This window comes from Chromobacterium violaceum ATCC 12472 (assembly GCF_000007705.1).
Classification (GTDB): domain Bacteria; phylum Pseudomonadota; class Gammaproteobacteria; order Burkholderiales; family Chromobacteriaceae; genus Chromobacterium; species Chromobacterium violaceum.
The window spans coordinates 673,702-728,623 of the sequence record NC_005085.1 but is presented as its reverse complement, the minus strand read 5'-3'; the positions used below and the strand labels follow the sequence as shown (position 1 = coordinate 728,623).

General features: G+C 63.3%; 58 protein-coding genes and 1 tRNA gene (2 of these 59 running past the window's edge). 27 read left to right on the top strand and 32 right to left on the bottom strand.

What is annotated here, in order from left to right; all coding sequences use genetic code 11:
• The 3 genes from CV_RS03405 to CV_RS03395 form a co-directional block, all read right to left on the bottom strand.
• Positions 1-48, bottom strand: the start of a protein-coding gene (locus tag CV_RS03405; protein WP_043595398.1) for an AraC family transcriptional regulator. Its footprint begins 789 nt before the window's first position; 48 of the gene's 837 nt are visible here — the first part of the coding sequence; it begins with the start codon at positions 46-48; its stop codon lies off the left edge, out of view.
• A gap of 101 nt (positions 49-149) precedes the next feature.
• Positions 150-956, bottom strand: coding sequence for a 2,5-didehydrogluconate reductase DkgB (dkgB, locus tag CV_RS03400; protein ID WP_043595397.1), 807 nt, complete (start codon positions 954-956; stop codon positions 150-152).
• Positions 957-1,005: 49 nt separating this feature from the next.
• On the bottom strand, positions 1,006-2,199 hold the full coding sequence (locus CV_RS03395; RefSeq protein ID WP_011134255.1) for an MFS transporter: 1,194 nt from the start codon (positions 2,197-2,199) through the stop codon (positions 1,006-1,008).
• A gap of 98 nt (positions 2,200-2,297) precedes the next feature.
• On the opposite strand from CV_RS03395, the gene CV_RS03390 reads away from it, so the two are divergent.
• Together CV_RS03390 and CV_RS03385 are read left to right on the top strand one after the other, a co-directional pair.
• Positions 2,298-3,173, top strand: a complete 876-nt coding sequence (locus tag CV_RS03390; RefSeq protein WP_011134254.1) for a LysR family transcriptional regulator — start codon at positions 2,298-2,300, stop codon at positions 3,171-3,173.
• Between the two features lie 72 nt (positions 3,174-3,245).
• The gene (locus CV_RS03385) at positions 3,246-4,016 is read left to right on the top strand and encodes a substrate-binding periplasmic protein (RefSeq protein ID WP_011134253.1); all 771 of its coding nucleotides are present in this window, start codon (positions 3,246-3,248) and stop codon (positions 4,014-4,016) included.
• Positions 4,017-4,109: 93 nt separating this feature from the next.
• Here the strand turns inward: CV_RS03385 and CV_RS03380 are convergent, their stop codons facing one another.
• The gene (locus CV_RS03380) at positions 4,110-5,408 is read right to left on the bottom strand and encodes an adenylosuccinate synthase (protein ID WP_011134252.1); all 1,299 of its coding nucleotides are present in this window, start codon (positions 5,406-5,408) and stop codon (positions 4,110-4,112) included.
• 111 nt (positions 5,409-5,519) lie between these two features.
• On the opposite strand from CV_RS03380, the gene gcvA reads away from it, so the two are divergent.
• The 3 genes from gcvA to CV_RS03365 all read left to right on the top strand — a co-directional run bounded on the left by gcvA (position 5,520) and on the right by CV_RS03365 (position 8,597).
• Positions 5,520-6,398 carry a transcriptional regulator GcvA gene (gene gcvA, locus CV_RS03375; protein WP_011134251.1) on the top strand — a complete coding sequence of 293 codons (879 nt, stop codon included), beginning with the start codon at positions 5,520-5,522 and terminating at the stop codon, positions 6,396-6,398.
• A gap of 207 nt (positions 6,399-6,605) precedes the next feature.
• Positions 6,606-7,388, top strand: coding sequence for a 3-hydroxybutyrate dehydrogenase (locus tag CV_RS03370; protein WP_011134250.1), 783 nt, complete (start codon positions 6,606-6,608; stop codon positions 7,386-7,388).
• Positions 7,389-7,397: 9 nt separating this feature from the next.
• A complete protein-coding gene (locus CV_RS03365) occupies positions 7,398-8,597 on the top strand; it encodes a patatin-like phospholipase family protein (protein WP_011134249.1) in 1,200 nt (399 codons plus the stop codon).
• Between the two features lie 42 nt (positions 8,598-8,639).
• Here CV_RS03365 and CV_RS03360 read toward each other — a convergent pair whose 3' ends face one another.
• Positions 8,640-9,587: a LysR family transcriptional regulator gene (locus tag CV_RS03360; RefSeq protein WP_011134248.1), complete on the bottom strand. Its 948-nt coding sequence runs from the start codon at positions 9,585-9,587 to the stop codon at positions 8,640-8,642.
• 186 nt (positions 9,588-9,773) lie between these two features.
• On the opposite strand from CV_RS03360, the gene CV_RS03355 reads away from it, so the two are divergent.
• Positions 9,774-11,168, top strand: coding sequence for an MFS transporter (locus tag CV_RS03355; RefSeq protein ID WP_011134247.1), 1,395 nt, complete (start codon positions 9,774-9,776; stop codon positions 11,166-11,168).
• Positions 11,169-11,425: 257 nt separating this feature from the next.
• Here CV_RS03355 and CV_RS03350 read toward each other — a convergent pair whose 3' ends face one another.
• Entirely contained in the window at positions 11,426-11,785 is a 360-nt protein-coding gene (locus CV_RS03350; RefSeq protein WP_043597261.1) for a MerR family transcriptional regulator, read from the bottom strand.
• Between the two features lie 126 nt (positions 11,786-11,911).
• Here CV_RS03350 and CV_RS03345 point away from each other — a divergent pair, with 126 nt between their 5' ends.
• From CV_RS03345 to CV_RS03335, 3 genes are all read left to right on the top strand, one after another.
• Positions 11,912-12,994: an SDR family oxidoreductase gene (locus CV_RS03345; RefSeq protein WP_011134245.1), complete on the top strand. Its 1,083-nt coding sequence runs from the start codon at positions 11,912-11,914 to the stop codon at positions 12,992-12,994.
• A 570-nt stretch (positions 12,995-13,564) separates the two neighbouring features.
• Positions 13,565-14,848, top strand: a complete 1,284-nt coding sequence (locus tag CV_RS03340) for a transporter (protein ID WP_011134244.1) — start codon at positions 13,565-13,567, stop codon at positions 14,846-14,848.
• 11 nt (positions 14,849-14,859) lie between these two features.
• Positions 14,860-16,194, top strand: coding sequence for a sigma-54 dependent transcriptional regulator (locus CV_RS03335; RefSeq protein WP_011134243.1), 1,335 nt, complete (start codon positions 14,860-14,862; stop codon positions 16,192-16,194).
• Positions 16,195-16,264: 70 nt separating this feature from the next.
• Here the strand turns inward: CV_RS03335 and CV_RS03330 are convergent, their stop codons facing one another.
• From CV_RS03330 to CV_RS03310, 5 genes are all read right to left on the bottom strand, one after another.
• Complete coding sequence (locus CV_RS03330) at positions 16,265-16,936, bottom strand: hypothetical protein (protein ID WP_011134242.1); 672 nt, start codon at positions 16,934-16,936, stop codon at positions 16,265-16,267.
• Positions 16,937-16,988: 52 nt separating this feature from the next.
• Positions 16,989-17,693, bottom strand: a complete 705-nt coding sequence (locus tag CV_RS03325) for a C39 family peptidase (protein ID WP_011134241.1) — start codon at positions 17,691-17,693, stop codon at positions 16,989-16,991.
• Positions 17,694-17,745: 52 nt separating this feature from the next.
• Positions 17,746-18,564, bottom strand: coding sequence for a hypothetical protein (locus tag CV_RS03320; RefSeq protein WP_011134240.1), 819 nt, complete (start codon positions 18,562-18,564; stop codon positions 17,746-17,748).
• Between the two features lie 64 nt (positions 18,565-18,628).
• Positions 18,629-19,213: a hypothetical protein gene (locus CV_RS03315; RefSeq protein ID WP_011134239.1), complete on the bottom strand. Its 585-nt coding sequence runs from the start codon at positions 19,211-19,213 to the stop codon at positions 18,629-18,631.
• A gap of 10 nt (positions 19,214-19,223) precedes the next feature.
• Entirely contained in the window at positions 19,224-19,661 is a 438-nt protein-coding gene (locus CV_RS03310; protein WP_043595394.1) for a hypothetical protein, read from the bottom strand.
• 1,165 nt (positions 19,662-20,826) lie between these two features.
• On the opposite strand from CV_RS03310, the gene CV_RS03305 reads away from it, so the two are divergent.
• A complete protein-coding gene (locus tag CV_RS03305) occupies positions 20,827-21,114 on the top strand; it encodes a putative quinol monooxygenase (RefSeq protein WP_043595391.1) in 288 nt (95 codons plus the stop codon).
• Positions 21,115-21,332: 218 nt separating this feature from the next.
• Entirely contained in the window at positions 21,333-22,220 is an 888-nt protein-coding gene (locus tag CV_RS03300; RefSeq protein ID WP_011134234.1) for a helix-turn-helix transcriptional regulator, read from the top strand.
• A gap of 520 nt (positions 22,221-22,740) precedes the next feature.
• Here the strand turns inward: CV_RS03300 and glmS are convergent.
• Both glmS and CV_RS03290 read right to left on the bottom strand, forming a co-directional pair.
• Positions 22,741-24,570, bottom strand: a complete 1,830-nt coding sequence (gene glmS, locus CV_RS03295) for a glutamine--fructose-6-phosphate transaminase (isomerizing) (protein ID WP_011134232.1) — start codon at positions 24,568-24,570, stop codon at positions 22,741-22,743.
• On the bottom strand, positions 24,570-25,364 hold the full coding sequence (locus tag CV_RS03290) for a DeoR/GlpR family DNA-binding transcription regulator (protein WP_043595389.1): 795 nt from the start codon (positions 25,362-25,364) through the stop codon (positions 24,570-24,572). The genes glmS and CV_RS03290 overlap by 1 nt, the downstream gene beginning before the upstream one ends.
• Before the next feature lie 130 nt (positions 25,365-25,494).
• Between CV_RS03290 and CV_RS03285 the strand changes: the two genes are divergently transcribed.
• Entirely contained in the window at positions 25,495-25,881 is a 387-nt protein-coding gene (locus CV_RS03285; protein WP_011134230.1) for a DUF4440 domain-containing protein, read from the top strand.
• 115 nt (positions 25,882-25,996) lie between these two features.
• Here CV_RS03285 and glmU read toward each other — a convergent pair whose 3' ends face one another.
• From glmU to mnmG, 14 genes are all read right to left on the bottom strand, one after another.
• On the bottom strand, positions 25,997-27,364 hold the full coding sequence (glmU, locus tag CV_RS03280; RefSeq protein ID WP_011134229.1) for a bifunctional UDP-N-acetylglucosamine diphosphorylase/glucosamine-1-phosphate N-acetyltransferase GlmU: 1,368 nt from the start codon (positions 27,362-27,364) through the stop codon (positions 25,997-25,999).
• An 81-nt stretch (positions 27,365-27,445) separates the two neighbouring features.
• Positions 27,446-27,868, bottom strand: a complete 423-nt coding sequence (locus tag CV_RS03275; protein WP_011134228.1) for a F0F1 ATP synthase subunit epsilon — start codon at positions 27,866-27,868, stop codon at positions 27,446-27,448.
• An 11-nt stretch (positions 27,869-27,879) separates the two neighbouring features.
• Entirely contained in the window at positions 27,880-29,277 is a 1,398-nt protein-coding gene (atpD, locus tag CV_RS03270) for a F0F1 ATP synthase subunit beta (RefSeq protein WP_011134227.1), read from the bottom strand.
• A gap of 41 nt (positions 29,278-29,318) precedes the next feature.
• On the bottom strand, positions 29,319-30,185 hold the full coding sequence (atpG, locus tag CV_RS03265) for a F0F1 ATP synthase subunit gamma (protein ID WP_011134226.1): 867 nt from the start codon (positions 30,183-30,185) through the stop codon (positions 29,319-29,321).
• A 40-nt stretch (positions 30,186-30,225) separates the two neighbouring features.
• Positions 30,226-31,770, bottom strand: a complete 1,545-nt coding sequence (gene atpA / locus CV_RS03260; RefSeq protein ID WP_011134225.1) for a F0F1 ATP synthase subunit alpha — start codon at positions 31,768-31,770, stop codon at positions 30,226-30,228.
• An 8-nt stretch (positions 31,771-31,778) separates the two neighbouring features.
• Positions 31,779-32,315, bottom strand: coding sequence for a F0F1 ATP synthase subunit delta (locus CV_RS03255; RefSeq protein WP_011134224.1), 537 nt, complete (start codon positions 32,313-32,315; stop codon positions 31,779-31,781).
• Positions 32,316-32,322: 7 nt separating this feature from the next.
• On the bottom strand, positions 32,323-32,793 hold the full coding sequence (locus CV_RS03250; protein WP_043595386.1) for a F0F1 ATP synthase subunit B: 471 nt from the start codon (positions 32,791-32,793) through the stop codon (positions 32,323-32,325).
• Positions 32,794-32,851: 58 nt separating this feature from the next.
• Positions 32,852-33,139: a F0F1 ATP synthase subunit C gene (gene atpE / locus CV_RS03245; protein ID WP_011134222.1), complete on the bottom strand. Its 288-nt coding sequence runs from the start codon at positions 33,137-33,139 to the stop codon at positions 32,852-32,854.
• A 64-nt stretch (positions 33,140-33,203) separates the two neighbouring features.
• Positions 33,204-34,016, bottom strand: coding sequence for a F0F1 ATP synthase subunit A (atpB, locus tag CV_RS03240; RefSeq protein ID WP_011134221.1), 813 nt, complete (start codon positions 34,014-34,016; stop codon positions 33,204-33,206).
• Positions 34,017-34,026: 10 nt separating this feature from the next.
• The gene (locus tag CV_RS03235; RefSeq protein WP_011134220.1) at positions 34,027-34,389 is read right to left on the bottom strand and encodes an ATP synthase subunit I; all 363 of its coding nucleotides are present in this window, start codon (positions 34,387-34,389) and stop codon (positions 34,027-34,029) included.
• 91 nt (positions 34,390-34,480) lie between these two features.
• The gene (locus tag CV_RS03230; protein ID WP_043595384.1) at positions 34,481-35,338 is read right to left on the bottom strand and encodes a ParB/RepB/Spo0J family partition protein; all 858 of its coding nucleotides are present in this window, start codon (positions 35,336-35,338) and stop codon (positions 34,481-34,483) included.
• Between the two features lie 4 nt (positions 35,339-35,342).
• Complete coding sequence (locus CV_RS03225) at positions 35,343-36,134, bottom strand: ParA family protein (protein ID WP_011134218.1); 792 nt, start codon at positions 36,132-36,134, stop codon at positions 35,343-35,345.
• Positions 36,131-36,760, bottom strand: a complete 630-nt coding sequence (gene rsmG / locus CV_RS03220) for a 16S rRNA (guanine(527)-N(7))-methyltransferase RsmG (protein WP_011134217.1) — start codon at positions 36,758-36,760, stop codon at positions 36,131-36,133. Before rsmG ends, CV_RS03225 begins: the two co-directional genes overlap by 4 nt.
• On the bottom strand, positions 36,757-38,655 hold the full coding sequence (gene mnmG / locus CV_RS03215) for a tRNA uridine-5-carboxymethylaminomethyl(34) synthesis enzyme MnmG (protein ID WP_011134216.1): 1,899 nt from the start codon (positions 38,653-38,655) through the stop codon (positions 36,757-36,759). The genes rsmG and mnmG overlap by 4 nt, the downstream gene beginning before the upstream one ends.
• Positions 38,656-38,848: 193 nt before the next feature.
• Here mnmG and CV_RS03210 point away from each other — a divergent pair, with 193 nt between their 5' ends.
• The 4 genes from CV_RS03210 (at position 38,849) to CV_RS03195 (ending at position 42,785) form a co-directional block, all read left to right on the top strand.
• Complete coding sequence (locus tag CV_RS03210; RefSeq protein ID WP_011134215.1) at positions 38,849-39,598, top strand: GNAT family N-acetyltransferase; 750 nt, start codon at positions 38,849-38,851, stop codon at positions 39,596-39,598.
• Between the two features lie 44 nt (positions 39,599-39,642).
• Positions 39,643-40,341 (top strand): tRNA (N6-threonylcarbamoyladenosine(37)-N6)-methyltransferase TrmO, encoded by a 699-nt coding sequence (gene tsaA, locus CV_RS03205; RefSeq protein ID WP_011134214.1) that lies wholly within the window; start codon positions 39,643-39,645, stop codon positions 40,339-40,341.
• A gap of 54 nt (positions 40,342-40,395) precedes the next feature.
• On the top strand, positions 40,396-41,412 hold the full coding sequence (locus CV_RS03200; RefSeq protein WP_011134213.1) for a Tim44 domain-containing protein: 1,017 nt from the start codon (positions 40,396-40,398) through the stop codon (positions 41,410-41,412).
• A 170-nt stretch (positions 41,413-41,582) separates the two neighbouring features.
• Positions 41,583-42,785 carry a sensor domain-containing phosphodiesterase gene (locus CV_RS03195; protein WP_011134212.1) on the top strand — a complete coding sequence of 401 codons (1,203 nt, stop codon included), beginning with the start codon at positions 41,583-41,585 and terminating at the stop codon, positions 42,783-42,785.
• 68 nt (positions 42,786-42,853) lie between these two features.
• Here CV_RS03195 and CV_RS03190 read toward each other — a convergent pair whose 3' ends face one another.
• Genes CV_RS03190 through CV_RS24030 form a run of 4 tightly spaced genes read right to left on the bottom strand, consistent with a single transcriptional unit; the run spans position 42,854 to position 45,556 of the window.
• On the bottom strand, positions 42,854-43,441 hold the full coding sequence (locus CV_RS03190) for a BON domain-containing protein (protein WP_011134211.1): 588 nt from the start codon (positions 43,439-43,441) through the stop codon (positions 42,854-42,856).
• A gap of 1 nt (position 43,442) precedes the next feature.
• Positions 43,443-44,033, bottom strand: a complete 591-nt coding sequence (locus CV_RS03185; RefSeq protein ID WP_011134210.1) for a phosphoheptose isomerase — start codon at positions 44,031-44,033, stop codon at positions 43,443-43,445.
• Positions 44,034-44,057: 24 nt separating this feature from the next.
• Positions 44,058-44,396, bottom strand: a complete 339-nt coding sequence (locus CV_RS03180; protein WP_011134209.1) for a YraN family protein — start codon at positions 44,394-44,396, stop codon at positions 44,058-44,060.
• Positions 44,393-45,556, bottom strand: coding sequence for a penicillin-binding protein activator (locus CV_RS24030; protein WP_011134208.1), 1,164 nt, complete (start codon positions 45,554-45,556; stop codon positions 44,393-44,395). The genes CV_RS03180 and CV_RS24030 overlap by 4 nt, the downstream gene beginning before the upstream one ends.
• A 60-nt stretch (positions 45,557-45,616) precedes the next feature.
• Between CV_RS24030 and rsmI the strand changes: the two genes are divergently transcribed.
• The 8 genes from rsmI to CV_RS03140 all read left to right on the top strand — a co-directional run bounded on the left by rsmI (position 45,617) and on the right by CV_RS03140 (position 52,357).
• The gene (gene rsmI, locus CV_RS24025) at positions 45,617-46,447 is read left to right on the top strand and encodes a 16S rRNA (cytidine(1402)-2'-O)-methyltransferase (protein ID WP_043595381.1); all 831 of its coding nucleotides are present in this window, start codon (positions 45,617-45,619) and stop codon (positions 46,445-46,447) included.
• Positions 46,448-46,505: 58 nt separating this feature from the next.
• Positions 46,506-46,590, top strand: a tRNA-Leu gene (locus CV_RS03165).
• Positions 46,591-46,767: 177 nt separating this feature from the next.
• A complete protein-coding gene (locus tag CV_RS03160; RefSeq protein WP_011134206.1) occupies positions 46,768-47,961 on the top strand; it encodes a tyrosine-type recombinase/integrase in 1,194 nt (397 codons plus the stop codon).
• A gap of 226 nt (positions 47,962-48,187) precedes the next feature.
• Entirely contained in the window at positions 48,188-49,459 is a 1,272-nt protein-coding gene (locus tag CV_RS22675) for an HNH endonuclease (RefSeq protein WP_011134205.1), read from the top strand.
• A gap of 634 nt (positions 49,460-50,093) precedes the next feature.
• Positions 50,094-50,312, top strand: a complete 219-nt coding sequence (locus CV_RS03155; RefSeq protein WP_011134203.1) for a helix-turn-helix transcriptional regulator — start codon at positions 50,094-50,096, stop codon at positions 50,310-50,312.
• Positions 50,313-50,342: 30 nt separating this feature from the next.
• Positions 50,343-51,068, top strand: a complete 726-nt coding sequence (locus CV_RS03150; RefSeq protein ID WP_011134202.1) for a hypothetical protein — start codon at positions 50,343-50,345, stop codon at positions 51,066-51,068.
• A gap of 14 nt (positions 51,069-51,082) precedes the next feature.
• Positions 51,083-52,063 carry a P2 family phage major capsid protein gene (locus CV_RS03145; RefSeq protein ID WP_011134201.1) on the top strand — a complete coding sequence of 327 codons (981 nt, stop codon included), beginning with the start codon at positions 51,083-51,085 and terminating at the stop codon, positions 52,061-52,063.
• A gap of 12 nt (positions 52,064-52,075) precedes the next feature.
• On the top strand, positions 52,076-52,357 hold the full coding sequence (locus CV_RS03140) for an ogr/Delta-like zinc finger family protein (RefSeq protein WP_011134200.1): 282 nt from the start codon (positions 52,076-52,078) through the stop codon (positions 52,355-52,357).
• Positions 52,358-52,402: 45 nt separating this feature from the next.
• Here the strand turns inward: CV_RS03140 and CV_RS23315 are convergent, their stop codons facing one another.
• Positions 52,403-52,798 (bottom strand): hypothetical protein, encoded by a 396-nt coding sequence (locus CV_RS23315; protein ID WP_011134199.1) that lies wholly within the window; start codon positions 52,796-52,798, stop codon positions 52,403-52,405.
• Between the two features lie 397 nt (positions 52,799-53,195).
• On the opposite strand from CV_RS23315, the gene CV_RS23910 reads away from it, so the two are divergent.
• The 3 genes in view from CV_RS23910 to CV_RS03130 are tightly spaced (at most 9 nt apart) and all read left to right on the top strand, a layout consistent with a single transcriptional unit that may run on beyond the window.
• Positions 53,196-53,372 (top strand): hypothetical protein, encoded by a 177-nt coding sequence (locus CV_RS23910; protein ID WP_011134198.1) that lies wholly within the window; start codon positions 53,196-53,198, stop codon positions 53,370-53,372.
• Complete coding sequence (locus CV_RS03135) at positions 53,369-53,695, top strand: DUF1484 family protein (protein ID WP_011134197.1); 327 nt, start codon at positions 53,369-53,371, stop codon at positions 53,693-53,695. The genes CV_RS23910 and CV_RS03135 overlap by 4 nt, the downstream gene beginning before the upstream one ends.
• 9 nt (positions 53,696-53,704) lie before the next feature.
• Positions 53,705-54,922: the 5' portion of a toprim domain-containing protein gene (locus CV_RS03130; protein ID WP_011134196.1), read on the top strand. Its footprint extends 1,584 nt past the window's final position; only the first 1,218 of its 2,802 coding nucleotides appear in the window; the start codon lies at positions 53,705-53,707; its stop codon lies beyond the right edge, outside the window.

Sequence of the window (54,922 nt, the reverse complement as noted above, 5' to 3'; positions counted from 1 at the left end):
CGCTTCCAGGTGATAGAAGCTGGCCTGCTCGCTCGTCTGTTCCTTCATGCCCCGCCGTTCCCGCGCGTCTTGTACGAAATTGCCGCGCGGGAACCCTCCAGCGCGCCGCGCGCGTCTTCAGTGTAGCGCGGCGGCGCGCCGGTCGGCCATCAGGCGTCCCAGGCCGGCGCGAAGTCCGGATCGGCGATGCGGCCGCCGTCTTCCAGCGCGGCGATGCGCGCCATGTCGTCCGCGTCCAGCCGCAGCTTCAGCGCGTCCAGGTTGGCCGCCAGATTGGCGCGCTTGGTCGAGGACGGAATCACCGCGATGTCCTGCTGCAGCTGCCAGGCCAAGGCCACCTGCGCCGCCGTGGCGCCGTGTTTCTGGCCGATGGCCTGCAGCGTCGGATCGCCCACCGCCCGGCCATAGGCCAGCGGCATGTAGCCGGTCAGGGCGATGCCGTGCTCGCGGCAGAAGGCGCGGACCTTGAGGTTCTGCAGATAGGGATGCACTTCCAACTGATGGGTGCCGATCGCGTCGGCGCCGACGACGTCCATCGCCTGCCTCAGGTGGGCGATGGTGAAGTTGGACACGCCGATCTCGCGGGTCAGGCCCAGATGCTTGGCTTCGGCCAGCTGGTTCATGTACACCGCTACCGGCACTTCGTCATTGGGCGACGGCCAGTGGATCAGCGTCATGTCCACGCTGTCCAAGCCCAGCTTGTCCAGGCTTTCGCGCAGGCTGGGGATCAGCTTGCCCTGGGCGAACTGGTCGATCCAGATCTTGGTGGTCACGTACAGCTCGTCGCGCGGCACGCCGCTCTTGGCGATGGCGCGGCCGACATCGGCCTCGTTGCGGTAGATCTGCGCGGTGTCGATGTGGCGGTAGCCCAGCTCCAGGCCCATAGACACCGATTCCTCGGCTTGTTGATCCTTCAGGCGGAAGGTGCCCACGCCCAGTTTCGGCATTTTCATCATGTGTTTCCTTATCGAGTTGAGGCCGGACGGCGCGCGCCCGGCGAGAGAATCAGATGCGGTCGGCGGAGACCGTCATGCCCGAGGCATGGGCGGCATCCAGCCTACCCGACCAGGCCGTCAACAGCCAGGCCCCGAGCACGATGGCTGCGCCCACCCACGGCGTGGCCATCAAGCCCAGGCTGGCCACCACGTGGCCGCCCAGCCAGGCGCCGCCGGCGATGCCGACGTTGAAGGCGGCGATGTTGAGTCCGGAGGCCACGTCCACCGCCTGCGGCACCCGCGCCCTGGCCAGCTGCACCACGTAGAGCTGCAGGCCGGCCACGTTGCCGAAGGCCACCGCGCCCCAGGCCAGCACCGTCAGCGCCACCAGCCATTTGGATACGGCGGTGAAGCTCAAGGCCAGCAATACCAGCGACAGGCCCGCGAAGATGATCTTCAGCGCGGCCACCGGCCCCCTGCGGTCGGCCAGCCGGCCGCCCCAGATATTGCCGACGGCGACCGACGCGCCGTACAGCAGCATGATCAGCGCCACCGCGCCCGGCGCGAAGCCCGTCACGTTCTCCAGCATCGGCGCGAGGAAGGTGAAGGCGGTGAAGGAGCCGCCGTAGCCCAGCGCCGTCATCGCGTACACCAGCAGCAGCCGCGGCTGGGCCAGCACCGCCAGCTGGCTGGACAGCGAGGCCGGCGCCGGCTTGGGCAGCTTGGACGGCACCAGGATCAGGCTGCCGACAAAGGCCAGCGCGCCCAGCGCCGCGACGGCGAGAAAGGTGGCCTGCCAGCCGAAATGCTGGCCAATGAAAGTGCCGAGCGGCACGCCGGTCACCAGCGCCACCGTCAGGCCGGAGAACATCAGCGCGATCGCACTGGCGCCTTTCTCCTTCGGCACCAGGCCGGCGGCCAGCGTGGAACCGATCGAGAAGAACACGCCGTGCGCCAGGCCGGTCAGCACGCGGGCGGCGATCAGCGCCTGGTAGCCGGGCGCCTGCCAGGCCACCAGGTTGCCGGCGGTGAACAGCGCCATCAGGCCGAGCAGCAGCAGCTTGCGCGGCAGGCGGCCGGTCAGCGCGGTCAGCAGCGGCGCGCCGACAGCGACGCCCAGCGCGTACAGGCTGACCAGGAGGCCCGCCGACGGCAGCGGCACCGCGAGGCTGGCGGAGAGGGAGGGGATCAGGCCGACGATGACGAATTCCGTGGTGCCGATGGCGAAGGCGCTGAGCGTCAGCGCCCATAGTGCGAGGGGCATGATTGCCTCCATTGAGAAATCAGGACGCCGATTGTCCGCGCTTGCCGCGCCCGGAAAAATGGGCTGTACTGACAAGGTCTTTTGCGAAAAAATTGATAATGCTAAGCACGGAAAGCCTGATTGCCTTCACCACGATCATGGATTGCGGCTCCTTCACCGCCGCCGCCGACAAGCTGGGCGTCACCGCCTCCAATGTCAGCCGCAGCCTGGCGCAGCTGGAAAAACAGCTGGGCGTGCGGCTGCTGACCCGCACCACGCGGCGGCTGGACCTGACCGCGGAAGGCGCGTGGCTGCTGGAGCGCGCCCGCGTGATTCTGGAAAACCTGAACGATGCCGAGCAGCAGCTGCAGGCCGCCGCCGCGCGGCCGTCCGGCCTGGTGCGCGTCAACGCCGCCATCCCGGTGCTGGACCACCTGCTGGCGCCGCATCTGGCCGGCTTCCAGGCCCGCTACCCGGACATCCGGCTGGAGCTGGCCGGGGCAGAGGCGGTGGTGGACCTGATCGAGGAACGCGCGGACCTGGCGATACGCGTCGGACCGCTGGCCGACTCCACGCTGAACGCGCGGCTGCTGTGCGAAAGCCCGCTGCGCATCGTCGCCGCGCCGGATTATCTGCGCCGGCACGGCCGGCCCCGGACGGCGGCGGACCTGCAGGCGCACAGGCAGCTCGGCTTCACCAGCCCGGCCTCGCTGAATCTGTGGCCGCTGGGCGCCAACGGTTTGAAAGTGAACCCGTCGCCGGCCGCCTCCAGCGGCGCCACGCTGCGCGCGCTGGCGCTGCACGGCTGCGGCATCGCCTGCCTGGCTGACTTTCTGGTGGGGCCGGACATCGCGGCCGGGAGGCTGGAGGCAGTGCGCCTGCCGGAACAACGGGACTGGAAACAGCCGATCTGGGCTGTATTCTACAAACAGGGCCGACCGCTGCCGCGCATCGCCTGCCTGGTGGACTACCTGGCGGACGCGCTGGCTGAATGAGCTAAAACTGACTATCCGAAGCAGTCCCAAAACATTACATTGGCGGTAATGTCCCAGGAGTACGCTGCCGGCATGAAACCGTTGATCCTGTTGTTCGCCTGCGGCCTCAGCGCCGCCGCAGCCGCGGAAACGCTGACCGTGGGCATAGGCGACCAGGCCTTCCCCCCCTACAAGGTCGGCAACGACACGCTGGACCCGCGCCGGCCCGGCCTGTCGGTGGAGCTGGTGCTGGCCGCCGCGCGCAGCTGCCGGCTGAAAGCCGACATCCGCCTGCTGCCCGGCGCCCGCCTGCTGAAGGCGCTGGAAAACAACGCGGTGGACACTGCGATGATGCTTTCCTACACAGCGGACCGCGCCGCCTACGCCGTCTTCCCGCTACGGAACGGCAAGCCGGACGAGGCGCGCCGGCTGGCCACGCTCAGCTACTCGCTCTATGTGCGCCGCGACAGCGACGTGCGCTGGGACGGCAAGAAACTGTCCAATCTGCAGCGCAGCGTCGGCACCAATGCCGGCTGGTCGATCAACAAGGATCTGCAAAAGCTGGGCATCCCCGCCGAAACCGCCAACAGCGTCGAGCAGAATTTCGACAAGCTGGCCAACAAGCGCATCGACGCCTACGCGGTGCACGAGACGCTGGGGGACGCCTATCTGGCAAGCAATCCCGCGCTGCCGGTGCGCAAGCTGGCGCTGCCCATAAGCACCAAGCCCTACTTCCTGCCGGTTTCGCGCCGCTACGCCGCCAGCCATCCCCGGCAGGTGGACTGCCTGTGGAGCGCCATCGCCGCCCAGCGCGACGATCTGACGCGCCGGCGCATCCGCTTCTACCTGGACGCGGGCGGTTGAGCGGCCAGGCTTAGACCCGCCAGTCCCCGCCTATCCTGCGCTGCGCCGACGTGTCGTACGGCTGGCGCTACCGCGCGGCTTTGTCAGCGGCGCTCAGCCGCCGGACGCCGGCATCCACGGGTCGGCCAGGCGGATCACGTCGTCGCGCTCGGCGCCGGTGGAGATCAGCGACACCGGCGCGCCGGCCAGCTCGGCGATTCGCCGCACATAGGCGCGCGCGGCCTCCGGCAGCGCGTCCAGGCTGCGCGCGCCGCGGGTGCTTTCCTGCCAGCCGGGCAGCGTTTCGTACACCGGCGCCACCCGGCCGCGTTCGGCCAGCCCCGCCGGATAGTCATCCCGCAGAACGCCGTCCACCCGGTAGCCGGTGCAGATTCTGAGCTCGTCCAGGCCATCCAGCACATCCAGCTTGGTCAGCGCCAGGCTGCTCATCCCGCCCACGCGCACGCTCTGGCGCAGCAAGGCCGCGTCCAGCCAGCCGCAGCGCCGCGGCCGGCCGGTGTTGGTGCCGTACTCGCCGCCCTTCTCGCGCAAGCGCGCGCCGACGGCGTCGTCCAGCTCGGTCGGGAACGGCCCGCCGCCCACCCGCGTGGCGTAGGCCTTGCACACGCCCAGCGCGTGGCCGCGCGCGGCGCTGCCCAGGCCGGAGCCGGAAGCCGCCTGCGCCGGCCCGGTGCCGGACGAGGTGACGAAGGGATAAGTGCCGTGCTCGACGTCCAGCAGCATCGCCTGCGCGCCTTCGAACAAGATGCGCCGCCCGGCCTCATCGGCCTCGCTCAGCAGCTTCCATGCCGGGCGCAGGTAGGGCAGGATGCGGCGCGCCTGTTCCAGCAGCGCCGCCAGCATCGGCTCCAGTTCGCAAGCCGGCCGCCCCAGCGCCGCCAGCACCGCGTTGTGGTAGCGCAGCGCTTCCGCCAGCCGTTCGCGCAGGACGGCGGGATCGGCCAAGTCCGCCAGCCTGATCGCCCGCCGGCCGGCGCGGTCCTCGAACGCCGGGCCGATGCCGCGGCCAGTGGTGCCGATGGCTTGGGCGCGCGCCGCCTCCTGCGCCGCGTCCAGCGCGATGTGCGACGGCAGCAGCAGGGTGGCGTTGTCGGCGATGGCCAGCGTGTCCGGCGTGATGGCCAGCCCCTCCGCGGCGATGCGGTCAATCTCGGCCAGCAGCGCCTGCGGATCCACCACCACGCCGTTGCCGATCACGCCGAGCTTGCCGCGCAGCAGGCCGCAGGGCAGCAAGGCCAGCTTCCAGGTCTTGCCGCCCACCACCAGCGTATGGCCGGCGTTGTGGCCGCCGTTGAAGCGCACCACGCAGTCCGCCGCCTCCGCCAGCAAGTCGACGATCCTTCCCTTGCCTTCGTCGCCCCATTGCGCGCCGGTCACGATCACCTTGTTCATGCGTTTCTCCAGAAGTGAAAATTGATGCTGTTGCGACAACACCTTACGCAACTTGCCCGCAGGTCGACAAACGACTTATTCTGGCTTTTCATGTCAGGAAAACTCACACGAATGAAACGAGATCTCCCGCCGCTGAACGCCTTGCGCGCGTTCGAGGCCGCCGCCGTCCGGCAGAGCTTCAGCGAGGCCGCCGAGCTGCTGCACGTCACCCACGGCGCGGTCAGCCGGCAGATCCGCCTGCTGGAGGCGTGGCTGGGCACGCCGCTGTTCGAGCGCCATCACCGCCAGGTGCGGCTCACCGACGCCGGCCGCGGCTACCTCGCCGACGTCCGCGCCGCGCTGGAGCGGATAGAAACCGCCAGCGCCAGGCTGCGGCAGGGTCCGCTGCCGCTGCGGGTCAACGCGCCGGCCACCTTCACGCTGCGCTGGCTGATCCCCAGGCTGTCGCGCTTCCAGCTGGCGCATCCGCACGTGGAAGTGAAGCTGACCACCTCCAGCGAGCCCGTCGCCCAGCTGGCCGACAGCTTCGAGGTGGCGATACGCGGCGGCCCGCAGGCGCTGCCGGGCTTCATCGCCCATGAATTCCTGCAGGAGAGCCGGCTGCCGGTGTGCAGCCCCGGCCTGCTCGAACGCCTGCCGCTCGCCTCCCCGGCCGATCTCGTCCGCCACACCCTGCTGCACACCGCCGGCAGCCCCGAGTTCTGGCCGCAGTGGCTGGACGCCGCCGGCGTGCCGGACCTGCAGCCGGCCGCCAGCCTGACGCTGGAGCATTTCTACCTGACGCTGCAGGCGGCGCTGGACGGGCTGGGCGTGGCCTTGGGCCCCAGCCGGCTGATCGCCGACGACCTGGCCGCCGGCCGCCTGGTGCAGCCGTTCGCCGGCCCGCGGCTGGAGGACTGGCGCTATTTCGCCTACGTGCCGGAAACGCGGGACGGGCATCCCGCGGTCGCCGCATTCTGCCGTTGGCTGGCGCAGGCCGATCATGGATAATCCGACATCGCACAAGCACATTGTCATGCTCGACGCGCTCCGCCGGTTCGGCTATATCTAAAAACCGCCGCCGGGCCGCGCGGGAACTCCGCGCGGCCGGCAGCCATCGTACCGGGTGAGTCTCGATTGCCGGGCGCGCGGTCCCGCGCCGTCCGCCGACACGGTTTTGCCAGTTGTTCATCTTTCAGAAACGACAGGAGAAGCGCCATGCAATTGAACGGAAAAGTCGCCCTGATCACCGGCGCCGCCAGCGGCATCGGCAAGGAAATCGCGCTGGTCTACGCCCGCGCCGGCGCGGCGGTGGCCATCGCCGACATCAATCTCGACGCCGCGCGCAAAACAGCCGACGAAATCGTCTCCGCCGGCGGCAAGGCGATAGGCGTGGCGATGGACGTCACCAGCGAGGACGCGGTCAACCAGGGCACCCAGCAAGTGGTGGACGCCTTCGGCCAGCTGGACATCCTGGTGTCCAACGCCGGCATCCAGATCGTCAATCCCATCGTCAACTACAGCTTCGCCGACTGGAAGAAGATGCAGGCCATCCACGTGGACGGCGCATTCCTCACCACCAAGGCCGCGCTGCGGCACATGTACCAGGACAAGCGCGGCGGCGTGGTGATCTACATGGGCTCGGTGCACTCGCACGAGGCCTCAGCTCTGAAATCGGCCTACGTCGCCGCCAAGCACGCGCTCTTGGGCCTGGCCCGGGTGCTGGCCAAGGAAGGCGCGCCCTACAATGTGCGCTCGCACGTGATCTGCCCCGGCTTCGTGCGCACGCCGCTGGTGGACAAGCAGATTCCGGAACAGGCGAAGGAGCTGGGCATCAGCGAGGAGGAAGTGGTCAAGCGCGTGATGCTGGGCAACACCGTGGACGGCGTGTTCACCACCGTGGACGACGTCGCCCAGACCGCGCTGTTCCTGGCCGCCTTCCCCAGCGCGGCCCTCACCGGCCAATCCTTCGTCGTCAGCCACGGCTGGTTCATGCAATAAGGAGCGTCCATGGCGCAGGACAAGCTCGATCCGGCCTGTCATGCCGACGCCGGCCTCCACGGCAGCCCGGCGCTGCCGAAAGGGCACCGCTACCAGGTGGTGGCGCTGGTGCTGCAGGGCGGCGGCGCGCTCGGCGCCTACCAGGCCGGCGTCTACCAGGGCCTGGCGGAAGCCAAGCTGCATCCCAACTGGGTGGCGGGCATTTCCATCGGCGCGCTGAACGCCGCCATCATCGCCGGCAATCCGCCGGACAAGCGCGCCGAGCGGCTGGAGCAGTTCTGGCACACCATCAGCCGCCAGCCGCTGCTGCCGCCGACCCTGCACAATCTGCTGGACGACGCCCAGGCGCTGCCGCCGCCGCTGCAAGGCTGGCTGAACGGCCTGGAAGCCTGGCGCGCGCTGACCGAGGGCCAGAACGGCTTTTTCCTGCCGCGCCCGCCGCTGCCGCCGCATGGCGGCGGCACCGCCAGCTTCTACGACACCTCGCCGCTGAAGGACACGCTGGAGCGGCTGGCCGACTTCGACCGCATCAACGACAGCGGCGAGATGCGGGTCTCGGTGGGCGCGGTGGGCGTGGAAAGCGGCAACTTCCGCTATTTCGACAACACCCGGCAGCGGCTGCGCGCCGAGCACTTCATGGCGTCCGGGGCGCTTCCGCCCGGCTTTCCGGCGGTGGAGATTGACGGCGAGCACTACTGGGACGGCGGCATGGTGTCCAATACGCCGCTGCAGACGGTGCTGAGCGAGCGGCCGCGCCAGCACTCGCTGGTGTTCCAGGTGGACCTGTGGAGCGCGCGCGGCGAGCTGCCGTCCGACCTGTCGCGCGTCGCGCTCAGGCAGAAGGACATCCAGTACTCCAGCCGCACGCGGATGATCACCGACTACATGCGCGAAAGCCAGCAATTCCGCCAGTTGCTGCGCGAGGTGATGGAGCTGGTGCCGGAAGCCGCGCGCGACAGCCCGGCCTATCGACGCGCCGCCGTCCAGGCCTGCGACCGCCTGTTCAACGTGGTCCACCTGATCTACCAGGACAAGCCCTGCGAAGGCCACTACAAGGACTACCAGTTCGGCGCCCGTACCATGCGCGAGCACTGGGCAAGCGGCCTGGCCGACATCCGCGCCACTCTCGCCCATCCAGAATGGCTGGCCATGCCGACGCCTGACCGCCCCTTCGTCACCCACGACGTGCACAGCCGCGCTCCGCGCTGAGGCGGGATTTTCACCTTGGCGCTCGGCCAGGTCCCGTCCACGCTACACCAGCGTTGACGGGTCCAGGCCCGACCGGCCGGAGCAGCCGTGCGCGTCCAGTTGCTCATCGCACACCGCCTTCACGCAGCCGCGCAGCCATTGGTGGGCGGGATCGGCGTCATGCCGCGGATGCCAGATCATGGAGATGACGATGCCGGGCACCTCCACCGGCAAAGGGAAGCTCTGCATGCCGTCGCGCAGGAAGCCGGTGTGGCGCTCCGGCACCGAGGCGATCAGGTCGGTGGCGCGGGCCAGCGCCAGGGCGGCGGTGAAGCCGCCGACCAGGGTGGAAACGTTGCGCGTCAAACCCAGCGCCTTCAGCGCCGCGTCTATCGGCCCCCGATCCTGGCCGCTGCGCGACATGCAGACGTGGCGGGCCGCGGCGTAGCGCTCGGCGCTGATCTCGCCGTCCAGCAAGGGATGGCCGGCGCGCGCCACGCCGACGAAGCGGTCGCGGAACAGCATCCTCACCCGCAGCTCCGGCCCGGCTGCCGCGCCGACCACGCCGGTATCCAGGTCCACGCTGCCGTCGCGCAGCGGCGCGCTGTCCTTGTCGGCCTTCAGCGCGAAGCGGAAGCGCGCGCCGGGCGCCTCCCGCGCCGCGCGCGCGATCAGCCTGGGGCCGAAGTTCTCGACAAAGCCGTCGCTGGTCCTCAGCGTGAACGTGCGCGCCAGCGTCGCCAGGTCCAGCTGCCGCGCCGGCTTCAGCGCCGCCTCCGCCTCGCGCAGCAGCGGGCCGATGCGCTCGCGCAGCGCCAGCGCCCGCGGCGTGGGCACCAGTCCCCTGCCTGCGCGGACCAGCAGGGGATCATTCATCGTCGCGCGCAACCTGGCCAGCGCGCGGCTCATCGCCGACGGGCTCAGCCCCAGCCGGCGCGCGGCGCCGGCCACGCTGCCCTCGGCCAACAGCGCGTTGAGAGTGACCAGCAGGTTCAGATCGGGTGTGCTCATCCGTCCACCATAGCACGGCCTGGCATGGCGCCACATGCACTTATCGAGTGCATATCGTGCGTCTTCCGCCATGCCATGGACCCGCCTAGGCTACGGAAATGAACGCGGCGCGGCCTGGGAATGGCCGGCGAAACCGGCTGAAGGCCCGCGCCCGACGCGCTATCGCACATCATAGGGAGCATCCGCTTGAACACTTTGCCTTCTCACCGACGCGGCGCGCTGGCCTGCCTGTCGCTATGCGTGCTGCTGTCCTCGCTGGGCACCAGCATCGCCAATGTCGCGCTGCCCGAACTGGCCCGCGCCTTTGGCGCCTCCTTCCAGCAAGCGCAATGGGTGGTGCTCGCCTACCTGCTCGCCGTCACCGCGCTGATCGTCGGCGTCGGCCGGCTGGGCGATCTGGCCGGCAAGCGCCGGCTGCTGCTGGCCGGCATCCTGCTGTTCAGCCTCGCCTCGCTGGCGGCCGGGCTGGCCTCCTTCCGCTGGCTGCTGGCCGCCCGCGCGCTCCAGGGCCTGGGCGCGGCGGCGATGCTGGCGTTGGCGCTGGCCTTCGTCGCCGACGTCGCGCCCAAAGAGCGGACCGGCCGCGCGATGGGCTGGCTGGGCAGCATGTCGGCCGCCGGCACCGCGCTCGGCCCCTCGCTGGGCGGGGCGCTGCTCTCCGCCTGGGGCTGGCCGGCCGTGTTCCTCGCGCTCGCGCCTGCCGGCGCGGCCGTCTTCCTGCTCGCGCTGCGCAGCCTGCCGGCCGATGCGCCGCCGGCCGGCAGGATCCGTTTCGATCTCGCTGGCGCCCTGCTGCTGGCGCTGGCGCTGACCGCCTACGCGCTGGCGATGACATCGGGTCGCGGCCGCTTCGGCCCGATGAACCTGGCGCTGCTGCTGGCCGCGGCGGCAGGCGTCGCCGCCTTCGTTCGGGTGGAAATGCGCGTCGAAGCGCCGCTGGTGAGGATAGGCTTGCTGCGCGACCCGGCGCTGGCGGGCAGCCTGATCGCCGGCGCGCTGGTGGCGGCGGTGATGATGGGCACCCTGGTGATCGGCCCCTTTCACTTGTCCCGCGCGCTGGGACTGGATGTGGTGGCTACGGGCCTGGCCATGTCCGTCGGTCCCGCGATCTCCGCGCTGGCCGGCGTGCCGGCCGGCCGCCTGACCGACCGCTTCGGCGCGGAACGGATCTGCCTGGCGGGCCTGGTTGCGATGCTGGCGGGCGCCGCCCTCATCGCCGCCTCGCCGGCCGCGCTGGGCCTGGCAGGCTACCTGGCGCCGCTTGTCGTCCTCACCGCCGGCTACGCGCTGTTCCAGGCATCCAACAACACCCTGGTCATGGCCGGCCTGCCCGCCGACCGGCGCGGCCTGGTGTCCGGCCTGCTCAACCTGGCGCGCAATCTCGGCCTGGTCACCGGCGCCTCGGCGCTGGGCGCCGTCTTCGCCGCCGCGGCGGGCGGTTCCATCGTCGATACCCGGCCGGAGGCCGTCGCCTGGGCCACCCGCGCCGCCTTCGCCGCAGCCGCGCTGATCACGGCGGCGGCCATCGCCGCGTTGCGGCGCGGCCGGATGAACGCGCTCGTCAGGCAAAACGCCAGCTAGCGATACCCCGTCCGCGACGCGCGGGACGCCAACCTGGCCGACAGTGCCACCATACCGGACAGCCCTGTCTGGAAAAGGCTCCGGCCCGCTTGATCGCGCAGCAGATGCCGCGCGCCGACAGTTCGAAATATCCGCTTGGCATCACAAAGCAAGCCAGTCGCCAGTCTGACTGGCGACACTTCATGATCAGAAAAGCAATAGCCAAAGATAGAGAGACAGGCCGATCAGCCACGAGCCGCCGGCGGTTGCCGCCATGTCTATTGGCACGCGTCGCGGATGCCGGCCAGCGTCAATTTGAGCTCGCTTGCAAGCGCCTGCAGCTCCAAGATCTTGCGATCGATTACCCTGATCTTGTCGGCAATCACTGCGCGCTTCTGCGCCGGACTGAAACGGTGATTGGCCCATGCATCCAGCAGCGCCTGGATTTCGCCAAGTGAAAACCCCAAAGTCTTGGCCTGCTTGATCAGCCCCAGGCGTCGCACCGCCGACGCATTGTAGCGGCGGTAGCCGTGGCGGCCCTCTTGACCGCGTTCCGGCGTGATAAGGCCGATCCGCTCGTAAAAACGGATAGCGTCACGCGTCATCCCGGTCTGTGCTGCCAACTCTCCGATCCGCATGATCAAACGTCCCCGATGCATTTTGGCTTGACCTTGGACTATACACCAATGTTTACAGTGCCCTCTCGCACAGCCTCGGCTGACTTTCACGACGCCCTCTTAATGAGCTGACGATCAGGGAAAAACATGACGCAAGAAAAAATCGCATTTGTCACTGGCGCTACCGGATTGCTGGGCAATAATCTCGTTCGTTTGCTGCTCGCCGAAGGTTATCGGGTCAGGGCTTTAGCCAGGTCGGAACGGAAAGCCATGGAGCAGTTCGGGGAGTTGACAGGCAGCCGTCTAGAAGTGGTTCTGGGCGATCTCACGGATGTAAAAGGCTTTGCTCCAGCATTGCGGGGCTGCCAAGTTATTTTCCATGCCGCGGCCTACTTCCGCGAAAGCTACAAAGGCGGCCGCCATCTGGACGCCCTGCGCAAGACGAATGTCGAAGGCACGCAAAATCTGCTGCGCGAGGCGTACACGGCCGGCATTCGGCGCATGGTCCACATCAGCTCCATCGCGGTTTTGGGCCGCAATGACTCTGGATTGACCGACGAAAGCATGGTGCTGGCAATAGAGGAGGCACCGGATGACTATTACCGCAGCAAGATTGAAACCGACGCGGTGATATTCGCTTTCCTCGACAACCACCCGGACATGCACATTTCCCTGGTCTTGCCCGGCTGGATGCATGGCCCAGGCGATCTTGGGCCGACTTCGGCCGGGCAGTTCGTAGAGGACTACTTGCAACAAAAAATTCCAGGCGTGATCGATGCCGCTTTTTCTGTGGTGGATGCCCGGGATGTGGCCCAAGTCGCTTTGGCATCCAGCCAAACGGGGGAACGAGGCGAACGCTATTTGGCCGCAGGCCACCCCGTCAGCATGGCCGGGCTTTTACAGGCGATGGAAGCCGTAAGCGGTGTGCCCGCCCCGCGCCGCGGACTGCCTCGCGCACTATTGTATGCCATCGCTTCTCTGCAGGAGATCTATGCTCGACTGACCGGCAAGCCGGTATTGCTCAGCTTGGCCACGGTAAAAAACATGGCTAACGACTACGGAAGAAAATTCTCGTCGGAAAAAATCCGGACCCGCTTTGGCCTGGGCTTCAGGCCCATGGAAGAAACGCTGGCGGAGGAAGTCGCGTGGATCCGGCAGCGAATGGCGCGAGCGGGGATGCGCCAATCCGGCAAAGAAAACATCGGGTTCGCCAATGGGGGCAGGCGATAATCTCCGACGGAATGGGCGGCCGCGATGCCCGAATGCTTGCCGGCTGCCGACGACGCTCTCCATAGACCTCTGCGCAGCCAAATGAAAGGACAAAGTCAGAGGCCGCCACTGCCTCTCAGCAAACGACTTTGAAAGTCCAACCCCTTAGCTAATGAGCAAAAACAAAAGGGCCGCGGGCTCCTTTGCCTCCCTCAGACCCCTACGAACCTTATGCGCCCTTCGCCGGGCAAGATAAATAAAATCATGACAACAAATCGCAAATGCATGCTTTTTTCATCTTAAAACTGCGATCCATTTAAAATTTTAGCCCTTCGCGCAGTAGCAATTTCACGGGCTTATATCATCAAAAAAACCAGCCAATGACAATTTCGCAGGGCTTGTTTTGTCTTTGATATCGACTAAGATAAATAACAAATCAATAATTCTGTTTCAAGTAATATTAAATAACCAAACCGGGGCATCATGACGCTATCGATGAGGTAGCGGGGAAATCTTCTTGCAGCACTCGGCGCTCAGCATGCGCCGAGGATGCAGGCGGGCCAGCCGCACCTGCACGCGAAGGAAACGATCATGCCGCCGACCACCTTGCGCTCCACTTGCAGCAGCCTGTTGCTGGCTGCGCTATCCTTGTCTTTTCCTTTACAGGCCTGGGCCGATATCAGCCTCGAAAGCCTGCAACAGCAGATCAGTGATCTGGCGCAGACCAACCGGCAACAGGAACAGCGCATACGCCAATTGGAGCAGCAATTGGCCGGGCTGACCCGCCATGACGGCCAGAGCGCGGCAGCCGCCATTGGCAGTCGTACCGACATCAGCAGCAAGAGCGTTGGCGCTGACACGGCGGCCAATCACGGAGCCATGGCCGGCGGCAATGGCCCGGCCCTGCCGGTGGTGAGCGAAGTTCCCAAGAGCATGGAAGACATCTATCAGGAAGCCAGCGGTTTTGCCGCGGGCAAGTTCTCCATCGAGCCCAGCCTCACCTACACCCATTACGATACGCGCGAACTCGTGCTCAATGGCTTTCTGGCGCTGGACTCCATTTTCCTTGGCAATATCAACCTGGATAAGGTGGTCAGCGACAGTCTGACGCTGGACCTGGCCACGCGGTACTCGCCCAGCCCGCGTTGGCAGCTGGATATTGACCTTCCTTTCGTGGCGCGGGACGCAACTTATTTCTCCGGCGGCGCGGGCGGCGGCGCCAACAGCGTTTCGCAGGGGTCGGTACAACAGGGGCCGGCACTGGGCGATATCAGTCTTGGCCTGGGTTACAAGCTGAAGGAGGAGGACGCCGACTGGCCGGACATGGTGTGGAGTTTGCGCGTCAAGGCACCAACCGGGCGCAACCCTTATGGCATCAAGCTGGTTCAGTCTGCTGGCAACAACAATCTCTCCACGCCGGACCGCCTGCCTACCGGCAATGGCGTTTGGGGCATCACCACCGGCCTGTCCTTCGTCAAGACGGCGGATCCGGCCGTCCTGTTCGCCAGCCTCAGCTACACCCATTATCTGGATGGCCATTTCCGCGACATCAGCCCCACGGTCGGCGTGGCCCAGCCGGGCGATGTGCGCCTGGGAAACAGTTGGAGCTGGGGTGCCGGTATCGCCTTTGCGCTTAACGACAAGCTCAGCCTGGGTCTGTCCTATTCACAGCAGATGGTGGGTCAGGCACGGGTACGCCAGCAGGGCAGCAGTTGGACCGATGTGGTGGGGAGCAGCGCCAATGCCGCCAACCTGAACCTGGGCCTGACATATGCGTACAGCAAGCGGCTCTCTATCATTCCCAGCCTGTCGCTGGGCATGACGCCGGACAGCCCGAACTATGCATTTTCGGTGAAGTTCCCTTATCGATTCTAACGGAGTCGGCAATGCAAGCGAGCAAAACGCTGCTGGCGCTAGGGTCGGATGCATTGCTTCCCGTGCTGCACGATTTGCATCAGCAGCACTGGAAGATCATTCACATCCACGATGTGCAGCAGCCCAAACTCCGGCAGGCTGGGCCATTCAGCGCGGGCCTGCTCTTGCTGGACAACAAGCTGCTGCGCAAGGCGGAGGCGCTGCAGCAGCTTGGCGGCCAGCTTGACCTGGAGTGGGTGTTGCTAACCGAACGCCAACAACTGGAGCACGCAGCCGTGCGTAGCTTCATCAATGACGGCTGCTATGACTACCATTGTTTGCCGGTCGAGAGCGCCAGGCTGGCGGTCACGCTGGGGCGGCTGCATGGCAAGACCATGCTGCGGAGGCATCTGCAGCAGGAGGAGATCCCGGAGGAGCAAAAAAAACTGGTTGGCGAGCATGACTGCATGCGGCGTTTGCGTCAGGAAATCCGCCGTCTGGCGCGCGTGAATGTCACCGTCGTCATCACCGGGGAGTCCGGTTGCGGCAAGGAGCTGGTGGCTCAGCTGTTGCATCAGTACTCCGACCGGGCCGATGGCCCTTTCCAGACAGTCAACTGCGGCGCGCTGCCGGTCAGCCTGGTGCAGTCGGAATTATTCGGCCACGAGCGAGGCGCCTTTACCGGCGCTTCATCCGGTCGTATCGGCCGCATCGAGGCTGCCCACAATGGCACCCTGTTTCTGGATGAAATCGGAGACATGGCCATTGAAGCGCAGGTGAGCCTGCTGCGCTTCCTGCAGGAAGGCACCATAGACCGGCTGGGCGACCATCGCAGCCGCAGCATCGACACCCGTGTCTTGTCGGCAACCCACGTCGACCTGCCCGCCGCCATCAGCAACGGTCGTTTCCGTCAGGACTTGTATTACCGCCTGTGCGTCTGCCAGCTGCACCTGCCGCCCTTGCGCGAGCGGCGTTCCGATATTCCCCTGCTGGCCAAGCACCTGCTATTCCAGAATGCCCAGAGGCTGGGTTTGCCGCACAAACGGCTGTCGTACGAGGCAATGGCCATCATGTTGCAACATGACTGGCCCGGTAATATCCGGGAGATGTCCAACCGCATCAGCCAGGGCTTGGCCATGGCCGGCGGGCGGGTCATCCGGCCGCAGGACATGGGGCTGGGCGGCAATATGGCCATCCCGCTGCATGATGGCCTGGAAGCCGTCCGGGAAAAGGCCGAGCGCGAGGCGGTGGAGATGGCGCTGGAGCTGCATGGCCATAACAGCAGCAAGGCGGCGCGCATGCTGTGCATCTCGCGCGCCACGCTGTACCGGCTGTTGAAGAAATATTCGATGCAAATCATCAACTAGCGACAGCACAACAGGTGACCACCGGGCCACGGCGCACGGCGTCGGCAAGAAACGACATGGCGGGCGATGTTCAGCGCAGCCCGATGCCGGCCATCATGGCTCGGCTTGGCATGGTGAAACGGATCAACCCTACCTGAGACTGCACTGCCAGCTGGATATGGAGGCTATTGTTGGTGATGATGCCGTTACCGGTGATCCGGGAGAATTGCATCAACTGTCCTTGCCCCAGGTATTGACCCATCTGTCCGGCACTGCCCATATTGATGCTGACTCCCAGCTGTCCATTGGTGACCGCGCTACCCTGCGCGCTGGCCTGCCATCCAGCCGGCATGCTGACCGGGGCCGCGCCATCATCGATGTCGACACGGGTGATGTTGCGGGAAATATTGCCGTTGCCAGCTTGCTGATTGATCTGAACCGTCCCCTGCACCGAAGCCAGTCCCGTCGGCATGCTGCCGACGGCATGACTTGTCGCGCTGGTACTGTTGAGCGTATAGCGATGGATGACCGGCACGGCACCGGCCTGGGCACTGAGCTGGACACCGGCCCCCTGCACCACGCCGTCGGCGTTCTGCCAGGTGCTCAGCATCTGCACGCCGAAGCGCACAATCTGCCCGGCATCCACATATCGCCCGCGCATGCTGTCCAGTACGCTGTCGTCAACATAGGCCAGCATGGATTTTGCCGGCAAGCTGAAGCCAAGCACCAGCATTGCCGCCAGTACCTTAATCAACGTACGCATGCTCTGCTCCCTGCCCTCTCCGTTCCCGCCATGCGCTGGCCGGCAGCGGAGACTATAAGAAATCACTGTAAAGAAAGCCGTATTCAACCAGCTCAGCCGGCGACGCCGGCTGCATGTTCACCATCAACTGCCGCGCGGACAACGGGCTGGGAAACTGGCGCAAAGGCCCCTGCGGCCGGTAGCCCGGCCCGGCCACCGCCAGCAACACGCCATTCCACTGCCGGGTGAACTCTGGCATGGGAATGGCGCGGTTGCCCAGCGCCGGATCCGCAACATAGACTGTGTCGCGGGTAGCCATCTTCAAAACGACAAAGTGCTTGTAGCCATTGATGTCGAGCATGATCAGCGCAGGAATGCGCAGCGCGGGCAAACGTTCGGCGCCACTGACGAAACCACTGGCACGCAAGCCCAAAACATTAACGAAGCGTTTCATGTCCAGCATGGAAAACCCTTGTTGCCGCACCACATCGGGATTGGCCCGAGCCAGCATCCCGGCAATGACTTGCTGCTCATTGACATCAAGCCCAAAGCCATAGCGCAGCAATGTGGTCAAGGCGGCGGCGCCGCAGCTGAAATCCGTCTTTTGTTCCACCACATAACGGAAGCGTAATTCACGCAAGCTGTGCACCTGCTTGTAAACATTGCCCTCACCGGTGTAAGCGGGCAGCATCATGTCAGCCGCTTGAGCGCCCCCCTGGCCACCGGAGCAGAACAGGCATAGCAGGATCGATAACAGCGGGCGGATGGGAAGTTTCATGGTCACAAACCGGCAGCGACAGACCAAGCTGCGCCGCCGGCCCCTCCCTGGCTTAGTGGGTTGCGGCAACCGACAGGCTGTTAACCTGCTGGTTGGACAAGCCGGCTGCATTGTTCAGTCCGACATTGCCAGTGACGTTGTTCACGGAACCGGTGATGCTCGCGGTGCCATTGATCGGCAGGAAGGTCGTCACAGCAATACCGTGATTGACCTGGGTGCCGCCAGCCGAAGCCGTCGCCAGCACTGCGGAACTGGCTGACGACAGCGCCACATCGTTCTTTTGCTGGTTGCCGGCACCCGCCGCATTGTTGATCCCGGCATTGCCCTGAATGTTGCTCACCGAATTACTCATGGTGGCATCCATTTTGTTGGAGGTGCCGTACAGCGGCTGGGCAAAGGTGTAAGTGTTGCCATCATTCAACTGCTCGAAGGAAACGGCAGCCGCGGCGCCGCTCTTCTTGCCGGACGCCGAAGTAATGGCAACATTATTGGCCTGCTGATTGAAGAAGCCGGAAGCATTGTTCACGCCGGCATTGCCCTGGATGCCGGTCACGCTGCCGCTCATCGCGGCATTGGCTGGATCCGTTACATTGAGCTTGTTGCCCAGATTTTTCTGTACATCATCCACCCGCGCCGTGGCCATGGCATCCGCTTTGGGATCAAATACTTCGTATACGGAGATGCCTTCCAGATACGCCGTACCCGTCTGGTTGACATTGGTATTGCCATAAGTGTTGGATAGATTGTTGCTGATCTCGCTCCTCGTGGAAGACGACGGGTCGTTGGAAGTGTCCGCTCCTGCGGCATGGGCTAGGCCACACGCACCAACAAGAGCGAGGAAAAGCACTTTTTTCTGCAGCATTGCGGTCATGATCATTCTCCAGGCGGTTTGCTTGAATGCCGGTCATCACCCTCCAGGTGGCGACCAGTACTGCTCACGGCTTGGCCCATTGCACGGCCACTACATTGACAGCCTGGTTGTGGCTGCCAGCAATCTGGTTGAGTTGCACCAGCCCCCGGCTTCCCAGGAAAGCGGCTGCGGAAATATCAGTCTGGTCATGGCGGCCGCTGCTACCTGCAGCCATGGCCGGATTGCTGCCTGCGGTGCCGGCTAACAGGCTGTCCGCGGCGGAGGATGGCAGCGTTGTCGCCTGAGGCTGTGGCGACGCCGCCAGCGTGAAAGCATTCAAGGAATGATTGGCATGGCCTGCCGTCTGGTTGATGGCCATCAGGCCCTGGCTGCCGGAGAAGGCCGCCCCGGCAATGCTGGCATGGGCATCGGCCGTTCCGGCCGTGCTAGTGGCCGACTGCTGCCGGAACAGAAACACATTGGCATGGCTCGCCGTGGCCGACACCGCCAAGGCTTGCAGATTGCCTTGTTGATTGGCGCTACCCGCAGCCTGATTCAATGCCACTATCCCGTGTACTGACTGCCCGCTGTTGTCGATCACGGCCTGTTCGGCATGCGCCGCCGCATGGCCAAGGCAACTGCTGAGCCACAACAATTGCATGATGCGCATGGCGTCTGTCCTAATGAGCCAGGCCGCTCAAGGGTTGCAGGCCGGATTGCAGCGGCTGGCTGATACCCGCTCCAGCCAGTCCTTCCCTGCTGCCCGCCGCCCCTGATATGCCCAAACCGGCAACGGGCGTTGCCGTCATCACCGTGACAGGCAGCCCCTGCAGCAGTCTGGTCTGATCGGTCACGCTGCCGCGCACCGCGCCCAACACCATTTCGCCGGCCTGGCCGCTGATGCTGACGACTTGCTGGGTGGCGCCAACGATCACATCAGACTGCGAGGCATTCACCGCGCTGACATCGGGACTGGGCTCGCCATGGCGAATGGCACTCCGGCTCGGCACCTCCCTGCCGATGATGATGTCGCCATCATCTGCGGCATGGACTGCCGCCTGCAGGCCCAGGCCTGCCAGAAAAAACAGGACCAGGCGATGGTTTTGCGCTTTCATCATTGGCTCCAGTTAGCTTGCGCAATCACCTAACCTAGCGCATAAAGCGTGCCAACCTTGCCAAGCCCCCATGGCATAAGGGAATTTGATTTTTTCATGCAGATGTTCTGTCTAACTTGTGTCAGAACTGAAACAGAAATCGGCGGACATGCCCCTGCACAGCGTGCACGACCACCCGAATCTGATCATGACGCAGTGATCCGGCCGATATTTGCTAGCCAAGAGCACAGATCCCGCACCAACTTGTTGTTTCAACACTGCGAAGCTTTGTGGGCGGTGTGGCCGCTTCCCCTGACCCGATTTCCCGGTGGAATAGCTGTGCGCTTCTGGTCTGCCAGGCACTGCAATGGCTACTTACAAAGCGAGAGCGGCCAAAGCCACCGAGAAACGCATTCGTTCAGACTGGAATCATCGCCGCAGGCCGCTCGCTGACGGATTGCCGACATTGCGCATGGTGCATCCCAGTGGCCGACAAGGCCGGCGAGCAGCCCTTCGGTCATGGTCTGTCACAGCCAGCAATCGCAAGGATTTCAGGACAGCGAGCGCAGAGACCGGTCGGCCAAAGCCCGCGGTCGACGATGCGATGGGATGGGTGGTTTACACAGAATTTCAGACATGCCCGTACTGTTCCACGGCCAATCCCAAAGACATATTTACGAATGGGAGATGCCCCAAGCAAAACTTCAGGCGCTTACCCAAGATAGGTCATTTTTGAACACCGCCTGACTCTCCATTCGCCCAAGCAGCGCATGCCGTCGGCCGTCGAACAAGAAAAACGCAAGAGTGACTGGAATCGTCCATTTTTAGTCATTTTTAATCATTTTCATCTTCTACCCATCGATATAGTAGTGGCTCGCAGCGCGAATTCTTTGCGCCATATCGGATTCACACCCAAAAGGAATTTACATAATCCTCCCAACCATAAGAGGACTTTGGGCTAGCACTACGCGTCATGTGAAAGGAAAAGATTTTACCGATGCAGCTCAGGTCAAACCATGGCTCAAGAACTTGGTGGTTTCATTGGTCGTCTTGACCATGTCAGATACGGGAACGGGACAAAAAATGAAAGCCTGAACATGCCTTTCGCATTTTGCTTGCGCCGCCTCGGCAATCTACGGCTCCTGCAATCGACGATGTTTTTGTAGTCTAATTCAACTGGAGAACTAATATGTCCGTCAATCTCGTCATCAGCTTTAATGTAAAAGAAGAAAAGCTGCAATCGTTCAAGGACATCATGAACGACGTGAAGATCAATCTGCCGAAGGTGGACGGTTGCCAAACGGTCAAGATTCTCAACCACTTGGAGGATCCACTCGCATTCACGCTCGTGGAAGCCTGGGATTCGCGTGAAATGCACGGCGCCCACGTCGACCAGATGATCTCGAGCGGTCAGTGGAGCATCATCGCCGAGCATCTGAGCAGCGCGCCGGTCAGCGGCTACTTCAGCGAAGTTTGATGCCGTAACATCAGCGGCAGGGCGCGTGCGGCGAGTCCGGCCGCGCCTCCGGCGCCATCTCTGGCATACACGCGCTATTGGCTATTATGTATTTTCTGCTATCTTCCCGGATATCCTCTTCCGTCCCAAACGTGCCGCACGCTTGGGCAGCAGCATGTCGCGCTGCTGGATACCGTCCTGTCCAAATGGGGCGGCCAATTTGTTGAGAAGCCATAGCAATGACACTCGAAGTAGTACCGGCGGCGCTTTATTCGATGCGCAATGTAAAGCCTATCCTCGCTGACGGCAGCTCGTCCATCCTCCATAAAACGCTTGAAACAAACCTGGAAAACAAGGCGATCTATATCGCCACGCCGTTGATCGTCTACATCAAGCAAGGCAAGCAGATTATTCGCGACCATGACGCCATGGCCCATGTCGTCGAGGAAAATCATTTGATTTTCCTCTCCAAAGGCGTTTACACGGTATCGGACTACGTCACTGGCAGCGATATCTTCGAGGCGGTGCTGCTGTTTTGCGACGACAAGCTGATCGCCAAATACCTGTCGCGCGCGGCCGGCACAGGCCATTCGCATACGGATGGCCTGCAGAACAACGCGCACGGCACTTATATCCTGCATGCCAATCAACAGATTCAGCGCTATATCGATTCGCTGAATTATGTCTACAAGGACGCGGAGGGCTCCGACGCGCTGCTGGAATTGAAACTGCTCGAACTACTGCACCTGATCGCCATCCAGGACAAGTCCTTCCGTTTCCTGCGCGAGCTGTCCAGCGGCGGCAGCCGCAAACGCCGCCCCATCACCAACTTCATGGAGCAGTACTATTCTCATAAGCTGAAGATTGAAGATTACGCCCTGCTGACGGGACGCAGCGTGTCGACCTTTATCCGCGACTTCAGGCGCAGCTACAACACCACCCCGAACCGCTGGATCATCGAGAAAAAAGTCGACATCGCGCATCAACTGTTGACAGCTAAAAATTATTCCGTCACCGACGCGGCAGCGGAGGTGGGATATGAAAATACCTCCCACTTCATCAAGGTCTACAAGCAACGCTACGGCGTCACGCCGAAGAAAGCCAAGGCCTTCGCAGCAGAACTGTAGCGCGACAAGGCCCAAGCTCCCCGCTGCCGCGACAGCGGCATTGTGGGGCGTGATTGTAGGTGCCGACTAAATTTTGACCCGAATGGATGATTCTAGCTGGCCCAGACGGAACCCAAGCCCAGAAAAAGATTTCAGTCTTAATATTTTGGCTGTTTCAGCAATAGAACGGGGAATTCCCGATCTTGCGACGCCACGAATAGCCCTCGAGCCAAGGCCGACGAACAGCCACTTCCATCCTTTCCTTTCGCATCCCCAAACCCAACAATCTCAAACGAAAAGAGACCCTTCCGGGCCTCTTTGTTTAGCGCTACTAGCAACAAACTGGTCATGTCATCGCCATGACAGACTTTATTGCCTCGTTACAGACTTTATTCTTTCCGATCAACGAAAAGAGGCCCTTCTGGGCCTCTTTGCTGAGTACTACTGGCAACAAGCCAATAATGTCATTGTCATTACAGACTTCATTACCTCGTGACAGACTTTATTCTTTCCGATCACTAGTCAAACCAGTTGGCGTCCATCACTCCACAGTGACGCTCTTGGCCAGGTTCCGCGGCTTGTCGACGTCGGTGCCGCGCGACAGCGCCACGTGGTAGGCCAGCATCTGCACCGGGATGGTGTGGACGATGGGGCTGAGGATGCCGACATGGCGCGGCGTGCGGATCACGTGCACGCCATCGGATTCGCTGAAGTGGCTGTCGGCGTCGGCGAACACGAACAGCTCGCCGCCGCGGGCGCTCACTTCCTGCATGTTCGACTTCACCTTTTCCAGCAGCGCGTCGTTGGGGGCGATCACCACCACCGGCATATTCTCGTCCACCAGCGCCAGCGGGCCGTGCTTGAGTTCGCCCGCCGGATAGGCCTCGGCGTGGATGTAGGAGATTTCCTTCAGCTTCAGCGCGCCTTCCAGCGCGATCGGGTAATGCAGGCCGCGGCCGAGGAACAGCGCGTCGTCCTTGGCGGCGAAGCGCTCGGACCAGGCCTTGATCTGCGGCTCCAGGTTCAGCGCGTGCTGCACGCTGCCCGGCAGGTGGCGCAGTTCGTCCAGGTATTGCGCCTCCGCCTCGGCCGACACGCGGCCGCGGGTCTTGCCCAGCGTCACCGCCAGCGCGAACAGGCCCACCAGCTGGGTGGTGAAGGCCTTGGTGGAGGCCACGCCGATTTCGGCGCCGGCGCGGGTGTAGAACACCAGGTCGCTGGCGCGCGGGATGGCGGATTCGCGCACATTGCAGATGGACAGCGCGTACTGGTGGCCCAGCTCCTTGGCGTACTTCAGCGCCTCCATGGTGTCCAGTGTTTCGCCGGATTGGGAGATGGTGACGATCAGGTGCTTGGGATTGGCGAAGGCGTCGCGGTAGCGGTATTCGCTGGCGATTTCCACGTCGCACGGCAGGCCGGCGATGCTTTCGATCCAGTACTTGGCGGTCATGCCGGCGTAGTAGCTGGTGCCGCAGGCCAGGATTTTCACGCCTTCCAGCTGCGGCAGGATGGCGGCGGCGGACTCGCCGAACAGCTCGGGGTTGAAGCCGCAGTCCTGCACCGCCTCGATGGTGTCGGCCAGCGCCTTCGGCTGCTCGTGGATTTCCTTCTGCATGAAGTGGCTGTACGGACCCAATTCCAGCGAGGCCAACGACACGTCGGACAGATGCACCGGGCGCTCGACAGCCTGGTCGTGCTTGTCGATCAGCTTGACGCCGTCGCGGCTCAGGTGGCCGATGTCGCCCTCTTCCAGGAAGATCACGCGGCGGGTGGCGGACAAGATGGCGGAGACGTCGGACGCGATGAAGTTTTCGCCGTCGCCCAGGCCCACCAGCAGCGGGCAGCCCATGCGGGCGCACACCAGTTCGTCCGGACGGTCCAGCGCGATGACGCCGATGGCGTAGGCGCCTGTCAGTTCGCGGGTGGCCTTCTTCACGGCGTCGAACAGGCTGTCGCCGGCCTGGTAGTAGTGGTGCACCAGGTGGGCGATCACCTCGGTGTCGGTTTGCGACTCGAAGGGGTAGCCCAGGCCCTTCAGGCGCTGGCGCTGCTGTTCGTGGTTTTCGATGATGCCGTTGTGCACCACGGCGATCTTGCCGAAGGAAATGTGCGGGTGGGCGTTGTACTCGGTCACGCCGCCGTGGGTGGCCCAGCGGGTATGGCCGATGCCGAGTTCGCCTTGCAGGCCTTCCTCGGCGGCGGCGCCTTCCATCTCGGCCACGCGGCCGACGCGGCGCACGCGGCGGATTTCGTCGCCGGCCAGCACGGCCACGCCGGCGGAATCATAACCGCGGTATTCCAGACGCTTCAGGCCATCCACCAGGATGGGAACGATATTACGCTTGGCGATGGCGCCAACGATGCCGCACATTATTTTCTCCTTGCATTGCTGTCTTGAACTGCGGGCGCGCAAATCAGCGTCACGCCCTTCGCTTGAATCTTGTCTCTGGCTTCCTGGCCCAGCGCGTCGTCGGTGACCAGGGTGTGGATCTTGTCCCACGGCAATTCCAGATTGGGAATGCGGCGGCCGATCTTTTCCGACTCCACCATCACGATCACCTCGCGCGCCACTTCCGCCATCACGCGGGACAGGCCCACCAGCTCGTTGAAGGTGGTGGTGCCGCGTTCCAGGTCTATGCCGTCGGCGCCGATGAAGAGCTGGTCGAAATCGTAGGAGCGCAGCACCTGCTCGGCCACCTGCCCCTGGAACGACTCCGAATGCGGGTCCCAGGTGCCGCCGGTCATCAGCAGGATGGGTTCGTTCTCCAGCTCCCGCAGCTGGCCGGCCACGTTCAGCGAGTTGGTCATCACCACCAGCCCGCGCTTGTTGCCGAGCAAGGGGATCATCGCGCTGGTAGTGGTGCCGCTGTCTATGATCACGCGGTTGTGGTCGCGGATTCGGTCCGCCGCCGCGCGCGCGATCGATAACTTTCGCTTCGAAACCTGTCCGGCATCCGGCTCGGCTACCATTTCGCTGGGCAGCGACACCGCGCCGCCGTAGCGGCGCAGCAACAAGCCGCCAGTCTCCAGCAGGGCCAGGTCCTTGCGGATGGTGACTTCCGATGTGGCGAAACGCTGGGTCAGCTCTTCCACGCTGACTTCGCCTCTTTCCTGCACCAGCGCGGCAATCGCATGCCGTCGCTGTTGTGTGTTACGTTTTGTCATCACAAGTTTCGTTTCGAAAGTTTCGTAATGATAGCAGCGCGCAATCCGTCAAGCAACACAGAAGCTTGGCAATGCCATGTCATTGCGCTAGCGTGGCCTGTCAGCCACCTCATCGCATGGGAAAGACGGAATGGAAGATACGGATCGCCTTTACCGGCACTTGATTGACAAGGAAGCGGCGCTGCTAACGAAAGCCATACGCCGTGATGTTGCCATGCTGGATCGCATGATCGCGGACGATTTCTTGGAATTTGGGGCCTCTGGCACCGCATTTGGGAAACGCGAGGTTCTGCAACAACTTCCGGCGGCGGAAGATGGCCCGGCCATTCATGCCCAGGATTTTCAGGCGCGGCGGCTGGGAGAAGACGTGGTGCAGATCACCTTCAAATCCGTCCGCGCCCCCGCTTCCAGCGCGCCGCGTTATACCCTGCGCAGCTCTATCTGGCGCCGGCGCGACAACGCATGGCAAATGGTGTTTCACCAAGGCACCGTCACCGAGCCATTTGCGGTGGTGTGAAGCGGTAGTGCGGCTTGGGCCATGCCCAGCGCCAAAAGCATCGCGGCTGAAGCCGCTTCTACAGGGTGAGGTGTAGGAGCGGCTTCAGCCGCGAATTCAAAACCGCGGTATCAGGCTATCCGCTTTTCTTTTGCGGCCGCTTCCAGCCCGGCACCGTCACTTGGCGCGCGCGCGCCACGGTCAATTCGCCCGCCGGCGTGTCCTTGCTGATCACCGAGCCCGCGCCGATGGTGGAGTCGCGCTCCAGCTTCACCGGCGCCACCATCAGCGTGCCGGAGCCGACGAACACATTGTCGCCGATGATGGTCTTGAACTTGTTGACGCCGTCGTAGTTGCAGGTGACCGAACCGGCGCCGACATTGACCTTGCGGCCGATCTCGGCGTCGCCGACATAGCTCAGGTGGTTGACCTTGGAGCCCTCGCCTATCTTGCTCTTCTTCACCTCGACAAAGTTGCCGATGTGCACGTGGCCGGCCAGCTCCGCGCCCGGACGCAGGCGCGCGTACGGGCCGATCCGGCATTCGGCGCCGACCACCGCGTCTTCCAGGTGCGAAAACGGCGCGATCCGGGTGCCGCTGGCGATCTTCACGTTCTTCAGCACGCAGTGGGCGCCGATTTCCACTTGGTCGCCCAGCTCCACCGCGCCTTCGAACACGCAGCCGATATCTATGCTGACGTCCATGCCGTGCTTCAGTTCGCCGCGGATGTCGATGCGCGCCGGGTCGGCCAGCGTGACGCCGGCTTCCAGCAGCGCGCGCGCCTGATTGGCCTGCAGGATGCGCTCCAGCTCCGCCAGCTGGACCTTGTTGTTGACGCCGGCGGCCTCCCAACTGGCGTCGACGCTGGCGCTTTCCACCGCCACGCCGTCTTTCACCGCCAGTTCCAGCACGTCGGTCAGATAATACTCGCCCTGGGCGTTGCCGTTGTTCAGCGCGGATAGCCAATCAGCCAGCCGCGCGTTGGGCAGCGCCATCATGCCGGTGTTGATCTCGCGGATGGCCAATTGCTCAGGCGTGCAGTCCTTGTGCTCGACGATGGCTTGCAGCTTGCCGTCGGCGCCGCGCACCATGCGCCCATAACCGCTGGCGTCGGCCAGCACATCGGTCAGCACCGCCATGCCGCCGGCGGCGGCCTGCTCCAGCCTTTGCAGCGTGGAGGCCTTGGTCAGCGGCACATCCCCGTACAGCACCAGCGTCTTGCCGTCCTGCGGCAGATGCGGCAAAGCCATCTTCAGCGCGTGGCCGGTGCCCAGCTGCTCAGCCTGTTCGGCCCAGACGATGTCGGCATCCTGAATCCGGGCGCGCACCTGCTCGCCGCCATGGCCATACACCACCACCAGACGGGACGGATTCAACGCGCGCGCGGTGCGGATCACCCGCGCCAGCATCGGCTCGCCGCCTATCGGGTGCAATACTTTGGGAAGGGAGGAATACATGCGCTTGCCTTTGCCGGCAGCCAGGATGACGATGCTGAGACTATCCATGATCTTTTTGCTTCACCAAAACGGAAAAAGGCTGCCACTTGCGTGGCAGCCTTGCACTATACACGATTACGCATCGCGCAATCAGTGGGCGCGCTTCTTGAGGTAGTCCAGCGTCTTGAGCTCGGCAATCGCCACCGCCAGTGCGGCGTGGGCCTTGGCCGTGCTCATGTCGTCGGTCGCGTGCTTGAGGGCATCCTCGGCAGCGCGTTTCGCCTCATTGGCGCGGGCCTCATCGAGATCCTCGCCGCGGATCGCCGTATCGGCGAGCACGGTGATCAGGCTCGGCTGCACTTCCATCATGCCGCCGGACACCGCCACCAGTACTTCTTCCTTGGTACCCGGCACCTTCAGACGAAGCACGCCGGGCTTGATACGGGTCAGGAGCGGCACGTGTTGCGGGTAGACGCCGATCTCGCCTTCGGTAGCCGGCGCGACGACGAATTCCGCCTCGCCGGAGAAGATGAGCTGCTCGGTGCTAACCACTTCGACACGCATCTTGGACATCCGCCCTCTCCTTAGTTAAGGGTCTTGGCTTTCTCGGCAGCTTCTTCGATCGCGCCAACCATGTAGAACGCTTGTTCCGGCAGGTGGTCGTATTCGCCAGCGAGAATGGCCTTGAAGCCCTTGATGGTTTCGCGCAGCGGCACGTATTTGCCCGGGGAACCGGTAAACACTTCGGCCACGTGGAACGGCTGGGACAGGAAGCGCTGGATCTTACGGGCGCGAGCCACGACCAGTTTGTCTTCCTCGGACAGCTCGTCCATACCCAGAATCGCGATGATGTCGCGCAGTTCCTTGTAGCGCTGCAGAGTGGACTGCACGCCGCGGGCGACGGTGTAATGCTCGTCGCCCACCACCAGCGGATCCAGCTGGCGCGAGGTGGAGTCGAGCGGGTCCACGGCCGGGTAGATACCCAGCGAGGCGATGTCGCGCGACAGTACCACGGTAGCGTCCAAGTGGGCGAAGGTGGTCGCCGGGGACGGGTCGGTCAAGTCATCCGCAGGGACGTACACGGCCTGGATGGAGGTAATGGAACCATCCTTGGTCGAGGTAATACGTTCTTGCAGACGGCCCATTTCCTCGGCCAGCGTCGGCTGGTAGCCCACCGCGGACGGCATGCGGCCCAGCAGAGCGGACACTTCGGTACCGGCCAGGGTGTAGCGGTAGATGTTGTCCACGAACAGCAGCACGTCGCGGCCCTTGCCGTTTTCGTCCTTCTCGTCGCGGAAGTGCTCGGCCATGGTCAGGCCGGTCAGGGCCACGCGCAGACGGTTGCCCGGCGGCTCGTTCATCTGACCGTACACCATCGCCACCTTGTCCAGGACGTTGGAGTCCTTCATTTCGTGGTAGAAGTCGTTACCTTCACGGGTACGCTCACCCACGCCGGCGAACACGGACAGACCCGAGTGGGCCTTGGCGATGTTGTTGATCAACTCCATCATGTTCACGGTCTTGCCCACACCGGCGCCGCCGAACAGACCCACCTTGCCGCCCTTGGCGAACGGGCACAGCAGGTCGATCACCTTGATGCCGGTTTCCAGGATGTCGGCTGCGGCCGACAGTTCGTCGAACTTCGGCGCAGCTTGGTGGATGGCGCGACGCGCGTCGGTCGCGACCGGACCCGCTTCGTCCACCGGGTTGCCCAGTACGTCCATGATGCGGCCGAGGGTGGCGGCGCCAACCGGCACCGAAATCGGTGCGCCGGTGTTGGCTACAGCCATGCCACGCTTCAGACCGTCGGAGCTGCCCATCGCAATGGTACGGACCACGCCGTCGCCCAGCTGTTGCTGAACTTCGAGCGTCAGGTCGGCGTCTACCAGCTTCAGGGCATCATAAACCTTCGGCATGGCGTCGCGCGGAAATTCCACGTCGATCACCGCGCCAATGATTTGTACGATTTTGCCTTGGCTCATTATCGCTTCCTAAAAATAAACTTTTACAGTTCCGTTGACGGTTACACCGCCGCGGCACCTGCCACGATTTCCGACAGCTCGGTCGTAATCGCCGCCTGACGCGCCTTGTTGTACACCAGGCGCAGCTGCTTGATGGTGTTGCCCGCGTTGTCGGTGGCGGCTTTCATCGCCACCATCCGCGCGGCCTGCTCGGAAGCCATGTTCTCGGCCAGAGCCTGGTACACCACCGATTCCAGATAACGGCGCACCAGGAATTCCATCAGCGTCGGCGCATCCGGCTCGTACAGGTAATCCCACGAGTGCGAATGCTCGACCACCATGTGGTGCGGGGTCAGCGGAAGCAGCTGTTCGAGTGCCGGCTCCTGCTTCATGGTGTTCACGAAGCTGGAGTACACGATGTAGACCGCGTCCAGTTCGCCTTCGGCGTATTGCCGGAACAGAACCGTAAGCGGGCCAATCAGTTTTTCCATCTTCGGCATGTCGCCGAGATGGACCGCGCTGGCCACGACGTTGAGACGGGCGCGCTGGGCAGCCGCCAGGCCTTTCTGGCCCAGGCAGCAGACATCGACTTCGATGCCTTGATCCTGCAGTTCCTTGACCTTGCCGAAGAAGCGCTTGAACGAGTTCACGTTCAGGCCGCCGCACAGGCCCTTGTCAGAGGAAACCAGGATGATGCCGGCGCGCTTGATCGTCTCGCGACGGGCAAGCAGCGGGTGACCAAGTTCCGCGTTCGCCTGAGCGAGGTGCGCCATAACCGTGCGCACCTTCTCGGCGTAAGGACGGGCAGCGCGCATACGCTCTTGCGTCTTGCGCATCTTCGAGGTCGACACCATCTGCATAGCGCGGGTGATCTTCTGCGTGTTCTGCACGCTTCGGATCTTGGTGAGAATCTCTTTACCGACTGCCATATCCTGAACCTTTCTCTAGCTACGACTTATCGTCGAAGGCTCAGTTGAAGCTGTAGCCAGCCTTGAACGATTCCATCGCCTTGGCCAGTACCTTCTCGTTGTCGGCAGACAGATCACCGGAGGCGTTCACGGCCTGCAGCACATCGGCGTGGTTGGCACGCACGTTGGCCAGGAACTCGGCTTCGAAAGCCAGGGCCTTCTTCACCGGAACGTCTTCGTAGCTGCCCTTGTTCACCGCCCACAGGGTCAGCGCCATTTCCGCGGTCGACAGGGTGGAGAACTGCTTCTGCTTCATCAGTTCGGTCACCACTTCGCCGTGGGCCAGCTGCTTGCGGGTGGCTTCGTCCAGGTCGGAAGCGAACTGCGCGAACGCAGCCAGCTCGCGGTACTGGGCCAGGGCCAGACGGATACCGCCGCCGAGCTTCTTGATGACCTTGGTCTGAGCGGCGCCGCCCACGCGCGATACCGAGATACCGGCGTTGATGGCCGGACGGATGCCCGCGTTGAACAGGTCGGTTTCCAGGAAGATCTGGCCGTCGGTAATCGAAATCACGTTGGTCGGAACGAACGCGGAAACGTCGCCGGCCTGGGTTTCGATGATCGGCAGTGCGGTCAGCGAACCGGTCTTGCCCTTAACGGCGCCGCCGGTCAGCTTTTCCACTTCCTCTTCGTTGATGCGCGCGGCGCGCTCCAGCAGACGGGAGTGGAGATAGAACACGTCGCCCGGGTAGGCTTCGCGGCCCGGCGGACGGCGCAGCAGCAGCGAGATCTGACGGTAGGCGACGGCTTGCTTGGACAGGTCGTCGTATACGATCAGCGCGTCTTCGCCGATGTCGCGGAAGTATTCGCCCATCGCGCAGCCGGAGTACGGGGCGATGAACTGCAGGGCGGCGGCTTCGGAAGCGGTGGCGGCCACGATGATGGTGTGACCCATCGCGCCATGCTCTTCCAGCTTGCGAACCACGTTGGCGATGGAGGAAGCCTTCTGACCCACGGCTACGTAGATGCAGATGACGCCATTGCCCTTCTGGTTGATGATGGCGTCCAGCGCCACGGCGGTTTTGCCGGTCTGACGGTCGCCAATGATCAGCTCACGCTGGCCGCGGCCGACCGGAACCATGGAGTCGATCGACTTCAGGCCGGTTTGCATCGGCTGCGATACCGATTTACGCGCGATCACGCCCGGAGCGATCTTTTCGATCGGGGACGATTTCTGAGCGTTGATCGGGCCCTTGCCGTCGATCGGCTGACCCAGGGCGTTGACCACGCGGCCAACCAGTTCCGGACCAACCGGCACTTCCAGAATGCGACCGGTACACTTGACTTCGTCGCCTTCGGAGATGTGCTCGTACTCGCCCAGCACCACGGCGCCGACCGAGTCGCGCTCCAGGTTCATGGCGAGGCCAAAGGTGTTGCCCGGGAATTCGAGCATTTCGCCTTGCATCACGTCGGCCAGGCCGTGGATGCGGACGATACCGTCGGTCACGGAGATAACCGTGCCCTTGGTGCGAACTTCAGCGCCTTCAGCCAGATTCTGGATCTTGGCCTTGATCAGATCGCTGATTTCAGAGGGGTTCAACTGCATGATCTCTCCTAATTCTTGAGGCTTGCTGCCATTGCCTGCAGTTTGCCGCGCACGGAAGCGTCGATGACATCGTCGCCTACCGACACGCGAACGCCGCCGATCAGGTCGGCGTTCTCACGCACGTCAAGACGCACGGCTTTGCCGTACTTCTTGGAAAGCGTGTTGGTCAGTTCGGCTTTCTGTTCATCGGACAAAGCAAAAGCGGACTCCACCAGGGCGTCCACGATGTTTTCCGATTGCGCCTTCAGCAATTCAAACTGCGCGGCGATTTCAGGCAGCAGCGTCAAACGGGCGTTCTCGATCAGCGCGGCGATGAAGCGTTTCACGTCATCGTTGCCGCGCGAGCCGAGCACATCCAGCATCAGCGCCTCAACCTCTTGTGCGGTATGTTTCGGATTGGTGACGACTTGGGCCAGATCCGGGTTGTTCACCATGGCAGCCAGCCACGACAGCGCATCCGACCACTGGTCGAGCTTGCCCTGTTCCGTGGCGAGGCTGTATACCGCTTCGGCGTAGGGCCTTGCGACGGTAATGAGTTCTGCCATGAGTTAGTTAAAACTCCGCTTTGATGGAGGCAAGCAGGTCGGCGTGCTTGGCGGCGTCGATCTCCTTGCGCAGGATCTTCTCGGCGCCGGCAACGGCCAGATCGGCGACATGCGCGCGCAGGGCTTCCTTGGCGCGCAGCACTTCCTGTTCGGTTTCCGCCTTGGCGTCGGCCACGATGCGGGCACCTTCGGTGCGCGCCGCTTCCTTGGCTTCGTCCACGATCTGGTTAGCACGCTTTTCAGCGGCAACCACGATCTCGGTCGCTTGCTGCTTGGCCTTGCGGATTTCGTCCGCAACGCGCTTTTCAGCCGCTTCCAGATCCTGCTTGCCGCGTTCCGCGGCGGCCAAGCCATCAGCGATACGCTTGGCCCGCTCATCCATCATGTTGGTAAGCGGAGGCCAAACAAACTTCATGGTGAACCATACCAGGATGGCGAAAGTGATCGCCTGGCCCAGTAGTGTTACGTTGAATTCCACGCTTGTTTTCCTCCAGAGTATGACTACAACAACCGTCTACGTGTCCGTCGGAAACGGATTAGTGAGCCGCCTTAACGATGGCCAGGGCAGCGGACAGGAACGGGTTGTTGAAGGTGAACAGCATGGCAACACCAACACCAATCATGGAGATCGCGTCCAGCAGACCGGCGATGATGAACAGCTTGGTTTGCAGAACCGGGATCATTTCCGGCTGGCGAGCGGAGGACTCGAGGAACTTGCCACCCAGAATGGCGAAACCGATAGCGGTGCCCAGAGCGCCGAGGCCAATGATCAGAGCGGCAGCCAGTGCGGTCATCGACTGAATCTGAGAAACGAGTGCTTCCATTGTGTATCTCCTAAGACTTAAAGCAAGGATGGTTGGGTAAAAAGAAGGATGAATCTACGGTAAATCAGTGCGCTTCCACCGCCAGGCTCAGGTACACGATGGTCAGCATCATGAACACGAAGGCCTGCAGGGTGATGATCAGGATGTGGAAGATCGCCCAAGGCGCGCCCAGCACCCACTGCAGGCCCCAGGGCAGCAGCGCGATCAGGATGAAGATCAGTTCGCCGGCGTACAGGTTGCCGAACAAACGAAGAGACAGCGAAATCGGCTTGGCGGCCAGTTCCACCAGCTGGAACGCGAAGTTCAGCGGGGCCAGGATGATGGCGCCGACCGGGTTGGAGCTGTGGAACGGAGCGGTCAGCAGTTCCTTGCCCCAGCCGCCCAGGCCCTTGGCCTTGATCGAGAAGCCGACGATCAGGATCAGCACCGACAGCGACATGGCGAAGGTGGCGTTCACGTCGGCGGACGGCACGACGCGGAAGTACACGTGGTGCGGCTCCAGGCCGAAGAAGGTGTAGCCGATCCACTGCGCGGCCATCGGGAACAGGTCAACCGGGAACAAGTCCATGAAGTTCATCAGGAACACCCAGCAGAAGATGGTCAGGGCCAGCGGGGCGATCATCTTGCTCTTGCCGTGGAACACTTCGCGGACCTGGGTCTGCACCAGCTCGACGATCATCTCGACGAACAGCTGCAGGCGGCCCGGCGCTTCGATGCTGGCGCGGCGCGCCACCATGGCGAACACGGCGGCGAACAGGAAGCCGAGAACCAGGGAAATGGAGAAGGTGTCTACGTGCAGGCTCCAGAATCCGGCGGAAGGGTCCGAATTCCAGAAGGTGAGATGGTGCTTGATGTAATCGGTTGCGTTGCTTGCCATCGCTCTTTTCTCAATTTTTGATTAGAAGCCCGAAGCCGTAGCCGGAGGTGGCGGCAAAGAACCCACCCAAAAATCCAACTACGGACAAATCCTTGAAACTGGCCAAAACCGCACCACTTAACAGCACGGTCAGGCAAAACTTTACCGCTTCGGCCAGAAAATGCGCCTTGATCAACACCGCGGGCGCCACGTGGCGCTTGGCATAGGCGATCCTGGCATACACCAGGGCCGGCACCAGCACCGCCAGGCCGCCCAGAAGAGCGGAGACGGCGACCGTCACGCTGCCTGCGCTGGCGAGTAGCGCGACGACTACAGCCAGGCCGACCAGGCTGGCCTGCAGGCGCAGCACGCGCTTCACTTCCTGATAGATCATGATCGCCAGTGCAAAAAAACCGCTGGATTATAGGCTTCGCGCTTGAGTTGCGTCAACTTTGCTCCAGCAGACTTTTTGCGCTGCAACAAACTCATTTTTTAGCGTTTTTTTGCAGCTTCTCCAGCAGCGAATCCAGCTCGTCCAGACTGGCATAATCTATGACCAGCTTGCCGCTGCCGCCCGCGGCGTGGCGAATGCTGACACGGGCGCCGATGGCCTCGGACACCTGCTCCTCCAGCCGCGCCACGTCAGGATCGACGCGTTTTTGCTGCGGCGCAACTGTGGTTTTTTGCGCAGCATGCTGTTGTACTCTGCGCTCCACCTCGCGCACCGACATGCCCTTGCGCACCACTTCGTTCGCCAATTCCAGCTGGGAAACGGTCGGCAGGCTCAGCAAGGCGCGGGCGTGCCCCATCTCCAGCTGCCCTTCGTGCATCATCTGCTGCAAGGGCTGCGGCAGCACCAGCAGGCGCAGCAGATTGGACACCGCGCTGCGCGAACGGCCCACCGCGTCGGCGGCGGCTTCGTGGGTGAGGCCGAATTCGTCGATCAGGCGCTTGATGCCCTGCGCCTCCTCGATCGGATCCAGTTCCTGGCGCTGGATGTTCTCGATCAGCGCCATCGCCAGCGCCGCCTCGTCCGGCACGCTCTTGATCACCACCGGCACCTCCGAGAGGCCTGCCTTGCGCGACGCGCGCCAGCGGCGCTCGCCGGCGATCAGCTCGTAGTCGCCCAGGCCCAGCTCGCGCACGATCAGGGGCTGGATGATGCCCTGGGCGCGGATGGAGGCCGCCAGCTCGTCCAGCGCCGCCTCGTTCATGAAGCTGCGGGGCTGGTACTTGCCGGGACGGATGCTGTCGATGGGAAGGGTGGAAAGTCTGTCGTCCACCGCGTCAACGGTGGACAGGAGCGCGTCCAGTCCGCGCCCCAATCCTTTGAGTTTGGCCATATTGTCAGACGGTGGGGGTTGCGGTTGCGGGTTCGAGGCGTTCGACCAGCTCTTGCGCCAGCGCGAGGTAGGCCTGGGCGCCGCGCGAGCTGCGGTCGTAGACCAGGCCCGGCAGGCCGTGGCTGGGCGCCTCGGCCAGGCGCACATTGCGCGGGATGACGGTCTGGAACACTTTTTCGCCGAAATGGCGCGCCAGCTGTTCCGACACCTGTTGCGACAGATTGTTGCGCGCGTCGAACATGGTGCGCAGCAAGCCCATGATCTCGATCTTGGGATTGACCGCCAGCCTCACCTTGCGCAGCGTGGCCACCAGATCGGACAGGCCTTCCAGCGCGTAGTACTCGCACACCATCGGGATCAGCACGCTGTCGGCGGCCACCAGGCCGTTCAGCGTCAGCAGGTTCAGCGACGGCGGGCTGTCGATCAGCACGTAGTCGTATTGGCCGGCCACTTCGGCCAACGCGTTTTTCAGCCGCGCCTCGCGCGCCAGCTCGTTGACCAGCTCCAGCTCGGCGCCGCCCAGATTGCGGTTGGCGGGCAGCACCTGGTAGCCGCCGGCCTTCGCGTCCTGGCGCGCCTCCTCGATGGTGGCCTCGCCCAGCAGCACGTCGTAGCCGGACTTCTCCAGCGACTGCTTGGCGATGCCGCTGCCCATGGTGGCGTTGCCCTGCGGGTCCAGATCGACGATCAGCACCCGCCGGCCGAGCTCGGCCAAACCGGCCGCCAGATTGACGACGGTGGTGGTCTTGCCTACCCCGCCTTTCTGGTTGGCCACCGCGATCACGCGTGGATTCATTGCAGCACCATCCTCACCAGATGGCGTTCGGCGTCCAGCCCCGGCACCGTTACCGGCAGCACCTCCGAAACCGCCACGCCTTGCGGCAGCAAGGCGATTTCCTCATACGGATACACGCCCTTCATCGCCACATACTGGCCGTCGTCGGCCATCAGGTGGCGGGTCAGCTTGACGAACTCGGACAGCTCGGAGAACGCGCGGCTGGTGATGCGATCGAACTTCTGCTCAGGCTGGTAGGCCTCGACGCGGTCGGTGACCACCTGCACGTTGGGCAGGCCCAGTTCCAGCACCACCTGGCGCAGGAAGGTGGTTTTCTTGTGGTTGGAGTCCAACAGCGCCACCTGCAGGTCCGGCCGCGCGATGGCGGTCGGGATGCCGGGCATGCCGCCGCCGGAGCCCACGTCCAGCATGCGCGTGCCGCCCGCCAGGTGGGGCACCAGGCTGAGGCTGTCCAGCAAATGATAGCTGACCATCCGCTCTTCCTGGCGGATCGCGGTGAGGTTGTAGGTCTGATTCCATTTGACCAGCAGCGCCAGATAGCGCTGCAGCAGCTCCACTTGCGGTTCGGTCAGTTCCAGCGCCAGCTGCGCCAGCCCCTGTTTCAATTCGGCGGTATGTAGTGTCATGCGGTCTTAGCGTCGGTGAAGCCGCGTCTCAGGTGCACCATCAGCAGGGCGACGGCGGCCGGGGTGATGCCCTGGATGCGCGAAGCCTGGCCCAGCGTCTCCGGACGCTGCTGGTTCAGCTTCTGCTGCACTTCCTTGGACAGGCCCTTGACCAGGCCGTAATCGATGTCGCCCGGCAGACGGATGTCTTCCAGATTGTCGCGGCGCGCCAGCTCTTCGTTCTGGCGATTGATGTATCCCTGGTATTTGACCTGAATTTCCACCTGCTCGGCAACCTCGTCGGCCAGTTCCGGCGCGCCGTCGGCCGCTTCCGGCACCGTCATCAGCTCGCGGTACGGCACGTTGGGGCGCTTGAGCAGGTCCTGCAGCGTGTACTCGCGCTCGATCGGCTTGCCCAGCACGCGCGCCAGCGCGGCCGGATCGGCGAGCTTGGACGGATGCAGCCAGGTGGCCTGCAGGCGGGCCTTCTCGGCCTCGACCGCGTCGCGCTTGCGGCAGAAGGCGTCCCACTGCTCGTCGCCGACCACGCCCAGCTTGCGCCCCATCTCGGTCAGGCGCAGGTCGGCGTTGTCTTCCCTCAACTGCAGGCGGAATTCGGCGCGGCTGGTGAACATGCGGTACGGCTCGGACACGCCCTTGGTGATCAGGTCGTCGACCAGCACGCCCAGGTAGGCCTCGTCGCGGCGCGGGCACCAGGCTTCCTGCTCGCGGGCGAACAGGCCGGCGTTCAGCCCCGCCAGCAAGCCCTGGGCGGCGGCTTCTTCATAGCCGGTGGTGCCGTTGATCTGCCCGGCGAAGAACAGGCCCTGGATGGCCTTGGTCTCCAGCGAGGCCTTCAGGCCGCGCGGGTCGAAGTAGTCGTATTCGATCGCGTAGCCGGGGCGCAGGATGTGGGCGTTCTCCATGCCGCGGATCGAGCGCACGGCGGCCAGCTGGATGTCGAACGGCAGGCTGGTGGAAATGCCGTTCGGATAGAATTCGTGCGTAGTCAGGCCTTCCGGCTCCAGGAACACCTGATGGCTGTCCTTGTCGGCGAAGCGGTTGATCTTGTCTTCGATGGACGGGCAGTAGCGCGGACCGACGCCTTCGATCACGCCGGTAAACATCGGGCTGCGGTCGAAGCCGCTGCGGATGATGTCGTGGGTGCGCTCGTTGGTGTGGGTGATCCAGCACGGCAGCTGCTTCGGGTGCATCGCGCGCTTGCCGCGATAGGAGAACACCGGCTCGGGTGTGTCGCCCGGCTGCTCTTCCATCACGGAAAAGTCGACGCTGCGGCCGTCGATGCGCGGCGGGGTGCCGGTCTTCAGCCGGCCCACCGGCAGGTTCAGTTCGCGCAGCCTCTCGCCCAGCGTGGACGCCGCCTGATCGCCAGCGCGCCCGCCGGTGTAATTTTCCAGGCCGACGTGGATCTTGCCGGACAGGAAGGTGCCGGCGGTCAGCACCACGGTCTTGGCGCGGAAAGTGATGCCGATGGCGGTGATGGCGCCGACCACGCGGTCGCCTTCGATCAGCAGGTCGTCCACCGGCTGCTGGAACAGCGTCAGATTGGGCTGGTTCTCCAGCATCTCGCGGATGGCGGCCTTGTACAGGATGCGGTCGGCCTGGGCGCGGGTGGCGCGCACCGCCGGGCCCTTGGACGCGTTCAGCGTGCGGAACTGGATGCCGCCGATGTCGGTGGCCAGCGCCATCGCGCCGCCCAGCGCGTCCACCTCTTTCACCAGATGGCCCTTGCCGATGCCGCCGATCGACGGATTGCACGACATCTGGCCCAGGGTTTCGATGTTGTGGGTCAGAAGGAGCGTGGCGCAGCCCATGCGCGCGGCGGCCAGCGCGGCCTCGGTGCCGGCGTGACCGCCGCCCACCACTATCACGTCGAAGCTTGTCGGATAAATCATGGCTGAAAGAGCAAACCGAACGGAAAAACGGGTTATTTTACGCCAAAACAGTTTGACTGATAAGTCCTTGATTTCAATAACCCCGCCGCCGTCATAGAAACGTCAAGCGCCCTTCACTGCATGGTCATGATACGGACATCGCGACGTCAAACAGCCCGCCTAGCATGTGCAGAACCACAACGGGGGGCAAAACATGCTGCTAAATGAACAGCTTGCAAGCAGAAGCAAACCGCGCCTGGCCGTGCGCCTGGCCCAGTGCGCCGAGGATATCCGCCGCGCGCAGAAGCTGCGCTTCGAGGTTTTCGCCGGCGAAATGGGCGCCGAGCTGGCGTCCGCCGAGCTGGGCATAGACCGCGACGAATACGACGAGCTGTGCGACCACCTGATCGTCGAGGACCACAACACCGGCATGGTGGTGGGCACTTACCGCATGCTGTCCCCGGCAGCCGCCCGCCGCGCGCCCAGCCTGTACTCCGAGCACGAGTTCGACCTCTCCCGCCTGTCCCACCTGCGCGACAACCTGATCGAAGTGGGCCGCTCCTGCGTGCACCGCGACTTCCGCTCCGGCGCGGTGATCGCGCTGTTGTGGTCGGGCCTGGCCGACTACGTGCAGCAGCAGGGCGGCGCCTATCTCGCCGGCTGCGCCAGCGTGTCGCTGACCGACGGCGGCCACCAGGCGGTCAGCCTGTACCGCCAGCTGGAAGGCCAGTACCTGTCGCCGGCGGAATGGCGCGTGTTCCCCCACCTGCCGCTGCCGTTGGACCGCGTGATAGACGATACCGCGCCGGTGCCGCTGCCGCCGCTGATCAAGGGCTATCTGCGCGCCGGCGCCCACGTCTGCGGCGAGCCGGCCTGGGACCCGGATTTCAACTGCGCCGACTTCTTCATGCTGCTGCCGATGAGCCGGCTCAGCGCGCGCTACAACAAGCACTTCGTCGGCTGAGGCCAGCCGGCTGCCGACGCCGGCCGGGATGCTACAATCCCGGCATGAACTACACCTTCGAGCCGATAGGCGTCATCCGTTCGCCGTATCGCGAGAAATTCGGCATCCCGCGCCAGCCGTCGCTGGTCAGCGCGGCCCGCATGCGGCTGGAGCTGTCGCCGCCGTACGACCACCCGGACTGCGTGCGCGGCCTGGCTGAGTTTTCCCATGTCTGGATCAGCTTCGTGTTCCACCAGACCATGGACCGGGGCTGGCAGCCGCTGGTGCGGCCGCCGCGGCTGGGCGGCAACGCCAAGGTGGGCGTGTTCGCCAGCCGCTCCACCCACCGCCCCAACCCGATGGGCCTGTCGCTGGTGGAACTGCTTGCGGTGAACGTCGACAACGGCGTCACGCTGGAGCTGGCCGGCGCCGATCTGCTGGACGGCACGCCGGTGCTGGACATCAAGCCCTACATCCCATTCGTGGAGTCGCGTCCCGAGGCGTCGGGCGGCTTCGTCGACGGCCCTCCCCCGCAGCTGCGGGTGGAGTGGAGCGAGGCCGCGCGGCGGCGCCTGGATCAGACGGACGCGCCTGCCGGCTTCGCCCAGCTGGTGGAGCAGGTGCTGGCGCAGGATCCGCGCCCGGCCTACCAGGACGATCCAGAACGCGTCTACGGCGTGACGCTGTATTGCTACAATGTGCGCTTCGGCATCGCCGACGGCGTCGCCCGCGTGCTTGAAATTCTGCCCGCGGCACAAAACTAATTCGCATCCGCCCGGTCATATCCGGGCAATTCAAACCTACCAGGAAAATAAAACATGACCACTCGCGCGAAGACGATCGTACTCGCCTTCACCATGGTTTCCGTGTTGGCCACCCCGTTTGCCGAGGCCGCGCGCCTGGGCAAGGGCAAGAGCGCAGGCATGCAGCGCTCCGCGCCCACCCGCAGCTACCAGCCGAGCACCCCGGCGCCGCAACCGATGGCCGCCCCGCAGCCGCGCGGCGCGGCCGTGCCGCCGGCCCAGGCGCCCGCCAAGAGCGGCGTGGGGACCGCGCTGGCCGCCGGCGCCGCCGGCGCGGTGGCGGGCGCCGCCATCGGCTACATGGCAGGCTCCTCCGGCAACGACAAAGCCGCCCAGCAGGGCCAGCAGCCGCACGCCGCTTCAGCGGACCAGCAATCGCAAGCGGCCCATCAGCCGGCGCAACAGCCTGAAAAAGGCGGCATGCCCTGGGGCATGCTGGCGCTGCTGGGCCTGGTGCTGGTCGGCGGCATGATGTTCTTCCGCCGCAAGGCGGGCAATCCGGCAGCCAACGCGCCGCAACCGGCGGGCATGCCGCGCGGCATGGCGGACAGCCAGGGCCAGTCCAACTTCGACGCCATTCCCAAGATCGGCTCCGGCATGAACGGCGGCGCGGTCCCGGCCGGCAACGGCTTCGGCGGCGGCTTCAACGCCGCGCCCGCCCCGGCACGCCTGCCTGACGGCACCGAAACCCCGCACTTCCTGCGCCAGGCCAAGGCCACCTTCCTGCACCTGCAAAGCCTGAACACGCCGGAAAGCCTGGAAGAAGTGCGCAAGTACATGACGCCGGACCTGTTCAGCGCGCTGGCCGCCGACATCGCCGGCAACAGCGGCGTGGCCGACTTCCCGCAGCTGGACTGCCAGCTGTCCGAAGCCACCGTCGAAAACGGCGCCTATATCGCCAGCGTGACTTTCAGCGGAACAGTCAGCGAAGAAGTGGGCGCGCCGGCCGTGCCGTTCACCGAAACCTGGCATTACGTCAAGGACGGCGGCACCGGCGGCAAATGGCTGGTGGCCGGCATCCAGCAGAATTGACGACGCCGCGGGCGGCTGTTGTTTTTGCCGCGCGCTTAACAATCGTTGACGACGGGCCCTCGGGCCCGTTTTTTATTTGAACGCCCATGCACTAAACTGGAATGCCGATTGCTTCAGCAGCGGACAAGGGCCGACAGAGCCCGCATCTTGGACACGGAGGCAGTATCGCGATGACAGCATTCGAGCACGCCGGCCTGAAAATCGGCAGCCACTTCCAGCCCGTCTACAGCCTGGCGCACCGGCGCAGCATAGGCGTGGAGGCGTTGCTGCGCGCCGAACAGGGCCAGACCGCGCTCTCCCCCGCCGAAGCCTTCTACACCGCCGCTTCGCCCGAGCAGCGCCACCAGCTCGACCTGGCCATCTGCCGCGCCCACATCCAGCGCTACCTGCAGCTGAAGTCCGACCACCCGCGCTGGCTGTTCCTCAACATCGACGCCGCCTCGCTGTCGCGCCCGGACCGCGCGATGGCGCTGGTCAACCACATCCGCCAGGCCGGCCTGGAGCCGCACCAGGTGGTGCTGGAAGTGCTGGAGCACGTGCTGGAGGTGGACGAGGCGCTGATCGAGGGCGTTCATATCCTTAAGAACAACGGCTTCATGATCGCGATAGACGACTTCGGCGTCGGCCACTCCAATCTGGAGCGGGTGTGCCAGCTGGAACCCAGCCTGGTCAAGTTCGACCGCCAGCTGCTGCGCAACGCCCTCACCCAGCCGCGCAGCCGCGGCCTGCTGTCCAGGCTGGTGCGGCTGATGCACGAAATCGGTGCGCTGGTGGTGGTGGAAGGGATAGAAACCGAGCGCGACGTGCTGGTGGCGATGGATTCCGGCTGCGACCTGATCCAGGGCTTTTTCATCGCCAAGCCGGCCGACGACCCGGCCGGCGACGAGACGATCACGCCGAAGCTGGACGAGCGCTGGGACGAGCTGATGGCGCACGCGCTGCTCAAGCGCAAGCTCACCCGCCGCCAGATCGAGCTGGCGCGGCAATGCTTCGTCCAAAGCGCGATCTCGCTGATGCAGGGCACGCCGTTCGACCTGGCGGCCAAGCCCATGCTGTCGCTGCCGGACGTGATCCGCTGCTTCCTGCTGGACAGCGAGGGCCGGCAGATCGGCCGCAACCTCAACAGCCGCCAGTCGTCGACCAGCGCCGACCCGCGCTACAGCCCGCTGGCCGACACCACCGGCGCGGTGTGGTCGCGCCGCAGCTATTTCCAGCACGCGGTGGACCAGCCCGGCGTGCTGTACATGAGCGAGCCCTATCTGTCGATGACCGACCCGCGCTCCTGCGTGACGATGTCGATGGCCATCGAGATCGACGAGTGCCTGCACGTGCTGTGCGCCGACCTGCTGGTGCCGCAGCACGACACCATCTGACGCTTTGCCCGCTCGGTAGGGTGCCCAAAACACAAGCGGCCCGAAAGGGCCGCTTTTGCTTGCCGCGCCTATTGCGCCGGCGTCACATCCTGGATGTACTCGAACAGCGTCACCACCTTCTGCACGCCTGCGGTCTCGCTGACCACGCGGGCCGCCTCGGCGCCCTCGCCCTGGGTCACCAGGCCCAGCAGGTAGACCACGCCGCGCTCGGTCACCACCTTGATGTTGTTCGGGTTCACGCCTTTGCCGTCCAGCAGCCGGGTACGCACCTTGCTGGTGATCCAGGTGTCGTTGCTGCGCTCGGAGAAGCCGGACACCGGACCCACCGTGGTGTAGTTGTACACGCGGCGCACATTGGGCAGGCCGCGCACGATCAGCTCCGCCTGCTGGCGGGCCTCCTCGTTCGGCACCTCGCCGGTCAGCAGCACCGCGCGGTTGAAGCTGGTGCGGTTGACGTGGGCCGACGGCAGCCGGCTGGCGATCTGCTCGCCGGATTTCAGCTCGATCGCCTGGTCGTCGACATAGGCGCCGCTGGTGCGGCGGTCCGACGCCACCAGCGCGCCGCCTGCGGCGCCCGCGGCCACCAGGCCGACGCAGCCGCTCAAGGCGCTGGCGACGCCCGCCGCCAGCAACAACGCGAATACGCTACGCTTCATTTCATTCCCCTCCCAACAGCATGCAGTCGATGGCGTCGCACAGCGCGTGGATCAGCAGGATATGGACTTCCTGGATCCGGCAGGTGCGCAGCGACGGCACGTTCAGGTGTATATCTTCCGGCGACAGTATTTCAGTCATCTTGCCGCCGTCCTTGCCGGTGAGCGCGATCACGCTCATGCCCCGCTCGTGCGCGGCATAGACCGCCTCGATCACGTTGGCGGAATTGCCCGAGGTGGAGATCGCCAGCAGCAGGTCGTTGGTATGGCCCAGCGCCCGCACCTGCTTGGAGAACACCATGTCGAAATCGTAGTCGTTGCCGATGGCGGTCAGCCCCGAAGTGTCGGTGGCCAGCGAAATCGCCGCCAGGCCCGGCCGCTCCTTCTCGAAACGGCCCACCATCTCGGCGGCGAAATGCTGGGCGTCGGCGGCGGACCCGCCATTGCCGCAGGCCAGAATCTTGCCCTCGTTCATCAGGCAGGCCACCATCCGCTCGGCCGCCGCCGCCACGCCGGGCGACAGCAGCTCCATCGCCTCCTGCTTGGCCGCGATGCTTTCCAGGAAATGGCCGTTGACCCGGTCAATCAGATCCATTGGGGAATCCCCTTTTCTCAACAATTACTGCGTGATCACATTCTTCAGCCACTGCGGCGCGTCGCCGCCGACGCTGACCACCGCGTCGAAGCGGCAGGGCGAGTCGATGTTGTGGCTGCTTAGATAGACTTCCGCGGCCAGCAGCAGTTTCCTTTGCTTGGCCGCGGTGATGCTGTCGGCCGCGCCGCCGAAACGGCTGCCGCCGCGATGGCGCACCTCGACGAACACCAGCGCGTCGCCGTCGCGCATGATCAGGTCGATCTCGCCGCCCCGGCAGTGCCAGTTGCGCGCCACCAGCTTCAGGCCGCGCTTTTCCAGCAGCGCCAGCGCGCGGTCCTCGGCGTCGCGCCCGGCCTGGTTCATTGCAGCGCGTTGCCGCCCATCACGCCGGCCGGCAGCTGGCGCTCGAACGCGCGGTCGCGGCCCAGTTTCAGGTCGCCGGTGACGCCGTCCAGCCTCACCGCCGCGCCTGACCGGCTGCCCGCCAGCTGCACAGCCAGCCGGTAGGCGTCGATGCCCAGCGCGTACAGGCGCTCGGTCTGCCTGGTCAGCGGCGCGGCCGGCCGCGGATAGCGCTGCACCGCTGGATGGGCGGGCATCAGGAACCACGGCATGTCGATGAAGCGCACGCCGGCCAGTTCCGGCTGCATGCCGCCGACGTTCAGCTGCGAAGTGCCGTACACCGGCACATCGGGCGTCAGCGCGGACTTCAGCCTGGCCGCCTGCGCCACGTCCAGCGCCAGCGCGACCGCGTCGGCCTGGCCGGCCGCCTGCAGCAGCGGGGCCATGTCGTTGGCGTCGAAAGCCATCTGCCGCACCGGCTTGCCGGCCGCCGCGCGCCACTCGTCGGCGAAGGCCTTGCCCAGCCGCTGCGACAGCGCGTCGCCACCGACCACCAGCAACGGCGCGGCGCGGCTGTCGTCGCGCATCAGCCGCGCCAGCTGGCGGGCCTCGCCCTCGACGATCAGCGACAGCGAATACAGCTTGGGATTGGCCGCCGCCTCGCGGCCGACGGAGTTCAGCGCCAGCGTCGGCACCGTCACCGACGGCGCCAGCTTGACGATGGAGTCGCGCGACAGCGGGCCGATCACCACGTTGACGCCGTCCGCCACCGCCGCGCGGTAGCGCTCCACCACGTTGTCGCCGGTGGCATCCACGCTGTAGAGCTCGGCGCTCTGATCCACCTGGGCCGCGGCCTCGACGCCGCTGCGCACCACGGCCGCCGCCTCGCCCAGCGCCGACGATTCCGCCGGCAGGATCACGCCGATTCTCACCTTGGGCCGGGCGGCCGCCGGTTTCGCCGCCAATGCGCCGGATGCCGGCAGATCGGCCCTGGCCGCAGGCGCGGCCGGGACGGCGGCCGCCGTCGCCGGCGCCAGTCTCGGCGTATAGCCGGGCGGCTGCACCAGCGCGCGCATCGGCGCGCCGTTGCTTTGAATGATATAGTCGGGGGTTTGCGCCGCGACCGGCGTCAACCACGTCAGCAAGACGCCAACCAACAACAGCGGAGTCAGTCTTTGCATACCTCGTTCGCCCACCTTATCGATGCCGCCAGGGATAGTTTCTGTAGCGGGACATTATATGTGGTGGCCACGCCCATTGGAAATCTGGCCGACATCAGCGCCCGCGCGCTGGCATCGTTCGAGGCGGCGGACGTGGTCTGCGCCGAGGACACCCGCGTCACCGGCCAGCTCTTGTCCGCCTACGGCATCCGCGCCAAGCGGCTGGTCAGCCTGCGCGAACACAACGAGCGCGGCATGGCGGAACAGGTGGCGCGCTGGCTGTCCGAAGGCCAGATCGTGGTGCAGGTGTCCGATGCCGGCACCCCCGCGGTGTCCGACCCCGGCGCGCGGCTGGTGGAGGCGGTGCGGGCCGCCGGCCACCCGGTGCGCCCGCTGCCCGGCGCCAGCGCCGTGATCGCCGCGCTGTCCGCCAGCGGCTTCACCGCGCCCACCTTTTTGTTCCACGGCTTTTTGCCGCCCAAGAGCGGCGAACGCCGCAGGACGCTGCAGCAGTGGCTGTCCGCGCCCCACCTCACCGTCTGCTACGAAGCGCCGCACCGCATCGTCGACGCGCTGCAGGACATCGTGGCCGAACTGGGCGGCGAGCGCCGGGTGATGATGGCCCGCGAGCTGACCAAGACCTTCGAAACCTTCCACGCGCTGCCGGCGGCCGAGCTGCTGGAGTGGGTGAGAGCCGACGCCAACCAGCAGCGCGGCGAGATCGCGCTGATCATAGACGCCGCCCCCGCCGCGGAGGCGGACGCCGATGCGCCGCCGGCCGAAGCGCTGCGCGTGCTGGAGATCCTGGCCGCCGAACTGCCCACCAAGCAGGCGGCCACGCTGGCCGCGCAGATCAGCGGCGCCAACCGCAAGCAACTGTACGACCACGCGCTGAAAATGAAGAAAGACTGAGCGCCAACTATTTACAAGCAGTGGGCGCAAGGTTAATATCCGTTCTCTCGCAGATGTCGCCCGGATGGCGAAATTGGTAGACGCAGGGGATTCAAAATCCCCCGCCGCAAGGCGTGTCGGTTCGAGTCCGACTCTGGGCACCAGCGACAACTCCGAGAGAGTCCGAGAAGTACCAGGAAACCCGCACAGCACAAGGCTTTGCGGGTTTTTTGTTGTCCATTTCCGTCCGGCACCATCCAGGCAAAGCCGGCGCAAAATGTTGGTATATATATTGGTACGAAGATACCATCACGCTGATACCAACAGCAGGAAATGCCAACATGCCGCTCACCGACACCGCCATCCGCAATGCCAAGCCCAGGGAAGACGGAAAACCTGCCAAGTTGGCAGACGGCGGCAGCCTCTTTCTTTGGGTCATGCCCAACGGGGCGAAGTACTGGCGCATGGCCTACCGCTTCGACGGCAAACAGAAAACCCTCGCCTTTGGCGTCTACCCCACTACTTCGCTGAAAGACGCGCGCGAGAAGCGTGAAGCTGCGCGAAAACTGCTGGCAGCAGGAACCGACCCCAACGCAGCCAAGAAAGAGCAGAAGCGCGAGCGGCAGCTCACCGTTGAAAATTCCTTCGAAATTGTCGCCCGCGAGTGGTACGACAAACAGCTGCCACGCTGGACCGATGACCACGCAGTCAGAATCCTCGACTCCCTCAAGGCTGACGCCTTCCCCGACCTAGGCAAGCTGCCGGTTTCCCAACTAACCGCACCGGTGATCTTGGATACCATCCGCAAGATAGAAAAACGCGGCGCAGTGGAAACCGCCCAACGCGTGCTGCAAAGAATCAGCGCCGTCATCCGCTATGCCATCCAGACCGGCCGAGCCGTCCACAACCCGGCAACGGACCTTACAGGCGCGATACGTGCCAAGAAGGTGGAACACCGCCCTGCGCTGCCGCGCGGCGAGCTCCGCGAGTTCTACCGGCGCCTGGCGGCCGAACCGCTCTATATTCCGACCCGCATTGCCATGCACCTGCTGATGCTGACCTTTGTTCGCCCAGGCGAACTACGCGCCGCGCGCTGGGAAGAGTTTGACGAAGAACGCGCAGAATGGCGCATCCCGGCCGAGCGCATGAAGATGCGCGAGCCTCACCTTGTACCGCTATCGCGCCAGGCGCTGGAACTGCTGAAGGAGTTGCGGCCGCTGACTGGCAAAAGCGCCCTGCTCTTCCCGGCCGTGACAGACCTCAAGAAGCCCATGTCCGAAAACACGCTTGGCTATGCCATGGGCCGCATGGGCTACAAAGGCACGGCGACCCCTCACGGCTTCCGTGCTCTGGCTTCAACAGTTCTTAACGAAGAAGGCTTTGATCCAGATATCATAGAAAAGCAGCTCGCACATGCAGAGCGCAACAAAGTGCGTGCTGCTTACCATCGAGCGGAATATTTGGAAGAGCGCAGGAAAATGATGCAGTGGTGGGCTGAATTCTTAGGTCGCCATCAAAAAAGCAGTATTGACTAGCAACGTAAAGAAAAATGTCCGCACCCGGCCAAGAGCAGACCTTTACCCTAAATCACCCAAAATAGTCACATTGCCAACTACATCAATGGCATATTTATCTTATTGCACGTGAACTAATATACCAAAATAATGAATACAATGGATTTCCTGGCGACGCTGCTTGTGTCATCACTATCAATTGTTACGCAGCCCCACGCGTAAACTATACGTCTTAGAAAGGTAAGCAATGGAGCACCTTAGAATTCAATTTTTCTCTACCAACCAATTAGGAGGAGTTATTGATATTGGCTATGCTGTAGAGCACAGCAAGATAGCTATTGATTTTCTTTCGGTATTCGGTGCGAAGTATGAAGAAAAAAGCCAAGCTATAAAAATGGATTACAAGCATCAGAATACTGAAGAGTTCAAAGAAAATTTGGGGAGATTTATATCAAAATACAAGAATGTGCTACCTCAGATTCAACAGCTAGGCTCACAATTCAATAAACTAAACCCTGGTGAATGGTTCTTTACCCTCTCACCCATAGAATTAACGACTGCACAACAGTATGAACTTGAGAAAGAATTAAATTGCCTGAATGGATGCCAAAACGATTTCAGCGAAAGTGAATTAAAATCTATATTTGGCGGCGTGATGGAAAACTATGAAATAGTGACTTTCGATTTAGACAAAGGCAAAAAGATAAAGATTGGCGAGGGTTTAAAAGCTAATAGAGTATGCAGGTTTTGTTATAATAAAATTCCTGACATAACCTTCAACAAAGAAGCTCATGCGATCTCCGAGGCTCTCGGCAATAAAATCCTAATCCTGAACGATGAGTGTGATAGATGCAATGATTTTTTTGATGAAAACATTGAAAGAGACTTTATTTATTATCACGACATGGCAAGGACATTATATGGGGTAAAAAACAAAACCAACGCCCCTCCAAAACTGAAAGGAAAAGATTTTGAAATTTCTTACACGGAACAAGGCAATCTATCTATAGCCATCGTACAAAACAATCCAGGCGATGATAACGCCGAGATGCCGGAGAATGTGTCTTTTAAAACTGGAAATAAGATAAAGATACAGAATCTTTACAAAGCCCTATGCAAATTCGCGTTAAGCGTAATCGATTCAAAGCACTTAAGTAATTTTGAAGACACCATTCAATGGATAAAAAACCAGAAAGAAGTGAATATTTTACCCAAAGTGGCGATATTGAATAGCGCTGCATTCTTTACGACCCGACCTGAGATCACTTTGCACTTAAGAAATAATGACAATACAACACTGCCATATCTGGTTGGGGAATTTAGACTTACATGCTACCTGTATATTTTTATTGTTCCGCTTTCTAGTAAAGACACACACTGCTTCATTGACGATCAAGAGTATCGTGATTTTTTGAATTGCTTTAAGCATGTTTGCTCTAATAATGGATTTAGTTTCATCGACTTCTCTGAAAACATTGAAAGAGAAATAAACTTTAAGATTAATCTTGAAAAATTGTAATTCTACAACCCCTTGATCCAATTAAAGAGTCGTTTGTGCTTCTCGCTGCTTCTTGGCCTCAGCTATGACTAACGTTACAAGTTTGTTTTTTTCAACACACCGAAACAGCTGCTTTGGGTTACGTCCTACCACGGCATGCATTGCCAATACTCACTTACCCCCAGCGCGCGCTATCGAAGCCCCGCCTCGCCCCCGCGCTTCATGTGCCGCTAATCATGCACCTGCATGAACCTGCGCCAGGCCCTTGCCGTATGGCCTGGCGCGCTGTTTTTCCCCTGCCCTGATTCATGCGTTTTCATGCAGTCTATGCATGCAGTCGCCGTTTTGGCTGACTGACGTTTCCGCCCTTCTCTCTCCTCTCCCGCTTAAATTGGCCGCCGAGTATGTCCGATTGCGTCCATATTGGTCCGATACCGTCCAGCTATTCAAAAATCGCCCCGCTGCTTTCCGTTTCCTCGCCTGTCGTCAATAGCCAAATCCGCGTTTTTTCGGCTTTTCAAGTTTTGTTGTTGTGTGGCGATTCCACACAACAAGCCCGCCAAACTCGATTTGAAATTTCTGAAATACTGCGTTCGCTGATCGGCGTGTCCGATTGCATCCACAGTTATTCAGACAAAACGATAAGGACAACCCCATGACCGCTAATGCCCCTTCGCTCACCGCCCAGCCGCTGCGCTTTCTGCGCTTGCCGGAAGTCATCTCTACGTGCGGCCTGTCCCGCTCGTCGGTGTACGACGCCATCAAGCGCGGCAGCTTTCCGGCCCCGGTGCCGCTGGGCGGTAAAAGCGTGGCCTGGCTGTCGTCTGAAATCGATGTCTGGATGGCTGGACGCATCGCGGCGCGCCACGCCTAAAACCCCAATCAACGCACCCGGACTCAGAACATGCATATCCAGAACCCCCACACCCAAGAAACCGTCGCTTTCGCCGTGGCCGGCCTGACGGAACGCCTGGCCGCTTTCGAGCAAGACCTGAACGCCTGGCAATCGCTGGCCGACAACGCCGCGCGCCGCGTTCAAACCGCCGAGGCGCTACGCAGCGAAGCCGAGCAGGCGCGCAAGGATTGCCGCCAGGCGATGCGCTCGAGCTTGGGCATTCCCACCAAGGCGGTGCGCGAGCTGAAAGGCAAGGAAATGGCCAATCTGGAATTGGCCGAGGAAACGCTGAAGATCGCCGAGGAAGAAAAGATTCTGGCGGAAATGCAGCAGGAGACGCTGTTCGAACAGCGCCAAACCCTGGTCAAGGAACGCGACGCGCTGCGCCGCCAGTATTGGGACGCGGTGCTGGACGACCAAATCGCCCAATGGGGGCAACAGCTGCCGGTCTTGGCCCTGCTGCTGGAGCAAGCCCCCAAGACGTGCATCGAGCGGCTGTTCGGCCGCGCCGAGCTGCGCAGAAATCACGAAGAATTCTTTGCCGCGCAGCTGCCCGGCGAGCTGCAACAGGCGCTGCAAACCGCTCCCCAGGCGGAGCCGGACGCATTGCTGGCCCTGCTTAGCCAACCGCTGCCGCCGCTGGCAACGCCGGCCAGCCAGCACCACAACCCCATCGCCCGCATGCGCTATCAAGCCGAACGCGACGAGCAATACCAAGCCCTGATCAACCGTTAAGCGAGACCGCCATCATGCAAAACACGACCCGCCAAGCCCTGGACCACTTCATCGGCCGCTACTTCAGCCATATGGACGCGCACCAAGCTCAGGACAGCCACTATGCGGCCCCTGGACCGAAGGAGGCGCAGGCCCGCATCAATGCGTTGAAGAGCAATAGCCGGCTGCTGTCCGCCATCAACATTCTCGGCGTGGCGAACGTCAAAGGCCGTTCGCAAAACTTCGACATCGCCGGCACGCTGGCCGCCACGGTGGACACCAACCACCATCCCCGCCAGCCGGCGCAAAAGATCTGGCAGCCGGCGCAATACTTCTGCCGACAGACCAACTTCGATGCAGCGTTTGATTACGAGACGCTGGATGCCTGGATGAGCGAGACGCAAGACCAAGCGCTATTCGAAGCCCGCGCGCGGCAGACGCTGGAGCGCCGCATCTTGCTGGACCGGGTGATGATCGGTTTCCGCGGCCTGATGCGCGCCGCAGACTCCGACCGGGCCAAATATCCGCAACTGGAAGACGTCAATGTCGGCTGGCTGCAGCAGATCCGCGAGCAAGCGCCACAAGCCTGCACGGAAAGCATCCGCGTCGGCGAAGGCCAGCGTTTCCATAGCCTGCACCGCCTGGTGCGCCATGCGGTCAACACCCTGCTTGCGCCGGCCTGGCGCGATGATCCGCAGTTGGTGGCACTGGTGGGCGCTGACCTGCTGCCGGATGCGGTGTGCGAGTCGAACGAGCCGGGAGACGATCTGGTGTTCCACAAGCAGCGCCTGGGCGGCCTGCAAGCCGCGACGGCCGCCTTCTTTCCCGGCGACAGCATCCTGATTACCCGCCTGGACAACCTGTCGCTGTACTTCAACCAAAACGCCGTGCGCTACCGCTATCAGGAAGACCCCGCCATCAACAGCGTGCTGTTCTACCACTCCAGCGAAGACGCCTACGTGGTCGAGAACCTGGCCGCCTGCGCGCTGATTGAAGACGTGGAAATCGTGGACTGAAGGAGATCGAAGATGGCCTTTCCCTGCCCGCTGTGCGGCGCGGTGTCGAGAGTGCGGACCAGCCGCATGCTGACCGCCACCGCCAAGGAGATTTACTACAACTGCAGCAACGACGACTGCTGCCACCAGTACAAGACGATGGAAAGCGAGCCGCGCACCGTGGCCCAGCCGATCAAGGGTGGCGCGCAGATTCCGCCCGAGCGGCTGCGCACACTGTCTAGTTTGGCCAAACCCGCGCCGCCGCCGGCGCTGACGGTACAAGTCGGCCGGATTCAGCACAGAGTCTTGAAGTAATGAAAATGGCCCGCTGGAGGGCGGGCCATTTCTACGCTTCAAGTTTCACTGAGCTTTATATTCACTGCCGATACTCAGCAATAAATCATAGGTTTCTTCAACCTGTTGAGCTTCGAGCTTGGCGGCTTTCAGCTCAGTTTTCAGTCTAGCGATATTAGCTTTTGCCTCGCCAGCCCGTTCAACATAAACCTTATAGATTTCTTCGATATGTTCCACCACCTGCCAGGGTTTAAATTCACTACGTATTTTTTGTTCATCCCAAAGCTTGCTTGGCCAAATACTCCCTTCAATCGAATAAACCGCTTTCATTTTTTCTTCGCAATGTTTGCAACGCAAATAGTATTCGACAAAGGTTTTAGTTATCGGGCGACTCGTCCTGATTTTAACGCCTCCCGCTTTACCACATTTAGGACATGCCACATCGCCAAATAATTCTTTCATCACCGCTCCAAAAATAAAAAGGCCCCTGCCAGGGCCTTGGGTACAGCAAAACTAAATCAAACCATCCAGCGCCATTATATCCCGATGAAATGCACCGCTCAAACGCAATATGTGAATCACATGCTTGACAGCCCCATCCGATTGCCGCACCATTACCGCGTCGTGTTCAATAGCGCGACCGGGTTTGGCGACCTGAACAGTAAGGCGGACAGCCGCCTATTGCGGCTATTTTTACGTCCGTCACACACCGTTGGTGCGTCCTTTTCTATGGCGGGCCGTGGTGGGGATACCTACGGGTATGCCGGTTCCTTACTGCCGGTTCGCCAACCCTGCCATGCGCCCGCCACCCTCGTTTGGCGACGAGGACCGGGCTTAACGCTCAGTAGGGAGGCTCAACATGCCCCATATCGCCCTGCGCGCCATCCGCGCCCTATTTCCGCAAGTTACCCGTCCCGTTTCCACGCTGCCCAACGAGGCCCAAGCTCGCGCGCTCGCCGCTTTGCTGGTCGCCCAGGGGCAACGCGCCTTGATTCATCGCACCGCCGCCGGTTTCGCCGTGGAGGTGATCGTATGAGCGCCCTGCCCCTTCTCGCCCCGCTGGCCCTCGCCGCCATCCAACGCGAACTGATCCTCCTGCAGCAACTGGCCACCCAGCCGGAACACGCCGCCTTGCGCGAGCCGGTGGCTCAGCTGGCCGGCCTGTGCGAATCGGTCGAAGACGTGGTGTCCGGCGGCATCTGCCGCTTGTCCGGCACCAGCGAGACGCTGCAAGGGCTGCTCGATCTGCTGCGCCATGCCGAGGACCGGCCGTTGCCGGCCAATCGCGTCGCCGGCCTACTGGCCCCGCTGCAACAGCAGGTGGTCCACGCCTGCTCCGAAATCGGCCAAATTCTCTAAGGAACCCCCATGAATGCTAGAAACCCTCTCCCGCGCACCGGGCGAGACGCCCCCGGCTTGTCTGGCGGTTCGTCCACCGCGCTCGGCCAATGGTTCGACCAGTTGAAGGACAGCATCGACTTGTACGACCTGGCGGCCCGGCTGGACCTGAAGCGCCAGGGCAAGGGCAACTATCACAGCCCGCATCACCCGGACAGCAGCGCCTCGCTGTCGATCTTCGCCGACGGCCGCGGCTGGAAGGACTGGAGCGGCGACGCCGGCGGCAGCTGCATCGACTTGCTGCGCTATTGCCGGCCGGAGCTGGACACCCCGCTGGCGGCCGCGCGGCTGCTGGGCGACTGGTACGGCATGCCGCAACCGAAACCGGCGATGAAGGAAAGGGCCGCGCCGGCGCGCAAGTCCACCCTCGACTACATCGCCGAGCGCTGCCTGGCTCAAGCCGATGCCGCCGTGGCCTACCTGGCCGGCCGAGGCATAGACGAGGCGGTGATCCGCCGCGCCATCCAGTGCAAGACGCTGGGCTGGAATGATTGGCACAGCGCCAAGGTGGCGGCCGGCGAAGTGGGCCACGGCGGCCCGGCCGCCGCCTTCCTGGTGCGCAGCGGCAGCCGGCTGGCGGCGGTGGATCTGCGCTATGTCAATCCAGCCTTGAATGGCGGCGTGAAGACGCAATGCCAGGGCGAGCGCGAGGGCCACGGCTGGTGCAGCGATCCGGCGCGGCTGAAGCGGGCGCGGATGGTGGTGATCGTGGAAAGTCCGATCAATGCCTTGTCGGTGGAGTGCTGCGCGTCATCCGATGTGGCTGCGCTGGTGCTGCGCGGCGTCGGCAATGTGGACAGCATCGACTGGACCGCCTTGCGCGGCAAGCGGGTGCTGGTGGCGCTGGACCACAGCGACCCGGTCAACCCGGCGACCGGCTTGCGGCCGGGCCTGGCCGCCGCCTGGCGGCTATCGGAAAAGCTGATTGCCGCCGACATCGGCCATTTGCTGGTGGACATGCAGGAATGGGACGAAGGCGAGGACATCAATGATGTGCTGCAGCGCCATGGCAAGGACGAGCTGACCGCGCGCTTGCGCAAGCTGGAACCGTGGCTGGTGCCGGGCATGCCGGGCGGCGGCGAGCGTTTGGAGGGGACGCGGCGGGTACAGCTGCCTGGCCATGACTTCGCGGTGTACTGGCGCTTCCGGGTGAAGGAGGACTTCACCCAATACATAGACGAGTTCAAG

Coding starts and splice junctions, on each gene's coding strand:
- dkgB (WP_043595397.1), bottom strand. CDS start 956: ATGATGAAAATGCCGAAACTGGGCGTGGGCACCTTCCGCCTGAAGGAT.
- CV_RS03395 (WP_011134255.1), bottom strand. CDS start 2,199: ATGCCCCTCGCACTATGGGCGCTGACGCTCAGCGCCTTCGCCATCGGC.
- CV_RS03390 (WP_011134254.1), top strand. CDS start 2,298: ATGCTAAGCACGGAAAGCCTGATTGCCTTCACCACGATCATGGATTGC.
- CV_RS03385 (WP_011134253.1), top strand. CDS start 3,246: ATGAAACCGTTGATCCTGTTGTTCGCCTGCGGCCTCAGCGCCGCCGCA.
- CV_RS03380 (WP_011134252.1), bottom strand. CDS start 5,408: ATGAACAAGGTGATCGTGACCGGCGCGCAATGGGGCGACGAAGGCAAG.
- gcvA (WP_011134251.1), top strand. CDS start 5,520: ATGAAACGAGATCTCCCGCCGCTGAACGCCTTGCGCGCGTTCGAGGCC.
- CV_RS03370 (WP_011134250.1), top strand. CDS start 6,606: ATGCAATTGAACGGAAAAGTCGCCCTGATCACCGGCGCCGCCAGCGGC.
- CV_RS03365 (WP_011134249.1), top strand. CDS start 7,398: ATGGCGCAGGACAAGCTCGATCCGGCCTGTCATGCCGACGCCGGCCTC.
- CV_RS03360 (WP_011134248.1), bottom strand. CDS start 9,587: ATGAGCACACCCGATCTGAACCTGCTGGTCACTCTCAACGCGCTGTTG.
- CV_RS03350 (WP_043597261.1), bottom strand. CDS start 11,785: ATGCGGATCGGAGAGTTGGCAGCACAGACCGGGATGACGCGTGACGCT.
- CV_RS03345 (WP_011134245.1), top strand. CDS start 11,912: ATGACGCAAGAAAAAATCGCATTTGTCACTGGCGCTACCGGATTGCTG.
- CV_RS03340 (WP_011134244.1), top strand. CDS start 13,565: ATGCCGCCGACCACCTTGCGCTCCACTTGCAGCAGCCTGTTGCTGGCT.
- CV_RS03335 (WP_011134243.1), top strand. CDS start 14,860: ATGCAAGCGAGCAAAACGCTGCTGGCGCTAGGGTCGGATGCATTGCTT.
- CV_RS03330 (WP_011134242.1), bottom strand. CDS start 16,936: ATGCGTACGTTGATTAAGGTACTGGCGGCAATGCTGGTGCTTGGCTTC.
- CV_RS03325 (WP_011134241.1), bottom strand. CDS start 17,693: ATGAAACTTCCCATCCGCCCGCTGTTATCGATCCTGCTATGCCTGTTC.
- CV_RS03320 (WP_011134240.1), bottom strand. CDS start 18,564: ATGACCGCAATGCTGCAGAAAAAAGTGCTTTTCCTCGCTCTTGTTGGT.
- CV_RS03315 (WP_011134239.1), bottom strand. CDS start 19,213: ATGCGCATCATGCAATTGTTGTGGCTCAGCAGTTGCCTTGGCCATGCG.
- CV_RS03310 (WP_043595394.1), bottom strand. CDS start 19,661: ATGATGAAAGCGCAAAACCATCGCCTGGTCCTGTTTTTTCTGGCAGGC.
- CV_RS03305 (WP_043595391.1), top strand. CDS start 20,827: ATGTCCGTCAATCTCGTCATCAGCTTTAATGTAAAAGAAGAAAAGCTG.
- CV_RS03300 (WP_011134234.1), top strand. CDS start 21,333: ATGACACTCGAAGTAGTACCGGCGGCGCTTTATTCGATGCGCAATGTA.
- glmS (WP_011134232.1), bottom strand. CDS start 24,570: ATGTGCGGCATCGTTGGCGCCATCGCCAAGCGTAATATCGTTCCCATC.
- CV_RS03290 (WP_043595389.1), bottom strand. CDS start 25,364: ATGACAAAACGTAACACACAACAGCGACGGCATGCGATTGCCGCGCTG.
- CV_RS03285 (WP_011134230.1), top strand. CDS start 25,495: ATGGAAGATACGGATCGCCTTTACCGGCACTTGATTGACAAGGAAGCG.
- glmU (WP_011134229.1), bottom strand. CDS start 27,364: ATGGATAGTCTCAGCATCGTCATCCTGGCTGCCGGCAAAGGCAAGCGC.
- CV_RS03275 (WP_011134228.1), bottom strand. CDS start 27,868: ATGTCCAAGATGCGTGTCGAAGTGGTTAGCACCGAGCAGCTCATCTTC.
- atpD (WP_011134227.1), bottom strand. CDS start 29,277: ATGAGCCAAGGCAAAATCGTACAAATCATTGGCGCGGTGATCGACGTG.
- atpG (WP_011134226.1), bottom strand. CDS start 30,185: ATGGCAGTCGGTAAAGAGATTCTCACCAAGATCCGAAGCGTGCAGAAC.
- atpA (WP_011134225.1), bottom strand. CDS start 31,770: ATGCAGTTGAACCCCTCTGAAATCAGCGATCTGATCAAGGCCAAGATC.
- CV_RS03255 (WP_011134224.1), bottom strand. CDS start 32,315: ATGGCAGAACTCATTACCGTCGCAAGGCCCTACGCCGAAGCGGTATAC.
- atpE (WP_011134222.1), bottom strand. CDS start 33,139: ATGGAAGCACTCGTTTCTCAGATTCAGTCGATGACCGCACTGGCTGCC.
- atpB (WP_011134221.1), bottom strand. CDS start 34,016: ATGGCAAGCAACGCAACCGATTACATCAAGCACCATCTCACCTTCTGG.
- CV_RS03235 (WP_011134220.1), bottom strand. CDS start 34,389: ATGATCTATCAGGAAGTGAAGCGCGTGCTGCGCCTGCAGGCCAGCCTG.
- CV_RS03230 (WP_043595384.1), bottom strand. CDS start 35,338: ATGGCCAAACTCAAAGGATTGGGGCGCGGACTGGACGCGCTCCTGTCC.
- CV_RS03225 (WP_011134218.1), bottom strand. CDS start 36,134: ATGAATCCACGCGTGATCGCGGTGGCCAACCAGAAAGGCGGGGTAGGC.
- rsmG (WP_011134217.1), bottom strand. CDS start 36,760: ATGACACTACATACCGCCGAATTGAAACAGGGGCTGGCGCAGCTGGCG.
- mnmG (WP_011134216.1), bottom strand. CDS start 38,655: ATGATTTATCCGACAAGCTTCGACGTGATAGTGGTGGGCGGCGGTCAC.
- CV_RS03210 (WP_011134215.1), top strand. CDS start 38,849: ATGCTGCTAAATGAACAGCTTGCAAGCAGAAGCAAACCGCGCCTGGCC.
- tsaA (WP_011134214.1), top strand. CDS start 39,643: ATGAACTACACCTTCGAGCCGATAGGCGTCATCCGTTCGCCGTATCGC.
- CV_RS03200 (WP_011134213.1), top strand. CDS start 40,396: ATGACCACTCGCGCGAAGACGATCGTACTCGCCTTCACCATGGTTTCC.
- CV_RS03195 (WP_011134212.1), top strand. CDS start 41,583: ATGACAGCATTCGAGCACGCCGGCCTGAAAATCGGCAGCCACTTCCAG.
- CV_RS03190 (WP_011134211.1), bottom strand. CDS start 43,441: ATGAAGCGTAGCGTATTCGCGTTGTTGCTGGCGGCGGGCGTCGCCAGC.
- CV_RS03185 (WP_011134210.1), bottom strand. CDS start 44,033: ATGGATCTGATTGACCGGGTCAACGGCCATTTCCTGGAAAGCATCGCG.
- CV_RS03180 (WP_011134209.1), bottom strand. CDS start 44,396: ATGAACCAGGCCGGGCGCGACGCCGAGGACCGCGCGCTGGCGCTGCTG.
- CV_RS24030 (WP_011134208.1), bottom strand. CDS start 45,556: ATGCAAAGACTGACTCCGCTGTTGTTGGTTGGCGTCTTGCTGACGTGG.
- CV_RS03160 (WP_011134206.1), top strand. CDS start 46,768: ATGCCGCTCACCGACACCGCCATCCGCAATGCCAAGCCCAGGGAAGAC.
- CV_RS22675 (WP_011134205.1), top strand. CDS start 48,188: ATGGAGCACCTTAGAATTCAATTTTTCTCTACCAACCAATTAGGAGGA.
- CV_RS03155 (WP_011134203.1), top strand. CDS start 50,094: ATGACCGCTAATGCCCCTTCGCTCACCGCCCAGCCGCTGCGCTTTCTG.
- CV_RS03150 (WP_011134202.1), top strand. CDS start 50,343: ATGCATATCCAGAACCCCCACACCCAAGAAACCGTCGCTTTCGCCGTG.
- CV_RS03145 (WP_011134201.1), top strand. CDS start 51,083: ATGCAAAACACGACCCGCCAAGCCCTGGACCACTTCATCGGCCGCTAC.
- CV_RS03140 (WP_011134200.1), top strand. CDS start 52,076: ATGGCCTTTCCCTGCCCGCTGTGCGGCGCGGTGTCGAGAGTGCGGACC.
- CV_RS23315 (WP_011134199.1), bottom strand. CDS start 52,798: ATGAAAGAATTATTTGGCGATGTGGCATGTCCTAAATGTGGTAAAGCG.
- CV_RS23910 (WP_011134198.1), top strand. CDS start 53,196: ATGCCCCATATCGCCCTGCGCGCCATCCGCGCCCTATTTCCGCAAGTT.
- CV_RS03135 (WP_011134197.1), top strand. CDS start 53,369: ATGAGCGCCCTGCCCCTTCTCGCCCCGCTGGCCCTCGCCGCCATCCAA.